Source organism: Sphingomonas sp. CFBP 13603 (assembly GCF_014892665.1).
Classification (GTDB): Bacteria; Pseudomonadota; Alphaproteobacteria; order Sphingomonadales; family Sphingomonadaceae; genus Sphingomonas.
The window spans coordinates 112,952-170,622 of the sequence record NZ_JADBIA010000009.1 but is presented as its reverse complement, the minus strand read 5'-3'; the positions used below and the strand labels follow the sequence as shown (position 1 = coordinate 170,622).

The window sequence follows — 57,671 nt, the reverse complement described above, 5'->3', positions numbered from 1 at the left end:
CAGCTCGACCGCACGACGCAACAACGTCTCGGCGTCCTTGTACCGCCCGATCCGACCCGCCAGTTCGGCCAGCATCCGGATCGCACGTGCATCGAACGGATCGCGCTTGAGATACGCTTTCAGCAGCGGCTCGGCGACGTGAAGCTGGTTGTCGTGGAGTGCGAGCGCGGCCTGCATGAGGTCGCTCGGCCAGCGGGGTTTCGGAGCGGGCACCATCGCGCGACACTCGGGCTGAACCACGGGATCGTCAAGCGGTCGACGACCCGCTCGCCCACGCTCGATCCGCTCCGCTGGATCATCGACGGACCGGACATCGATACGGGATTAGCCGCCGCGTCGCGCGCGCTCGGCCATCTCGTTGAACTGCGCCACGGCTTCCGGAAAGCGGTGATCGGCTTCGGCGTTGCGTAAGGGGCGGACGCGTTCGACGAGGATCTCGCTCGGCGTCGGCTGCTGCGTCCATAGCGCCATGACCTCGTCCGCGAACGCCTCCAGCGGCATGTAGCCAGGTCGCGTCTCCTGCCCGGGCGTCAGCCCGGTCTGGACGCCGGGGGGCACGATCTCGATCACCTCGACCTTGCCGTCCAGAGCGCGACGCAAGGAGACGGTGTAGGAATGGATCGCCGCCTTGGTCGCCGAATAGGTCGGCGCTGCGGTCAACGGGACATACGCCAGTCCCGACGTCAGGTTGACGATCGTGCCGCCGGACTGCGCCGCGAGATGGTCGACCAGTGCATTGGTCAACCGGATCGGGCCCAGCAGATTGGTGACGATCGTCGCCTCCGCATCCACCAGATCGCGTTGCGTCGAGATGTCCTCCAGTTTCATGATGCCGGCATTGTTGACCAGCACGTTGAGTGCGGGATGGTCGACGACGAGGCGCCGCGCGAAGTCCTCGATCGCGGCGGGATCGTCGATGTCGAGCGTCATCGCGCGCATGTTCTCACGTCCCGCGATCGTCTCGTCGAGCGCCTCCTGGCGCCGGCCGGCAACGATCACCGCGTTGCCGGCATCGTGGAGACGCTGCGCCAGCGCGGCGCCGATGCCCGACCCACCGCCGGTGATGAGGATGGTGTTGCCGGTCGGGTTCATGACGCATCTCCTGATGATAGCGGCCGTACAACGCAGGCGATGCGCGTTCGGTCCCCGTCCATCGCGGGTCGGCTTCTACATAGCCTCGACCGTATCCGCCGAAGCCGGATGGCGCTGACTACGCGCGATATTCCTGCGAACGCTGACGATGACCGCGATCAGCCCCAGCGCCGACGCGACCGCCCCTGCCACCGCGACGGCCGGATACCCGAACCCTGCTGCGATCACGCCGCCGCCGACCGCTGCGCCGATCGCGTTGCCGAGATTGAACGCACCGATGTTCATCGCCGAAGCAAGGTTGGGCGCGTCCGCCGCGGCGTGCATCACGCGGATCTGGAGTGGTGGGACGAGCGCAAAGCTGGCGATGCCCCAGAGGAATATCAGGATCGCCGTCGGTACCTTGAACGGCATCAGCACCGCGAACGCGAGGAGGATTGCGGTGAGCGAGGCGAGCGTGACGATCAACGTGCGGTCGACCGAGCGATCGGCGAACCGTCCGCCCAGCCAGTTGCCGAGCGTCAGCCCCAGGCCGTACGTCACCAGCATCGCGGTGACGTAGCCGAGCGAGGCGTGCGTGACCTCGCGCAGGATCGGCGTGATGTAGGTGAAGACGGTGAACATCGCGCTCGCACCGACGACGGTCAGGCCGAGCGCGCCCAGCACCGGTCCGCGAGTCAGCACGCGCAGTTCCGCCATCGCGTCGCTGCCCTCGGGGGCGGGCAAAGCCGGCAACGTCAGCCGCAATGCCGCCATCGTCGCCACGCCGAGGGCCGAAACACCCCAGAATGACGCGCGCCAGCCGAGATGATCGCCCGCCCAGGTCGCGAGCGGCACGCCGACGACGTTGGCGATCGTCAGCCCCATGAACATCGCCGCCACCGCGCCCGCGCGTCGCTCCGCCGGCACGAGGCTGGCCGCGACGACCGAACCGACGCCGAAGAACGCGCCGTGGTTGAACGAGGTCAGGATCCGCGCCGCCATCAACATGCCGTAGCCGGTCGACAACGCCGCGAGCAGGTTGCCGACCGTGAAGACGCCGGCGAGTGCGATCAGCAGCGTCCGCCGGGGCACGCGTCCGGTGGTCAAGGTCATCAGCGGCGCACCGATGACGACGCCGAGCGCATAGGCACTGATCAGCAGCCCGGCGGTCGGGATCGAGACGCCGAGGTCCTGCGCGATGACGGGCAGCAGCCCCATCGGTGCGAATTCGGTCACGCCGATGCCGAACGCACCGACGGACAGGGCCAGCAGGCCGGGATTGAACTTCATGATGTCGCTCCTCAAACCAGCGAAGGGTTCAGGCGGGCGAACCCTTCCTGCTGGCGGTACGGGGTGTGTGGATAAGGCGGCAGAACGTCGCTGGCCGCATCGAGCGCGGCGACCTGTTCCACCGACAATTCCCAGCCGACCGCGCCCAGATTGTCGCGCAACTGCGCTTCGTTGCGCGCGCCGATGATCACCGACGCGACCGTCGGGCGGCGCAGCAGCCAGTTGATCGCGACTTGCGGCACGCTCTTGCCCGTCTCCGCCGCGACAGCCTCCAGCGCGTCGATCACGCGGTACAGATGCTCGGTCTCGACCGGCGGCGCGAACTGTTCGGTGTCGTGCAGGCGGCTGCCCGCCGGGATCGGCCGGTCGCGTCCGATCTTGCCGGTCAGGCGGCCCCAGCCCAGCGGACTCCACACCAGCGCACCGACGCCCTGGTCGATACCCATCGGCATGAGGTCCGCCTCATAGGCGCGGCCGATCAGCGAGTAATAGACCTGGTGCGCGACGAGGCGCGGCCAGCCGTGACGGTCGGCGATGCCCTGCGCCTTCGTCACCTGCCAGCCCGGATAGTTCGACACGCCCGCATACCGCACCTTCCCCGCGCCGATCAGCAGGTCGAGCGTACTCATCACTTCCTCTGCCGGGGTCGAGGCATCGAACGCATGAAGCTGGAGCAGGTCGATGTAATCGGTCCCCAGCCGCCGCAAGGAATCCTCGACCGCGCGGATCAGGCGGGCACGCGACGCACCCCAATCCTGCGGGCCATCGCCCATCGGCAGGCCGGTCTTGGTCGAGATCAGCACCTGATCGCGCCGCCCCTCGATCGCCGCGCCGAGGACGGACTCCGAGGCGCCGTTCGAATAGACGTCGGCGGTATCGAACAGCGTTACGCCCGCCTCAAGGCAGACATCGACCAGCCGCCGTGCCTCGACGTCGTCGCTGCGGCCCCACGCGCCGAACAAGGGGCCGGTGCCGCCGAAGGTCGCGGTGCCGAAGCTCAGCGCCGGTACGCGCAGGCCCGAAGATCCCAATTGCCGATAGTCCATGTGCGTATCCCGATCTATGCGTCGAGGCATAGATGGACCGTCGCGCTCCCGCGGATTAGTCCGCATGACAGCGAAGGATTTTTGACATGGACGCAAAGATGCCCATGGGCGCCGATCGTGCCCGCGCGTTGGAGATCTTCGCGGCAGTCATGCGCGCGGGCAGTTTCTCGGGGGCGGGACGCGCGCTCGGACTGACCCCGTCGGCGGTCGCGCGCTCGATCGACCGGATCGAAGCGCGGCTTGGCGTCCGGCTGTTGCTGCGCTCGACGCGCGCGCTGACACCGACCGCGGAGGGCCAGGTCTATCTTCAGACTGCGCGGCGTATCCTTGCCGACCTCGACGATGCCGAACAGCAGCTCGCCGATCAGGGCTCACCCCGCGGACGGCTGCGGATCAGCGCCGCGCTGTCGCACGGGCGGCTCTGCATCGTCCCGCTGCTCGGCGAATTCGTCCGCCTCCACCCGCATATCGTGCTCGATTTCGCGCTGACCGACGCCATCGTCGATATCGCCGCGGGGCAGGCCGACGTCGCGATCCGCTTCGGTCCGCTCGCCGACAGCCTGCTGACGGCCCGCAAGATCGGCGAGAGCGGCCGCGTGATCGTCGCGTCGCCCGACTATCTGGCACGCTGGGGCACGCCGACGCAGCCCGAAGACCTGCACCGTCACAATTGCCTCAACTTCAACTTCCGCCGGGTCGAGCCGGTCTGGCCGTTCCGCCGCGACGGACAGGCGATCGCGCTGTCGGTGCGGGGCAATATCGAAGCGAACAACGGCGAGACGCTCGGGCAACTCGCCGCCGCCGGCGTCGGCCTGGCGCGCGTCGGCGCCTTCAGCGTGGTCGATGATATCGCCGCGGGCCGATTGGTGGCGGTGCTCGAAGCGTATAATCCGGGCGACGTCGAGCAGATCCACGCGGTCTTCGTCGGCGGCACGAACGTCCCCGCTCGCGTCCGCGCCTTCGTCGATTTCCTCGCCGCGCAGCCAGGCCTGAGCGCGTGAATTTTCGGCGCCTGCCGTCGTCATGACGAACGAGGCGGCAACTGGCTGCGCGGACGCTCCCCGGTTCCGCGTCAGTCCTTGAACGGATCGATCTGCTGGATCGTGCCGTCGGCGTTGAACGACAATTCGGTCATCTTGGCGGAGCGGAGGTGGTTCTTATTCGACAGCTGCGTGTCGTGATAGAACAGCCACCAGCGGTTCTTGAACGCGATGATCGAGTGGTGCGTGGTCCAGCCCTGCACCGGCGTCATGATATGACCGGTATAGCGGAACGGACCGTAGGGATTGTCGCCGACCGCATAGGCGATGAAGTGCGTGTCGCCGGTCGAGTAGGTGAAATAGTATTTGCCGCCGCGCTTGAACATCCACGACGCCTCGAAGAAGCGCCGGTCGTGGTCGCCGCCGAGGATCGGCTTGCCGGCTTCGTCGACGATCCGGACGTCGCGTGGCGCTTCGGCGAACTGCTTCATGTCCGCGGACATCCGTGCGACCTTGGGGGCGAGGGCAGGCTTGTCGTCCTGCTTCAGGTCGGTGTCGCCGCCGTTCGGGTCGAACTTGCCGGTTGCCCAACGCTGGAGCTGGCCGCCCCAGATGCCGCCGAAATACATGTAGCTCTCGCCGGTCGTATCGCTGAACACCGCCGGATCGATCGAGAAGCTGCCGCGGATCGGAAGCGCTTCCGACTTGAACGGGCCGGTCGGCGACTTCGAGGTGGCGACGCCGATCCGGAACACGCCCTGTTTGTCGCGCGCGGGCATGTAGAGATAATAAATGCCGTTCTTGTACGCGGCGTCGGGTGCCCAGGTCTGCTTCGAGGCCCAGGGGATCTGCTTCACGTCGATGCCGACCGGATGGATCGTCACCGGACCGCCGGGGCGATCCATGCTCAGCACGCGGTAATCGTGCATCGCATATTGGTTGCCGAGATCGTCGTCGGGGATCCCCGCATCGACGTCGTGGCTGGGATAGACGTAGATCCTGCCGTTGAAGACATGCGCGGACGGGTCCGCCGCGAAGATCTTGGTGACCAGGGGTTGCGCCAGATAGCGCTTGCCGTCGGGACTGCGCGGTTCGGCCTTGGCGGCACGCGCTGTTGCGGCGGGCGTCTTGGCGGGCGCCTTGGCAGTCTGGGCGATCGCGATGCCGGAGGCGATCATCACGGGCAACGCGACGACGAGGGCGGGGATATGGCCGGGTATACGGAGGCGCATGGCCTTTCGATCCTTCCTGATAAACGATCTTCTATGAGATCTGTGGTCCACGGATGTGGAGAGATAGCGCTATCATATCACGGCCGCGGACACCGGCAAGCGCTGATCGGCGCCGCCGGTCCGGGTGGTCAGAGGCAGAGGTCGGCGGGCGGTCCGGCGAGTGCGGGCGCGGATGGCGGTCCGGCCAGCGAGGGTGTCGGTCCCGGTCGCGACAGGTCGGTTGCGCTGGCGTAATAAAAATCGGCTTCGGCATTCTGCAGCGTCACGAACCGGAAGCCCATGTCTCGGTAGAGCGCGAGCAGGCGCGGCAGCATGCGCGCGTCGAACGCGCCGACATGCATCAGCAGGACATAGGGGATGTCGCGTCCGACCTGCGTCTGCGCTCGCGCGCGTGCGGTCAGCGCGGCGGCGCGGGCGTCGGCGAGGAAGCTGGCCTCAAGCGCCTGGATGGCGGCGGTATCGCGCTTGACCGCGCAGGCGGCATAGACCGGGTTCCATTTGAAATCGTTGAAACTCATCGTCACCGCGGCGGCACGGTAGCCGCGTTCGTGCAACGCTGTCCGTGCGGCGTCGCGTAGTGCCGGCGTGCTGCCCTCCGCGAGGAACGGATACCGGAACCAGTGCCAGTCAATGCCCTTGGCTGCCGTGGCAAGGGTGGCTTCGTTGCGCGTCACCTCGGCGGCGAAGGCGGGGGCACCGACCTGGTCGAGATTGACGTGCGAATAGGTGTGGTTGCCGAGCGGCAGTCCGGCGGCGCGCCACGCGGCGATCACGCGTGCGGCATCGTCGGGCGTGTCGAGCCCGAACCCGGCATTGAGGAAACCGAACGCGGGTGCCTTTGCCTTCGCCAATGCAGCGGTGATGTCGCGGATCACGCCGACGCGCGTCTGGCCGGGCGCGAGCGGTCCGTGCGCCGGGATGTCGTCGAAAGTCAGCGCGATCGCAGGACGCCGATCGCCGGCCGGTGCGACTGCCACGCGACCCGCAGCCCCGATCCCCGCGCGCGAAGTCGACGCGGTACTGTCGAACAACGCCAACGGTACCTCCTCCCCCATGATGCGATATCCGGCCTCGGACGGATGGAGATGATCACCGGAATCATAGGCGGGGGCGAGCCGGTCGGGATGTGCGGGATCGCGCATCAGCCGGTCGAAGTCGATCACCGAGTCGAACACGCCGGACGTGCGGATGAAGCGGTTGACCGCCTGACGGTCCGCCTCGTTCGCGGCGCCCGGATGATAATAGTCGTTGCCGCCGAACGGCATCACCGTGCCGCCGATGACCTTGATCCCGTGAGCGTGCGCGCGCGCGACGAGCTGCGCGTAGCCCGCGGTCATCTGCGCGACGATCGCAGCGTGCTGCGCAGGAGTGGCGGGGGCGTCGCGGGTGAGGACGCCAAGATCGTTGACGCCCTCCAGCACGATCGCCCAGCGCACGCCGCTGCGCGCGATCACGTCGCGGTCGAAGCGGGCGAGCAGATTGGGGCCGAGCCCGTCGAGCAGCATGCGATTGCCCCCGATCCCGGCATTGACGACGCCGATCGCCTGCGTTGCCGGTCGCGCGCGCAGTCTCTGCGCCAACACGTCGGGCCAGCGGCTGTTGCGCTCGGGCTTCACGCCGTAGCCGTCGGTGATCGAATCGCCGATCGCGACGACCGTCCCGGCACTCGCGGCGCCCGAGACCTCGATATCGGCCAGCGCATACCAGTGCGTCGTCGTCGTCGCGCCGGCCAGCGTCGCGGCGTCGACATGATCGCCGGCGAGCGTGAAGCTTGTCGCGCGCGCACCGGGATGGCCGGTCTGCGGGCTGGCGGCGTCCGGCAGGTACAGGCTCACGGCGAGGTCTGCGCCGGGCGCAACGGGGAACGCGATCGGATCCGAATAGACCTCCGCCCCCGCCGGGATCATCGCATCGGCGCGTCCCGAAAAGGTCAGCCGTGCGCCTCCCCCGATCTGCGGCGTGCCGGGCGCGACCGACCGCGCGAGGTGCGCGCCGCCGATCGCGAGCGGGCGCGTGCCGAACGCGTTGGACAGGCGAACGCGGATGCGCGCGCCGCCGGCGGACAGCCGCACCACCTGCCGCAAGGTGATCGCGCCCGCACGGTCGGCGGGGAGCGCATTCTCGCCCTCGGCGATCATCTGGGACGAGCCCCAACTCGCGATCCACGGCGTACCGGGATGCGCGGGAACGACGTCGCGTGCGCCTGCGCCGGTGACGATCAGCGCGCCGAAGATCAGCGCCGCCGGCCATCGCTTCGGCCGTAATGGGCTCGATCCGCCGATCATTGCGGATTGCCCGGTGCGTACGGAAAGCTCTGCGCCTTGTACCAGGCCAGATCGTGTTCGGGTGCGCGCGTACCCACCGGAAGCGGTCGGCGGTTGACCGACATCCAATAGGACAGGCTCGCATCGCGCCACCATCGCGCCTCGCGTTCCTGGATCGCCAGATACGTCGCGGTCTTGTCCCAGCGTCCCGCGTCGATCTGCGTCTTCAGGCCATCCCATTGCTTCCGCATGTCGCCGACATAGCCGACGCCGGCATCATAATCATGGACCATTTCCGCCCATAGGATCCGCCCTGACGCCATCCGCCGATCCCACGGCACATGGTGGAACCACAGCAGTTCACGCTCGGGTGTCGTCGCCGGGTCGGCGAGCCGGCGGGCGAGATCGGGTGCGTATTGCGCGACCGCGTCGCTCCCCGTCTTCGTCCGGTCGAAGCCGATTCCGGCCTTGTCGGCGCGGTGGTAATAGACCGGGTTCCATTCGGGGCGCTTGAGGTCCGCGATCCACGGGCCGGGGCCATAGTGATGCCCCGTCGCCATGACGTGCGCGAGACCGAGCGGGGTCATGTAATCGACCACCGCCTCGCGCGATCCCATCATCATGCGCGTGACGGGATCGACGACGGCGGGCGAAGGGGCGAAGGTCATCGCCGCCCATTCGCGCGCAACGGGGGCGGCGCCGAGCGTCGGATCCCATGCCATCCGTCCGAATGCGTACCAGTTCGCCTGGTTGAAGGTGGAGCCCGCCCAATCACGGTCGCGCCCGATGTTCGCGACGCCCGCCATCCCGGTCAGCGTGTGGCCCTCGACAGACCCGTCGACGACCTTCGCGACGGTCTCGCCGGGCGATCGCATCGTCTCGCTCGCCAGCGTCTCCGCGAACAGCGGCCCGAGATAGGCGAGGTGAGTCGCGAAGCCGAGATACTCCTTGGTGATCTGGAATTCGATCATCAGCGGCGTCTTAGGCATCGCGCCGAACAGCGGATGGAACGGCTCGCGCGGCTGGAAATCGATCGCGCCGTTCTTCACCTGGACGATGACGTTGCTGGCGAACTTGCCGTCGAGCGGCTTGAACTCGGTGTACGCCTGTTTCGCGCGGTCGTCGGGGTCGGTCTCGGCATAGACGAACGCGCGCCACATCACGATCCCGCCATGCGGCGCGACCGCAGCGGCGAGCATGTTGGCACCGTCGGCATGGCTGCGACGATAGTCGCGCGGACCCGGCTGGCCCTCGCTGTTCGCCTTCACCAGGAAGCCGCCGAAATCGGGGATGCTGCGATAGATCTCGTCGGTCTTCGCCTTCCACCATGCCGCGACCTGCGGATCGAGCGGGTCGGCGGTCTTGAGGCCACCGAGTTCGATCGGTGCCGAAAACCGCGCCGACAAGTACACCTTGATCCCGTACGGCCGGAACACGTCCGCCAGCGCCGCCGCCTTGGCGATATAGCGCGGCGTCAGGCTTTCGGCCTTCGCGTTGACGTTGTTGAGGACGGTGCCGTTGATTCCGATCGACGCGTTGGCCCGCGCGTAATCGGTGTAGCGCGCGTCATGGAGATCGGGGAGCGTCCACCAGTCCCACAGCGACACGCCGGCATAGCCGCGCTCGACGACGCCATCCAGATTGTCCCAATGGTTCAGCACGCGCAGTCTGACGCGGGGCGCGGACGTCAGGTCGATGCGGTCGAGACTGCCGCCGGTCTGGACGTACCGCAGCAGCGCGAAGCTGCCGTACAGCACGCCGCGATCGGTGTTCGCCGTCACCAGCGTCGCGCGCTTGCCGCCGATCGTCGTCGTGCGAACGATATAGCCTTCGTCGCCCAGCGTCGTGAGCGGCAGGCGGAGTGCGGCGACGTCGCGGTCCGTCGCGGTCGCCAGCACGATCGGATGCGCGCTCGCGCCGTCGCCGATCGCCCGGCCGGACAGCCCGGCGATCCCGCGGCGGACTTCGTCGGCGGCAACGCGGAGCGTCGGCGTGTCGCCCCTGCGTTCGATCGATTGCACGCTTCGGTTCAGCGCGCCGGCCTGCGTCGCCGCGAGCGGGCGATAGCGCATCCAGAGGTCGTACCCGTCCTCCGCCTGCGCCGCGGTGGTCCCCATGACGATCATCGTGATCGCGACGACGAGCTTGCCGAATAGCGTCATTCTTTCCTCTCCCGCCGACCGACCGCGCATTGACAACGGTTCTGTTTGTCGGACATGTTATCGCTATCACGACGACGGCATCGACAGCAATGCCGCGTTTCAAGACAGGAGAACAGGGTGTCCGGCAACACAATCGCCTCGATCGCGACCAACCGCCGCAGCGTGCTCGGCTGGCTGGGAACCGCCTCGGTCGCAGCCCTGACACCCGGTATCGCCTCTGCCGCGGCAGCGCCCGCGATCTACAAGGACGCGCGTGCGCCGGTCGATCTGCGGGTGCGCGACCTGCTGTCCCGGATGACGCTCGACGAGAAGGTCGCGCAGTTGATCACGCTGTCGACCACCAAGCGGCAGGTGATGGACGCGGCGCTGAAATTCGATCCCGCGCGTGCCGATACCGCGTATCCGAACGGCATCGGCCAGATCGCGCGACCGTCCGATCGCGGGGGTGCCGCGACCGCAGCCAACACCGGCACCGACGTCACCGGTCGCTGGCGCGCGCCCGCCGATACGATCGCCTTCGTCAACGCGGCGCAGCGCTGGGCGACGACTCGCAGCCGGCTCGGTATCCCGATCCTGTTCCACGAGGAGGCGCTGCACGGCTTCATGGCGCCCGAAGCGACGAGCTTTCCGCAGGCGATCGCGTTGGCCGGATCGTTCGACCGCGACCTCGTCCGCCGTGTGAACGCGGTGATCGCGCGCGAGGTTCGCGCACACGGCACCGTGCTGGCGCTGTCGCCGGTCGTCGACATCGCGCGCGATCCGCGCTGGGGCCGGATCGAGGAGACGTTCGGCGAAGACCCGTATCTTTGCGGTGAAATGGGTGTCGCCGCGGTGATCGGCCTGCAGGGTGAGGGCAAGACGCTGGCGCCGGGCAAGGTCTTCGCGACGCTGAAGCATATGACCGGACACGGCCAGCCCGAGAGCGGCGAGAACGTCGCGCCCGCGCCGATCGCCGAACGCGAACTGCGCGAGAATTTCTTCCCGCCGTTCCGGGCTGTCGTCGCGCGCACCGGGATCGGCGCGGTGATGCCGTCGTACAACGAGATTGACGGCGTCCCCAGCCATGCCAATCGCTGGTTGCTGCACGACGTGCTGCGCGGCGAATGGGGCTTCGATGGCGCGATCGTCAGCGATTATGCGGCGATCGGCGAGCTTGCCTCGCTGCACCACATCGCGGTCGATCGCGACGCCGCGGCCCGTCTCGCGTTGGCGGCGGGCGTCGATTCCGACCTGCCCGACGGCGAGGCCTATCGCTCGCTCGCGGACCAGGTGCGCGCCGGCAAAGTGTCGGTCGAGGCGGTCGACGAGGCGTGCCGGCGGATGCTGACGATGAAGGTCCGGTCGGGCATGTTCGAACAGCCGATCGTCGATCCGAAGGAGGCCGCGCGGCTGACCGGCAATGCCGAGGCGCGCGCACTGGCGCTAGAGGCGGCGCGGCGCTCCATCGCGCTACTCGTCAACGACGGCACGCTGCCGCTGACGGCGGGCGCGCACAAGACGGTCGCGGTGATCGGCCCCAATGCGGCGATCGCGCGGCTCGGCGGCTATTCGTCGATCCCCAAGGCGACCGTCTCGCTGCTCGACGGCGTGCGCGCGCGGCTGAAGGGCAAGGCGGAGGTGGTCCATGCGCAGGGCGTGTTCATCACCCAGAACGAGGATCGCTCTGCCAACGAGGTGCTGCTCGCCGACCCTGCGAAGAACCGCCAGCTGATCGCCGAGGCGGTCGAGGTGGCGAAGACCGCCGACGTCATCCTGCTCGCGATCGGCGACACCGAACAGACCAGCCGCGAGGGCTATGCCAAGACGCATCTCGGCGATCGCACCAGCCTGGACCTGCTCGGCGAACAGAATGCGCTGTTCGCGGCGATGAAGGCGACCGGCAAGCCCGTCGTGGTCGTCGCGATCAACGGCCGTCCGCCATCCTGGCCGACCGCGGTCGAGAGCGCGAACGCGTTGCTCGAATGCTGGTATGTCGGACAGGAAGGCGGCACCGCGATCGCCGAGGCGCTGTTCGGCGATATCAATCCGGGCGCCAAGCTGCCCGTGACGGTCGCGCGCTCCACGGGGCAATTGCCGGTGTTCTACGACGCGAAGCCGTCCGCGCGCCGCGGCTATCTGTTCGACACCACCGCGCCGCTGTTCCCGTTCGGGTTCGGGCTCAGCTACACTAGGTTCGAGATCGGCACGCCGCGCCTGTCTGCGGCGAAGATCGGGATCGCCGGGACCGTCACGGTCGCGGTCGACGTGACGAATACCGGGCAGCGCGCCGGCGACGAAGTGGTGCAGCTCTACGTGCGCGACCAGGTCTCGTCGGTCGCGCGGCCGATCATCGAACTGAAGGGGTTCGAGCGCGTCACGCTGGCGCCCGGCGAGCGCAAGACCGTGCAGTTCGCGCTCGGCCCCGACGCATTCCGGTTCTTCGACATAAACATGCGCGAGGTCGTCGAGCCGGGCCTGTTCGATATCTCGGTCGGGCCCGATTCCGCGCATCTCAAGACCGCCATTCTCGAAATCGCCTGAGGGACCGCCCATGCCCAAGATCGTTTCCGCCCGCGTCATCGTCACCTCCCCCGGCCGCAATTTCGTCACGCTGAAGATCGAGTGCGACGACGGTACCACCGGGCTAGGTGACGCGACGCTCAATGGCCGCGAACTGAGCGTCGCCAGCTACCTGACCGATCACGTCGTACCGTGCCTGATCGGCCGCGACGCGCACCGGATCGAGGACGTCTGGCAGTATCTCTACAAGGGCGCGTACTGGCGCCGCGGCCCGGTGACGATGGCGGCGATCGCGGCAGTCGACACGGCATTGTGGGACATCAAGGGCAAGCTCGCGGGGATGCCGGTGTACCAGTTGCTCGGCGGCGCGGCGCGCGACGCGTGCATGGTCTACGCGCACGCCAACGGCACGACGATCGAGGACACGATCGCGGTCGCCAAGGCCGAGCAGGCGAAGGGCTACAAGGCGATCCGGCTGCAGTGCGGCGTACCGGGGCTCGCCTCGACCTACGGCGTTGCCAAGCACGGCGCGCGCTACGAACCCGCCGATGCCGACCTGCCGAGCGAAAGCGTGTGGTCGACCGAGAAATATCTCCGCGTTGTGCCTGAACTGTTCAAGGCCGCGCGCGAGGCGATGGGTTGGGATGTTCATCTGCTCCATGACATCCACCACCGGCTGACGCCGATCGAGGCGGGGCGGCTCGGCAAGGCGCTCGAGCCGTATAATCTGTTCTGGATCGAGGACCCGACGCCGGCCGAGAACCAGGAGGCGTTCAAGCTGATCCGCCAGCACACGACGACGCCGATCGCGGTAGGCGAGGTGTTCAATTCGATCTGGGATGCGAAGGATCTGATCCAGAACCAGCTGATCGACTATATCCGCGCGACCGTCGTCCATGCCGGCGGCATCACGCACCTGCGCCGGATCGCGTCGCTCGCCGATCTGTACCAGGTGCGGACCGGCTGCCACGGCGCGACCGACCTGTCGCCTGTGGCGATGGCGGCGGCGCTGCACTTCGGACTGTCGGTGCCTAATTTCGGCGTGCAGGAGCATATGCCGCACACCGACGAGACCGATGCGGTCTTCCCGCACGCGTACAGCTTCGACGACGGCATGATGCATCCGGGGGAAGCGCCGGGGTTGGGCGTCGACATCGACGAGGATCTCGCGGCGACCTACGATTATAAACGCGCCTATCTTCCGGTCGCGCGACTGGAAGACGGCACGTTGTGCAACTGGTGAGTGGCGACGTGACGGCCGCTCCCGTGATCGACAAGCCGCGCGGTCGGATCCGCTGGATCGTCTGCGCGCTGCTGTTCGCGGCGGTGGTGCTGAGCTATATCGACCGGCTCGTCCTGCCGACGCTCAAGCCCGATCTGCAGGTCCGCTACGGCTGGAGCGAGACGGGTTATGCCGACCTCGCCATCTGGTTCCAGGCCGCCTACGGCCTCAGCTACGTCGTGTTCGGCCGGCTGATCGACCGCGTCGGCGCGCGCGTCGGCTATGCGCTGGCGGTGACGTTGTGGACGCTAGGCCATGTCGCGCACGTGTTCTTCACCTCGACCGGCGGCTTGATCCTGGCGCGGATCCCGCTCGCGCTGGGGGAGGCGGGGACGTTCCCGGCGGCGATCGCGGCGACCAACGAATGGTTTCCCCGGCGCGAGCGCGCGCTGGCGATCGGCATCTTCAACGCAGGCTCGAACGTCGGCGCGATCCTGACGCCGCTGGTGGTGCCGATCATCGCGGTGACGATGGGCTGGCGCTGGGCGTTCATCCTGACCGGGCTGCTGACCGTCGTCTGGCTGGTCGCCTGGCTCGGCTTCTATCGTCGCCCGCGCGAGCATCCCAAGGTCACGCCGGAGGAACTCGCCTATATCGAGAGCGAACCGGTCGAGCCCGGTCGGCCGGTGGCGTGGAAGACGTTGCTGCGCCAGCGCCAGACCTGGGCCTATATGCTCGGCCGGTTCCTGATCGATCCGGTGTGGTGGACCTTCCTGTTCTGGCTGCCCGATTTCTTCAACAAGCAATACGGCATCACGATGCTGGCATTCGGCCCGCCGCTGATCGCGGTGTATTTGCTCGCCGACGTCGGTTCGGTCGCCGGCGGCTGGTTCTCGTCGCGGTTGATCGGGCGTGGGTACAGCGTCAACCGGGCGCGGAAAACCGCGATGTTCGTCTGTGCGCTGTGTGCGGTGCCGATCGCGTTCGCGACTCAGGTGCCGAACATGTGGTGGGCGGTGCTGATGATCGGCCTCGCCTGCGCCGGGCACCAGGGGTTCTCGGCCAATCTCTACGCGTTGCCGGGCGACCTGTTGCCGCGCTGGGCGACGGGCTCCGTCGTCGGTCTCGGCGGGTTGTCGGGCGCGGTCGGCGGGATGCTGATGGCGAAGTTCGCCGGCACCATCCTCGAGACCGTCGGCAGCTACCAGCCGATCTTCATCGTCGCGGCCTGCGCCTATCTCGTCGCGCTCGCCGTCATCCACCTCATCGTGCCGCGCTATGCGCAGGTGCCTCCGGAACGCCTGTTATGACCAAGCCTTTGCGCCTTCATCCCGATCGCCTGTTCCCCGACGAACCGCGCACCCGCGACATCGCGCGCGCGCTCCATGCGGGCGTGAAGGACCTGCCGATCGTCAGCCCGCACGGCCATACCGATCCGGCATGGTTCGCGCGGAACGAGGCGTTCAGCGATCCCGCCTCGCTGCTGATCGTGCCCGATCACTACGTGTTCCGCATGCTCTACAGCCAGGGCGTGCCCCTCGACGCACTCGGCGTCCCGACGGTGGATGGCAGCGCGACGGAAACCGATCCGCGGAAAATCTGGCGCATCTTCGCAGGCCACTACCCCCTGTTCCGCGGCACGCCGTCGCGGATGTGGCTCGACTGGGTGTTCGCCGAGGCGTTCGGCATCGACGTCCGCCTCGAACCCGCGACCGCGGACCTGTATTTCGACACGATCGATGCCGCGCTGAAGACACCCGACTTCCGCCCGCGCGCGCTGTTCGACCGGTTCGGCATCGAACTGATCGCGACCACCGAAAGCCCGCTCGACCCGCTCAATCACCATGCCGCGATCCGCGCGAGCGACTGGAACGGCCGCGTCGTCACCGCCTATCGCCCCGATCCCGTCGTCGATCCCGACACGCCGGGCTTCGCCGCCAACGTCCGCCGCTTCGGCGAAACCGCGGGCGAAGACGTCGGCAGTTACGCCGGCTACCTCGCCGCACATCGTTTCCACCGCGCACGCTTCCGCGCGGCAGGCGCCACCTCGACCGACCACGGCCACCCATCGGCAGCAACCGCAGACCTGACGCCCGCCGAAGCGGAAGCGCTTTACGCCCGGGTCATGGCTCAACCGACGGCCGCCGACGCGGAACTCTTCCGCGCGCAGATGCTGACCGAGATGGCGGCGATGAGCGTCGAGGACGGCATGGTCATGCAGCTTCACCCAGCCGTCTCGCGCAGCCACAACGCCTCGGTGCTGGCACGCTTCGGTCGCGACAAGGGCGGAGACATCCCGCTCCCCGGCGAGTTCGTCCGTGCGCTGAAGCCGCTGCTCGACCGGTTCGGCAACGATCCCCGGCTGACGCTGATCCTGTTCACCCTCAACGAGGATACGTATTCCCGCGAACTCGCACCGCTCGCCGGGCATTATCCGTCGCTGCGGCTCGGCCCGCCCTGGTGGTTCCACGATAGCCCGGAGGGGATGCGCCGCTTTCGCGAACGCGCGACCGAGACCGCCGGCTTCTACAACACGGTCGGCTTCAACGACGACACGCGCGCCTTCCTGTCGATCCCCGCGCGCCACGATGTCGCGCGTCGGATGGACTGCGCGTTCCTCGCCAAACTCGTCGCCGAACACCGGCTCGAAGAGGACGAGGCGCACGAGGTCGCCCGCGCACTTGCCTATGACCTAGTCAAAGATGCCTACAAGCTGTGAGACACATGATGACATTGCGCACTTCGATCCTGGCGCTGACCGCGCTCTCGGTCGCGACGCCCGCGCTCGCCGATGCACCCTCGCTGCGCAAACAGGGTAGCGCGACGCAGTTGATCGTCGGCGGCAAGCCGATGCTGATCATCGGTGGCGAGCTGAGCAATTCGGCGGCGTCCAGCGCGGCGTACATGGCGCCGCACTGGAAGACACTGCGCGCGATGCACCTCAACACCGTGCTCGCGCCGGTCGCGTGGGAACTGATCGAGCCACGCGAAGGCCAGTTCGACTGGACCTCCGTGGATACCATGCTGCGCGATGCGCGCGCCGCCGACCTGAAGCTCGTCATCCTGTGGTTCGGCGCGTGGAAGAATTCGATGTCGACCTATGTGCCGGCCTGGGTGAAGCGCGACCAGACGCGGTTTCCGCGCGCGCACGGACCGAACGGGCAGGGCGTCGACATCCTCTCGGCGTTCGCGCCCGAGACGCTGAAGGCGGACCAGCGCGCCTATGCCGCGCTGATGGCGCATCTGAAGGCGGTCGACGGCACACAGAACACCGTCGTGATGATGCAGGTCGAGAACGAGATCGGGATGCTGCCGGTTGCCCGCGATTACGGTCCGCTCGCCGAAGCCGCGTACCGCCAGCCGGTGCCGACCGAACTCGTCCGGTATCTGACCGCGCACCAGGCGAACCTCGTTCCCGAGATGCACGCGATGTGGGTCGAGCGAGGAGCAAGGACGCAAGGCTCGTGGGAGGAGCTGTTCGGCGCGGGCGATGCGGCCGCCGAAGTGTTCACCGCCTGGCATTATGCGCGCTTCGCCGATCAGCTGACCGCGGCGGGCAAGGCGGCGTATCCGATGCCGATGTACGTCAACGTCGCGCTCAACCGTCCCGGCCGCGCACCCGGCGAATATCCGAGCGGCGGGCCGTTGCCGCATCTGATCGACGTTTGGAAGGCCGGTGCGCCGACGATCGATTTTCTCGCGCCCGACATCTATTTTCCGAACTATGTCGACCTGGTCGGCCGCTACAAACGCCCGGACAACCCGCTGTTCATTCCCGAAGCCAACAACGCGGACAATGCGGCTGTCCCGGCCAACGCATTCTATGCCTATGGCGAGCATGACGCGATCGGCTTCGGCCCGTTCTCGATCGACTCCGCCGACGATGCGCCGGGCGATCTGGCCAAGGCCTATGACGTGATCGCGCAGCTTTCGCCGCAGATCCTCGCCGCGCAGGGCTCGAACCGGATGGCGGGGTTCAAGCCGCGCGTGCTGTATGACGAGACCGTGATCTACGAACCGCAGACGCGCGACATCGGCGGATACCGGTTCACGATCGCCTATGCCGACATCCAGCGGCCGGTCGCGAAACCCGACATGGCGAGCTATGGCGGGATGATCATCCAGACCGGACCGGAAGAGTTTCTGGTCGCGGGGCAGGGCATCACCGTCACCTTCAAGCCGATCGGCGACGGCCCCGGGCTTGCCGGTATCGACAGCGCGTACGAGGGGCGTTTCGACACTACGGGGCGGTGGGTGGCGGGTCGGCTGCTCAACGGCGACCAGACTCATCAGGGCCGTCATATCAGCCTGCCGGCCGGCGCATGGCAGATTCAGCGAGTGAAACTTTACCGCTACCGCTGAAACTATTGACAGCGATCGGTCCGACAATTACTCATAATATGATAGCGCTATCATAAATTGCGCAAGATTTAACGTATCCCGACATCGAAGCGGGGACATCACACGGAGGGGATATCCCATGAACTTCACCGCACGCCGTCACCACGTCCGCGCCACATTGCTGGCCGCTGCTGCCGGTAACATCCTGATCGTCGCGGCGCCTGTCGCCGCGCAGGTTGCGCAGCCCGATGCGGCGACCAGCACGACCGCACCGGCAACGCCCGACCAGCAGGGCATCACCGGCACGACCACGCAGGCGGCGCCGTCGCAGGCCGATGCGACCGGGCAGAGCGCCACCGCTGCCGACAATGGTCTCGGCGCGACCGACGAGATCATCGTCACCGGCATCCGCGGCAGCCTCCAGAGCGCGACCAACGCGAAGCGCAACGCGGTCGCATTCGGCGATTCGATCTTCGCCGAGGACATCGGCAAGCTGCCCGCGACCAACCTCGCCGAGACGCTCAACCGCATTCCCGGCGTGCGCCTGAACCGCGATATCACCGGCGAAGGCGTCCAGGTCGCGATCCGCGGTCTCGGCCCGAGCTTTTCGAAGGTGCTGCTCAACAACACGCAGATCGCGATCGCGTCGGATGGCGGCACCAACGGCACCGGCGGCGGCAACCGCGAGGTCGATCTCGATTTCTTCCCGTCCGAACTGTTCACCCGCCTCGACGTGCTGAAGTCGCCGGTCGCATCGACGCTGGAGGGCGGGATCGCCGGTACGGTCAACCTGCGCAACGCACGCCCGTTCGACAATCCGGGCACGCACCTGACGGTCGTCGGGCAGGGCCAGTATAACGATACCAACAACCGCTTCGGCCCGCGCGGCGCGATCGTCGCGAGCAAGACCTGGGACAAGTTCGGCATCCTGATCGGCTTGCAGGGCGTCGATCAGAAGACCCGCGTCGATGGCTTCGAGACGGTCGGCTACACCGACGGCAACGTCCCGACCGGGCGGCCGGGCGTCGGCGACGTCGGTGGCAACGGCTTCGCCTACGCGCCGGTCGTACCGCGCAACACCGGCTTCGGCCTGACGCCGGGTGCGCCCGTCAATCTCGCGGCGACGTCGGGGCTGACCGATACGCAGATCCGCAGCGCGCTGATCCCCCGTCTCGGCCGCAACAACGTGACGCAGGGGACCCGCTCGCGGTATTCGGCATTGCTCGCGCTCGAGTTCCGCCCGACCGACACGCTCAGTTTCGCGTTCGACGGTATCTACGCCAAGTCGAAGCGCGATTACGTCAAGTCGAACATGAACTGGTACGTCCGCAATTCGGGCCCCGGTACCGATCCTACGTCGACCGGCGGCATGGTGCCGATCGGCCTGACGGTGGACGCGAACAACGTCGTCACCAGCGGTACGTTCGCCAACTCGGTGTTCTTCCTCGAAGAGAGCATCTTCCGCCAGACCACCGAATTCTACAATGTGAACCCGAGCGTCACCTGGGCACCCAGCGACACGTTCAAGGTCGAGGCGCAGGTCAATTACGGCAAGAGCACGTTCTATCGCGAACAGCCGAGCTTCCTGATCCAGACTCCGCGCGAGACCGGGATCAACGCGTTCTACGACAATACCGACAGCAACAATCCGCAGCCGATCATCACCTCGAACGTCGATCTCGGCGATCCGAACCTTGGCTGGAAATGGTACCGCCAGAACGTCCAGAGCGTACGCCGCGAGACCGAGACCAAGGGCGCGCATGTCGATTTCACGCTCGGCGATGCGAACATGAACCTGAAGTTCGGCGGCGCGTACGACAGCGCGCTGCGCAACGTCCGCGCCTATGACAATTCGACCGCGTACCAGACGTCGGTGTGCGGCGCGACGTGCGACGGCACCACCGGCAGCGTCACCAACGCGCAATTGTCGCAGTATCTGCAACGCCTCAACGTCACCGATATCGGCAAGCTGTCGAAGGGCAATGTCGGCTATACGAGCATCATCTCGACCAAGCTGAAAGAGCTGCAGGCGGCGACCAACTACCAGTCGTTCCTCGACAACGCGCCCGAAGCGCGTGGTTCGGTGACCGGCGGCACGACCGGCGACATCCTCGAAAAGACGTTCGGCTTCTACATGGAGGGCAACGGCGTCACCGAGATCTTCGGTCGCGAACTGCGCGCCAATGCCGGCGTCCGCTATGTCCATACCGACCAGCACGTCGCCGGCCCGGTCCAGGTCGCGGCAGGCCTTGTCGACGTGATCCAGGACTCGTCCTACGAGAAGGTCCTGCCGTCGCTCAACCTGACCTACGACGTGGCGACCCGCCTCAAGCTGCGGTTTGCGACCTCGATCAGCATGACGCGCGCCGATGCCGGGTCGCTGCTGCCCGGCCTGACCTTCTCCGATCAAGGTGCTCAGGTCGCGACCGCGGGCAACCCCAACCTGAAGCCCTACACGTCGGAGAATATCGATCTGGGCGGCGAATATTACACCGGCGGGATCGGCTATGTCGGCGTGTCGTACTTCCGCAAGAACATCGACGGATTCACCGCCAACATCCAGTCGACGGTGCCGTTCTCGGCGCTGAACCTCGCGTTCAGCACGCTCACTACGACGCAGCAGCAGGCGATCAATGGTCGCGGTGGTCCCGACGTCGCGCAGATCGTCGTGACGCAGCCGGTCAACCTGAACCAGCTCAAGATCCAGGGCGTCGAGGCGACCTGGGTCCAGCCGCTCGATTTCCTCGTCCGCGGGCTCGGCTTCTCGGCGAACGGCACGCGGATCACGCAGAAGTCGGATACCGGGCTGGTCGCGTCGGGCATCGCGCCGTGGAGCTACAACCTCCAGGGCTTCTACGAAGGCCACGGCGTGTCGCTCAGCCTGAACTATGTCTGGAACGACGAATCGATCGCCGCGAACGGTCCGCAGAACAACATCCCCGTGCCGCTGCGGGCCGATGCGCGTGGCCAGTTCGATATTTCCGCCGGATATCAGCTGCCGTTCTTCGACAACCGCGTGCGCCTGACGCTCGACGTGCTCAACATCACCAACGAGCCGCTGCGGACCACCTTCGGCTACGACAATGCAGCCTACAGCGTCTATTATCCGGGTCGCCAGTTCCTCGCCGGCATCCGCGCCAAGTTCTAAGTCTCCTCTCCCGAGGACCCTGTGGGGCCGGTCCGAAAGGATCGGCCCCTTTTTTTGTATATTCGCCGGCTATTCCTCCAGTCTCGGCACCCTGCGTTGCTTGTCTATCCTGTGATGAGGGCGTGGTGGTGCCAATTTGTCACGGCCACGAGCGATGCTCCCTTAGCTTTCTGCCGACTTATCAACCGATTGCAGATTAAATCCAATTTGGATCAATGTTTATCGCAGTGTGTGTAGCAATAGAGAGATATTCGGTCGCAAAGATGCTTGCCACTGTCTCTGTAAGGTCTATGTTAGCGCTCGCACAGCCGGCGTACGATCGGCGTGGGAGTATCCGCGGTCACAAGGCTGCGACCAAGAGGGGATGATCATGAAGGCTAATAGTCTTTCGTCGGCGCTCGCGCGTTCGGCATCCGTTATAGCGGTGGCGTACTGTCTTACGGTATCAGGCGTTGCTTCTGCACAAGCTCAGACGCAGGCCGGCGCCGACGCCACGAATGCGCAGCCGACGACGGCACCGGGCACGACGGCAGACCCCGCGGCCGCGGCCGGTCAGCTCACGCAACCGCAGACCGCGCCGTCGTCCGAATCTTCTCTTGCTGCCCAGGCGCCTGCGAGCGACGAGATCGTCGTCACCGGCGTTCGTGCCAGCCTCGAACGGTCGATCGCGATCAAGCGCAATTCGACCGGCATCGTCGACGCGATCTCGGCGGAGGATATCGGCAAGTTCCCCGACACCAACCTCGCCGAGTCGCTGCAGCGGATCACGGGCGTCTCGATCAATCGTACCAACGGCGAAGGCGCGCTGGTCACCGTTCGCGGCTTCGGCCCGAGCTACAATCTGGTCACGCTGAACGGCCGCCAGCTTGCGACCGCTAACGTGCAGGTCGTCGGCGGCGATCAGAATTCCGATGGCGCGCAGGGTGCGAGCCGGTCGTTCGACTTCTCGAACCTCGCCTCCGAAGGTGTCCGCACGCTCGAGGTCTACAAGACCGGCCGCGCATCCGTGCCGACCGGCGGCATCGGCGCGACCATCAACGTGGTCACGCGCCGCCCGCTCGACGGCAAGGGCGGCCTGACCGGCAGCATCGGGGCGAAGGGCGTGTACGACACGAGTACCGATGGCTGCCTGGATTGCGGATCGAAGGTCACGCCGGAGCTTTCGGGCGTGCTCAGCTGGGCCGATCCGACCGACCGGTTCGGCGTGTCGCTGTTCGGCAGCTACCAGAAGCGCAACTTCACCTCGATCGCGGCGACGTCCAACGACTGGAATGTCATGCCGTACAGCGAATTTCTGACGGGTGGCTTCACCAAGGGAGACGGCAGCACCAAGATCACGGGCGCGCCGACCAACCCGAACCAGCTCATCGCGTTCCCCAACGACAGTCGTTATCATTACGCCGAGGGTAGCCGCGAGCGCATCAACGGGCAGGCTGTGGTCCAGTTCAAGCCGATCGAGACGCTGACGCTGACCGCCGACGCGCTGTTCGCGCAGAACACGCAGAAGGAAGTTCGCTCGGATCTGTCGAACTGGTTCAGTCGGCCGTTCGACGAAGTGCGGTTCGACGCGAACCCCGTCGTCGCTACCGCTAATTATCTCCACGAGACGATCAATGGCGCCAAGGACGAAGGATTCGAAGCGCAGAATCGCGGCCAGAAGAGCCGGGTTCAGGATTTCGGCTTGAACGGCAAGTGGGAGATCACCGACAACTTCACGTTCAATCTCGACGGCCATTACAGCAAGGCGTCGAGCAGGCCGGACAACCCCAACGGCAATAGCTCGACCTTGGTCGGCATGGCCGCCAACGTCGTAACCTCGCACTCGGTCGACTATACCGGGGCAATTCCGGTCCAGGACGTGACGCTGAACGGCCTGCTGACGGTTGCTCAGGTCGGCTCGCAGGTTGGGCGCACCTTCGCGTCCGCGCAGGATCAGCGCGTCAAGGAACTGCGCGGCGATTTTGGCTGGGATCTCGGCGGGGGCAGCCGTTTCGATTTCGGCGGCAACCTGCGCAACACAAACATGCACCAGACGCGCGTTTCCACTCAGCAGGTTCTCGGCGACTGGGGCATAACCAGCCCTGGCGACGTGGAGCGGCTGGTTCCCGGTGCGCTGCAATCCTTCTGCCTGGTGTGCAAGTTCAAGAGTTACGATCCGGGCAACGATCCTGAGTCGCAGACAGCCTTCCGTGGTGATGCGGCGTCGATCTACTCGGTCCTGTCACCATTCTACAGCAAGGCCGGAAATTTGGTCGGTACCACGGCCAATGAAGACAATCGGGTTCGGGAAAAGATCTGGTCGGTATACGGTCAGGTTACGTGGAAGGGCGAACTGGGCTCATTACCTGCAACGCTCGTGGCCGGCGTGCGCTACGAACAAACGAAGTCGACGTCGAGATCGCTGGTGGCGGTGCCCGCTGCGATCAATTGGGTTTCGGACAACGACTACACCCTCGTTATTTCGAACCAGACCAGCTTCCTGACGGACAGCGGAACCTACAACAACTTCTTGCCGTCGATGGATTTTCAGGTCGAACTTAAGAACAACCTGATCGCTCGCCTTTCGTTCAGCAAGACGATCGCCCGACCGGAATATGGCAACCTGTTTACCTCGACCAGCGTCGGCGGACCCTCCCGGCCGATTGCCAATGGCGGACTAGCCACTGGATCGTCGGGCAACGCTAAATTGATCCCGCTGGAGTCGGACAATCTCGATGCGTCGCTTGAATGGTACTATAAGCCGGACAGCTATCTGTCGTTTGGCGTGTTCGACAAGCGCGTACGTAACTTCATCGGTAACGGCCAAAGCTCTACCACGCTGTTCGGGTTGAGGGATCCAAGCTCGGGCGCGGCGGGCACCCGCTCCGGACAGGCGAAGGCGGCGTTGCAGGCGCTGGGTGCCGACCAGAGCGACGTCAACCTGTTCGCGTTGACGGCGTTGCTCGACCAGACCGGTTCGATCGGCGCGGCGACCACGGTGTTCCAGGCAAACTACAATGCCGCCACGCGCTCGCTGAACGACGATTTTGTCAAGCAGATCAACAACACCCGCGATGTGATCGCCAACGGAACGGACGTGCTCTATCAGTTCCAGTTGACCCAGCCGATCAACAACAAGGACGCCGAAATCTACGGCTTCGAAGCGGCGGGGCAGCATTTCTTCGGATCGACCGGCTTCGGCGTAAGCGCAGCCTACACCCTGGTGCGCGGCGATGTCGGTTTCAACATCGGTGCGCCGACGACGGAGAACCAGTTTGCGCTGCTTGGTCTATCGGATACGTTCAATGCGACCTTGATCTTCGATAAATACGGCCTGTCGGCACGGATCGCCTATAACTGGCGCGACAAGTTCCTGTCGGGAATCAATCGCGGCAATTCGAAAAATCCGGAGTTCACCAAGCCGTTCGGTCAGCTCGATGCGAATATTAGCTATGATATCACGCCGAGCTTCGCGGTATCGATCGAAGGAATCAATCTGACCGAAACGAGGCTTCGCACTTACGGCCGCGACGAGAGCGAACTCTGGTTCGGCCAAGAACTGCGGCGCCGCTTCCTGCTTGGCGGTCGCTTCCGCTTCTGAACGGATGCGGCGTTCGACAGTGACGATGTTCCCCTCGCCTGGCCGGGAGGGGAACATTGGTCATGGATGCCGCAGTGCGACGCCGCCCGATCGATATCGCACCGAACCATGCCAACGATGCGGCGATCTGACTTTCCACCGCACGCAGTGGCGGAACTCGGTACGTCCTGCCCCGTCGTGGCACCGCCAAGCCGCAAATTCTCCAACCCGGCGAAAGCCGAGGCTCAATTGGGGACGGCTCATTACTCTCGCGACCTAACGAACCTGCAAGGCTCATGGACAAGGCCCTGAATGCGCACAGAAACAAACAACCCAAAATGCACCAGGTGCGTAAACGCCCGCGCCGGATTGCGTGCCGCAACCGTGCTCTGCATGATGCCGCGCGTACCCGGCCCGTGGTTTGCGAAAGGCGCATCGTGACGAATATTGTCCTTCTGAATAACGTCGATCACCAGGATCTGACGGTCGCGACCGGCCATGGTCCAGAGTTCGGCGACGCGGTGAACCAGGTGCTGGTCTTCCCGACCGAATGGCAGGATCTGCAACGCGAATACCCGATCCTGTTCCGACGTTCGGAGGAGGGACGGTTCCAGTCGGTCGCACTCGTCGGGCTCGATCGTGACGAAAATCTGTTTCTCGGCGATGGCGTCTGGCACGCGCGCTATGTCCCGGCGCTGCATCAGCGGGGGCCCTTCTCGATCGGCCTGACCCGCGCCGAGGACGGCAGCGAAGCCGAGCCGATGGTCCACGTCGACCTCGATTCACCGCGTATCACCGCACGGGGCGAGGGCGCTCCCGGGCAGGTCGTCTTCCTGCCGCATGGTGGCAACAGTCCGTATCTCGATGCCGTGTCGGACGTGCTCGGGCGCATCCATGACGGGGTGATCGCGAACGACCCGATGTTCGACGCATTCCAGGTCGAAGGCCTGATAGAGCCGGTCGCGCTCGAGATATTCCTCGACGAGACGAACAAATACACACTCGACGACCTCTACACGATCTCGGCCGAACGACTTGCCGCGCTCGATGGCGAAGCGCTGGCGCGCCTCCACGCCCCCGGATTTCTCCAACTCGCCTTCTTCGCGATCGCGTCGCTGGGGACTGTCTCGCGACTGATCGAACTCAAGACCAGCCGGCTCGCAGCGCAGTGACCGACCGCGATACCTTGCCGGCTGTTCGCACGATCGAGGGCGTAAAGCGCGGTGAGATCGACTTCGCCGCGCTGATCGAAGCTGGCGAACCGGTCGTGCTGAAGGCGGTGGCGACCGACCTGCCGCTGGTCGAGGCCGGGCGGGAGGGTGCGGACGCGGCGATGGCGTATCTGTTGCGGTTCGATGCAGGACGTCCGGTGGTCGGCTTCGTCGGCGAACCGAAGATCGGCGGCCGCTTCTTCTACAACGACGACGTCACCGGCATGAACTACGCGGCGAGCCGCGCGCCGCTGGCCGATTATCTCGACCGGATCCGCGCGGGTATCGCCGGAGCCGAGGCGCCATCGGTGTATCTCGGCTCGACCGACGTCGACACGTTCTTCCCCGGTTTGCGCGCCGAGAACCCCGTCGTGGCCGAAGGCGACCTGCCCGGTTCCGGGACGCCGCTCGCCAGCCTCTGGATCGGCAACCGCACGACCGCGGCGGCGCACTGGGACATGTCGAACAACATCGCCTGCCCGCTGGTCGGCCGGCGTCGTTTCACGCTGTTCCCGCCCGATCAGGTCGCGAACCTCTATCCCGGCCCGCTCGAACCGACGCCAGGCGGGCAGGTCGTCAGCATGGTCGATTTCATCGAACCCGATTTCGACCGCCATCCGGGTTTCCGCGACGCTTTGAAGGTGGCGCAGATCGCCGACCTCGATCCGGGCGATATCCTCGTCTACCCGGCCCTGTGGTGGCACCGGGTCGAGGCGCTCGACGACTTCAACGTCATGGTCAATTATTGGTGGAACGACGTGCCGGCGTTCGTCGATACGCCGATGACGACGATGCTGCACGGAATGCTCAGCCTGCGCGATCGTTCCGAGGGCGAGAAGCGGGCGTGGCGCGAACTGTTCGACTATTACGTCTTCGGCGCCGCCGAGCGCGCGGGCGAACACCTGCCGCCGCACGCTCGCGGTCCGCTCGCGACGCTGGACGACACCGCCGCACGGCGATTGCGGGCGCAGGTCCTGCAGCGTCTCAACAGATAGGATGGCCATGACGGACACACAGCGGAGCCGCGTCGTGATCGCGGGCGGTGGCACCACCGGCTGGCTTGCCGCCGCCGCGATCGCGCAACAGCTCGGCGCGCTGGTCGACGTCACGCTCGTCGAATCCGAAGAGATCGGCACGATCGGCGTCGGCGAATCGACCATCCCGACGGCCCGCGCGTTCCACCGGCTGATCGGGATCGACGAGCAGCACTTCATGGCCGAGACCGGCGCCACCTTCAAACTCGGCATATCGTTCGAGAACTGGGCGCGGATCGGCGATCGCTACATTCACGCATTCGGCGAAACCGGCCAATCGACCTGGATGGGTGCGTTCCACCATTTCTGGCTCCAGGCGCGCGAAGACGGTTTCGGCGGCGACCTCGGCGACTATTGCCTCGAACTCCAGGCGGCGCAGGCGGAGCGGTTCGCGATCGGCGGCAACGCACCCGAGCTGAGCTATGCCTATCACCTCGACGCGGGCCGCTATGCGCGACACCTGCGTACGCTCGCCGAAGGGGCAGGCGCTCGCCGCATCGAAGGATTCATCGACCGCGTCGAACAGGATGGCGAGAGCGGTGACATCGCCGCGCTCGTGCTGCGCTCGGGGGAGCGGATCGAGGGCGACCTGTTCATCGACTGCACCGGGTTCCGCGCGATGCTGATCGGCCAGACTTTGGGATCGCCGTTCGAGAATTGGCGGCATTGGTTGCCGACCGACAGCGCGGTCGTCACGCAGACGCGCTCGGTGGGGCCGGCGGTGCCGTACACGCGCGCGATCGCGCACGGTGCGGGGTGGCGCTGGCAGATTCCGCTCCAGCACCGTGTCGGCAACGGGCTCGTCTATGACAGCCGCCACCTCTCCGCGGACGAGGCGCATGCGCAATTGCTCGCCGAAGTCGAAGGCGAAGTCCTGTTCGATCCACGCCTGATCCGCTTCCAGCCCGGCCGTCGCCAGGACGTGTGGCGCGGCAATTGCGTTGCGTTGGGGCTCGCGGGCGGGTTCGTCGAGCCGCTCGAATCCACCGCGATCCACCTCGCGATGATCGGCATCACGCGCTTGCTCCAGGTGTTCCCGTTCGGTGGCCATCATGCGGCGACGGCCAAGCGCTTCAACGAACAGGCCGCCGCCGATATCGAACGGATCCGCGACTTCATCGTGCTCCATTACGTTCTGACCGAGCGCGACGACACGGCGTTCTGGGATGCGTGCCGGACGATGGAAATCCCCGATACGCTGAGCGACCGGATCGCGCTGTTTCGCGAAAGCGGCATGGCGTATCAGGACGGCGAGGAGATTTTCCGCGTCGCCTCCTGGGCGCAGGTCATGACCGGCCAGCGGCTGTCTCCCCGCCAGCATCACCAGATGGGCCGGATCATGGGCGAGCCGCGCCTGCGACAGGTCCTGGGAGACATGAAGACGACTATCGCGAAGCAAGTCGCGGTCCTGCCGACACATCAGCAGTTCCTGCGTACCTATTGCCCCGCCGATGTTTGAGCGGACCGCCAACGATGCGTTCCGGCCGGGACGTCGTGACATCCTGTTCGGTGCGGCGGCTATGGTCGCCGCGCCTGTTTTTGGTGCGGGCCCTGCTGCCGAGCCGCGCATCCAGCGGATGTCGCCGGCGTTCGACCGGATGGTCGCGCCCGGCACGCGGGTCGAGACGATCGCGACCGGCATTCGCTGGGCGGAGGGCCCGGTATGGGTCGAGGCCGGAAAGTATCTGCTGTTCTCCGATCCGCCCGCCAACATCGTTCGTCGCTGGCGCAAGGGTGGCCCCGCCGTGCCGTTCCTCGATCCGTCGGGGGCAGGGGGCACCGACCCCAAGCTCGTCCGCGAGCCGGGGGCGAACGGACTGACGCTCGACCGCGAGGGCCGGCTGTTGATCGCGAACAGCGGCGGTCGGTCGATCGACCGGGTAAACCTGGTCACGCGGCGGCGTGAGACCGTCGTCGATCGCTACCAGGGAAAGCGGTTCAACAGCCCGAACGACATGCATGTCGCACGCGACGGGACGCTCTATTTCACCGATCCGCCGTACGGCCTGACCGAAGGCGATACGTCGCCGCTTAAGGAACTGGCGGTGAACGGCGTCTATCGGCTGCGGCCGGGTGGTACGGTCGAACTGCTGGAGGGCAGCCTGACCCGACCGAACGGCATCGCGCTGTCGCCCGACGAAACGCGACTTTACGTGTCGGTGTCGGACGAAACCGCGCCGCGGATCATGGTCTACGACCTCGATGCGAAAGGCGTGCGCAACGCGCGGGTGCTGCTCGATGCCACGGCGATGAAGGCGCGGGGCGGGGCAGGGTTGCCCGACGGCATGAAGGTCGCGCGCGACGGGACGCTGGTGTGCTCGGTGCCCGGCGGCATGATGGTCATGACGCCCGACGCGGAGCCGCTCGCGCTCGTGACGACCGGCGCACCGATCGCCAACTGCGCGTTCGGTGAGCGGGGGCGGGCGCTGTACATGACCGCCAACGACCGTGTCCTGCGCCTGCCGCTGCGTGGCGGTTGGCAAGGCGAGGGCTGATCGATCTTCGTTCGACACGGACCGTTCAGCCCTTCGCCGTGTGGGGTTTTACGACCGACACGAGTTGAATATTCACGATATTAAATGGTCTTGGAACGGTGCGCTCCCCCGGCAGCGGCCGCTGCCGGGGGAAAGGCCGATCAGAACCGGGCGCGAACGCCTACGCGGTAGATGCGGCCGAGCGTGTCGTACAGCGCAGGGTTCACGTCGAGACCGGTGTTGGTCTGTGGCGCGGGCGCTGGGTCGTGATCGAACAGATTGTCGACCTTGAAGAACATGCTGACCTGCTTGGTGAAGTTCACCGATCCGCCGAGGTCGACGTAGAACGCACCCTTCATCTTGTTATAGTCGATGGTCGGGTGGTTGGCGGTCGAGACTGGGCAGCCGGTGGTGCAGACGACATATTGGTTGCCGAACACGCCGTCCGAGAACCAGCGCTCCTGCAGGTTGATGCTGAAGACGTCGTTGTCGTAGCTCTGCGTCGCCAGCCATTTCCAGTCCGGCGTGTTGCCGTTGTTGGCCCCGGCCTGGTCGACCACGTCGACGCCGGCGATCCCGGCGTCGACGAGGAACTCCTTCACGTGCGTGCCCAGTATGCGGAGCGTGAAGTTGCCGGGAATGCCGAGCGGCTTCTTCCATTGATAGCTCGCCTCGATGTCGAACCCACTGGTCTTCCACGACGCGAGATTGAACGGCTGGACGTTGATGAAATTGCCGCCTTGGGTCGGACTGTTCAGCACGAAGCCGCCGCAGAACGCCTGATTACCCTCGAAGCAGAAGCGGACGATCTGGTCGGGCGACAATGTCGAGACGACGCCGTCGAGCTTGATCTTGTAATAGTCGAACGACAGGCCGAGACCCGGTGCCCATGACGGATGCGACAGGACGATACCGACCTCGGTGTTGCGCGCGATTTCCGGCTTCAGATCGGGGTTGCCGACGGTGTTCTGGAACGCCTGCACGCCGCTGCCGGAAAAGGGATTGGTGAAGTTCGGCAACGTCGTGACGGTCGGTGCAGCGAACAGTTCGGACAGGTTCGGCGCGCGGACGTCGCGCGACGTGACGGCGCGTAGCCGGATGCCGTCGAGCGGCGTATCCCAGGTACCGCCGGCCTTCCAAGCCCACACCGTGCCCGACGTGCTGTAATGCGTCACGCGGCCCGCGCCGTTGAGGTTGGCGCGGCCGATCGCCTCGCTGTTGAACAAAGGCAGGTTGAGCTCGAGAAAGCCCTCGTACACCTCGTACTTGCCGCGACCGTTCTTGTAGTTGCCGGCTGCCCAGTTGCTGCCCAACGCGGAATTCAACAGCGGATCGGCGGGATAGGCTGTGCTGTTCGGGCTGAGTGCGGTGACGCCCGCACCATAGGGGTCGCCGTGGACGCGGTAGAATTCACGACGATACTCGCCACCGAAGGCAACCGACAACGGCCCGGCCCACAGGTTGAGCGGCTCGCCGGAGAAGTTGAGGCTGGCGACGTCCTGCGTCAGCTTGGTGCGCTGGAGCGGCCCGTTGGCAGGCGTGACATAGGCGAGCGCCGCTGCCGACGGCACCGCACCGCCGAAGATGTTGATAGGCTGGCACCCGGCGGCGCGTGCGGCAGGATCGGCGCAGACGATCGCGCCGTTCAGCGTGATCGCATTGGTCGCCGCGACATAGCGGGACTGCAGCACAGTGTTGTCGACGTCGATCGCCGCCTTTGTGATGCCGTGCTCGTAATAGGCATCGTAGGTCCACGGCGTGCCGCCGATGTCGAACTTGCCCTTCAGCCCACCGACGAAGCGGTATTGGCGACGATCCGTCTGGACCAGCGGATCGGGGAAGTTGCCGTTGCTGGTACCGAAATTGAACTGCGTGATGTTGGCGGTCGCGCAGCGATCGCGGACCAGTTGCGGTAGGAAAGGGTTCGCGCACTGCACGGTCAGGTTCGGGCGGCCATACCCTGGGCTCGGCTGGTTGCTGGTCTTCACCTGCGCGATGTTGACGGTGACGTAGGCCTCGTTGTTCTCGGCGAAATCGAAGCCGATCCGCCCAAACCCGTTAAGCCGCTCCAGCGAGGATTTCAGCGATGCGCCCGAACCCGGCGCACCCGATAGGTCGCCGCCGACGCAGAAGCTGTTGGCGGGGAAGCAGTTGGTGACGCCGCCGGTGCCGGTCGGGCGACCGTTCGAGCCATAGTTGAAATTATACGGCGCGCCGTTCTGGTCGAACGCGATGCCCTGCAACGGGCCGTTGTTGATCAGGCCGAAGCGCGCATATTGATAGGGTTGCGCATAGTCGCGGTAGTTGAACTGCGGCAGGCCGTTGTTCGTTTGTCCGGTGTTGACGAGCGTGGTGGCGCGGTACCAGTCGCGACCCTTGGCGAGGTCGGTGCCGAAATCGCCAGGGCCGACGCCGTCTTCGTCGTCATATTCGCCGCTGACGATCAGGTGCAGCTTATCGCCGAACAGCGACGTGCCGAACGCCGCCTGGACCAGGCCCTGCTTGTCGTCGCCGTAATTGGTGATGCCGCCCTGGACGTTCGCCTTGAAGCCCTTGAAGCGCGTGTCGGTGATGAAGTTGACCACGCCGCCGACGGCGTCCGAACCATAGGAAGCGGACGCGCCACCGGTCACGACGTCCACGCGCTTGACCAGCAACTGTGGAAACATGCTGATATCGGGCACGCCGGAGACGTTCGCGCCGACGACGCGCTGCCCGTCGAGCAGGGTCAGCGTACGGATGGGGCCGAGGCCACGCAGCGAGAAGGAACTAAGCCCCTGCGTGCCGCTCGACGTACTGAACGTGCCGGTGGAGGCGCCGGTCGAGCCCTGCAGCGACGGCAGCTGCGCGATCGCATTGAAGATGTTGGGTTGCGCGTTCTTGAGGATCTGGTCCTCGCCGATAACCGTCGTCGGCGTCGGCGCGTTGAAGCCGCTCGACGTGATGCGCGTACCGGTGACGACGATGTCGTTAGAGGTGGTCGCCGCGCGGTCTTCGGCTTCCACGGCCGGTTGCGGCGCGAGAAGCTGGTCGGGCGCGGCCGGGTCTGCGGACTGTGTCGAGGCCGGGAGGCTCGCATCCGGAGACGCGGTCTGGCCAAGGGCGGGCGAGCAGAGCAGCGCGGTCGCGAGCACGGCTAAGCTGGTAGCGGTACCACGAAAATTCCGAACGGAGTACCGATCGCGCATATGCCTGTGCATCATTCCATCCCCATGTTGCACGACGCGCATACCGTGTGTCCGGCTTGGCGACGTGTCGTGTCCCGACGCTCTTTACCGGAAGCCGGTCGCGGTATCATCTACGACCATGGTCGCAGGGGCGGCGGTCGCAGGGGGGGCGGTCGCAGGGGGAGCGCGTGCGGACCGCGCGCCAGTCAGGGCATCAATCGTTTGCGCCCCTGCGACAGATGCCAGCGCATCGCCAGCGCGGCGCCATCCGCATCCTGCGCGCGGATGGCCTCGACGATCGCGTCATGCTCGTCCATCATCGCCTTGATGACCTCGGGCGCCCGCGACCGCGATATGTCGACGCCGGCGCGCAGGATCTGCATCACCTGTTCCTGGAGGTGATCGAAGACCGGCAGAAACGCGGCGTTGGAGGTCGCTTCGGCGATCGCACGGTGCAGCACCCAGTCCTCGTCATGCGCCGGCGCGTTGGACAGTAGCGCGGCGCGCAACGCCTCCAGCGCCTTTTCGATCGCATCGAGCTGATGGTTCGACCGCCGCTGCGCCGCCAGCCTCGCGGCCTCGGCTTCCAGCACGAAGCGGACTTCGTACGTCCCCAGCGTCGTCGCCAGAGCGTCCATCGGCATGTGCGATCCAAGCCGTTCGGAGGGGCGACGCTTGACGAACGATCCAGCGCCGAGCCGCGCCTGCGTGATCCCGTCGGAGGCCAGCCGCGCGAGCGCCTCGCGCACGATCGTCCGCGACATCCCGAACGTTGCAGCCAGCCGCAATTCCGACGGCAGCCGGTCGCCAATCGCGAGCCGTTCGTCGAGGATGATCTGGACGATGCCCGCATAGGCGCGATCGGCCAGCCGACCCTCGTTCGCCGCTGCCTTTTCCGGGGCGTCTCCGATTTGGTCAGATGACATGGCTGAGCGCCATGACCAGCGCGAGGCCGACCACCGAGATCGCCGTTTCGAGCAGCGACCAGGTCCGGAACGTGTCGGCGGTGCTCGTGCCGACATAGCTTTTCACCAGCCAGAAACCGGGATCGTTGACGTGGCTGAAGAATACCGATCCCGCGCCGATCGCCAGCACGACCAGCTCCGGCGACACGCCCGAACTCGCGACCACGCCCGGCATGATCCCAACCGCTGTGATCGTCGCGACCGTGGCGGAGCCCGCGGCGAGGCGGATCGCCACCGCGACCAGCCAGCCGAGCAGCAATGGCGAGATCGCGTACATCAGCACGGTACGCGCGAGCAGGTCGGACAGCCCGGCGGTCACCAGCACCTGCTTCAACGCGCCGCCAGCGCCGATCGCGAGCAGGATCGCGCCCGCCGCCCCCATCGTCTCGTGCCACACCGCATCCTGGATCGCCGCCTCGCGCAGCCGTCGCCCGAACAGCAACGGCAATGCGAGGAGGTTGGTGATCAGCAACGCGATCACCGGATTGCTCGCCGCGACCAGCCACGCGGTGCCCTTCATCCCCGGCACGATCTGGCCGAGTTCGCCGGTCGCGATCATCAGCACGGGGAGCAGCACGATCAGCAGCGACAGCATCCGCCGCGGCGGCGCGATCGAGAGTCCCTTGTCGGTCACGATCGGCGATGCGAGCCGCACGCCGCGCGTCGTCACCATTGCCAGCAACGGCCCGGCGATGATCGCGGTCGGGATCGCGATCAGGATGCCGTAGAACATCGTCAGCCCGAGGTTCGCGCCAAGCGCCTCGACCGCGAGCAGCGGCCCCGGATGCGGCGGGACGAGCGCGTGCACCACGCCGAGCCCGGCGAGCGCGGGCATGATGAGCCGCAACTTGGCCGCATCGCGATCGGCGCCGTCCTTGCCCGTCATCTCCTCCGCCGCCGCGACGACGATCGGCAGCAGCAGGACGAGCCCGGTTTCGAAGAACAGCGGCAGTCCGACGACGATGGCGATTCCCAATGTCGCCCAGGGCGCGGCGCGCACGCCGGTAAGCTGCAACGCGCCCTTCGCCAGCGACGCGGCGGCACCCGACAGATGCAGCATCGCGCCCAGCGACAGGCCGAGCGCGACGACGAGGCCGGTGCCGCCGATGATATCGCCGACGCCCTTCTGCACCGCCTTGGCGACGTCGGGCAGCGGTAGCCCGGCGAGCAGCCCGACGGTGAACGCGCCGCACAACAGGCCTATAAAGGGGTGAAGCCGCCCGCGGACGATCATCAGCACGGCAAGGAGGATCCCGGCCAGCGCGGCGATCACCAGCCGCATGTCGCTGCCGATCATCGGCGTGCGGCTCGCGGTCGTCCGGAACGATCCAGTGCTCGTGGCATAAACGCCCCTCCTATCGGTCCCGCGGCGCCTTCGCCTGCTGGTACAATCGCATATCTGTACGACAGGTCTTTTCGAACTGCCAACAGAAAAGGCTTGATTGCGCCCAAAGCTGCGGCCCATACATCGGACCTGTCCAACCGAATCCGCACAACCGGATCAGTGGACCAACAGCTCGAACCATGCCGTCGCGGTCCCGATCCGCTGCACACATGGCCGAAGCAGAGGAGGATGACCATGGAAGGGCCTGGACACGAAACGCGCCAACCCACGGCCGCCGCAACGGTGACCGAGACCCGTGCCGCGCTGACGCCGACCCAGTTGAGGGTGCTTCGCGGCGTCCATTCGGGGTTGCTCAACAAGCAGATCGCCTTCGACCTCGGCATCGCCGAAGCCACGGTGAAGGTCCACATGACCGCCCTGATGCGCAAGCTGAACGTCCGCAACCGCACCCAGGCGGCGATCCTCGCGCAATCCCTGGCGATCTGATGCCCCTTTTATCCTCCCCTTGCAGGGGGAGGGTTCGACAGCGCCCCAGCTACGACCATCGTCGCAGGTGAAGCGTCCGCTCCCGAACGGTAGGACTGCTGTCCTGATAATTGGAGACGGATGATGGTTGCGCACTGGCTGCTCTGCGGAACGGCGCTGCTCGTCGCCGCGCCTGCGATCGCGAAGACCGTACCGCCTGCGAAGTCCGTCTCGGTCTATCTCACCCAGCCCGACGATCCGCGTGCGATCACCGTCAAGGGCATCGGCGACGGTCGCGCGGACGACAGCGCCGCGCTCCAGCAGGCGATCGACGCGGCGGCAGCCGGCGGTCATGGCGGCGTCGTGTTCCTGCCCTCGGGGCGCTACCGGATCAGCCGGACGATCTTCGTCCGCTCCGCCGTCCGCATCTTCGGCATCGGCCCGACCCGCCCTGAGATCGTGCTCGGCGACAACAGCGCGGGCTACGCCTCGGGCGTCGCGGCGATGGTCAGCTTCACCGGCGAGGACCAGTACCGCGTCGGCAAGGCGCCGGTCCCGCCGCGCACCAGCGTACCGTTCGACCCCGCGATCTTCGACGCGACCTCGAGCACCTTCTATTCGGCGCTGTCCAACGTCGATTTCCGGATCGGCGAGGGCAATGCCGGCGCGGTCGCGGTGCGCTTCCGCGTCGCGCAGCACGGCTATCTGCGGCACGTCGACTTCCACATCGGCTCGGGGCTCGCCGGCGTCTATCAGGCGGGCAACGAGTTCGAAAACCTGCGCTTCTTCGGCGGCCGCTACGGCATCATGTCCGAAAAAACTTCGCCCGCATGGCAGTTCACGCTGATCGATTCCGAGTTCCAGGGGCAGCGCGACGCGGCGATCCGCGAACACGAGGTCGACCTGACTCTCGTCAACGTCGCGATCCGCGATACGCCGGTCGGGATCGAGATCGACCGCGGCTATTCCGACTCGCTCTGGGGCAAGGACGTCCGGTTCGAAAACGTGTCGCAGGCAGGCGTGATCGTCTCCGCCGAGAACAGTGTCTTCACGCAGATCGGCTTCGACAATGCGGTCGCGTCGAACACGCCGACCTTCGTCCGCTTCCGGGACAGCGGCAAGACCGTGGCAGGGGCGGGGCCACGCTACCGCGTCAGCGATTTCTCCTACGGGCTGAAGCTCGCCGGGTTGGGCGCGATCGGCGAGTATGCGACCGACCTCCAGATGGCGCCGCTCGCGCGCCTGCCAGCACGCCGTGCGCCGGCGATCCGCGCGATGCCGCCGGTCCGCGAATGGGCGAACGTCCACGACCTCGGCGTGAAGGGCGACGACACGACCGACGACACCGCGGCATTGCAACGCGCGATCGACACGCACCGCGTGCTGTACCTCCCGGTCGGTCGCTACCGCGTCACCGACACGATCAAGCTACGCCCCGACAGTGTCCTGATCTCGCTGCACCCCAGCCTCACGCATCTCTACCTCCCCGACGAGACACCAGCGTACATGGGTGTCGGCGGACCAAAGGCGCTGTTGCAGAGTGCGAAGGGCGGCAACGCGGTCGTCTCGGGCCTCGGCCTGTGGACTGGCGGCGTGAACCCGCGCGCGACCGCGCTGCTGTGGAAGGCGGGCGAAGCGTCGATGGTCAACGACGTCAAGATCCAAGGCGGCGGCGGCACCGTCCTCACCAAGGGCAGTCCGATCGGCTTCGGCGATCCGCGCGCGCGCTTCGACGGCCAATACCCCAGCATCTGGGTCACCGACGGCGGCGGCGGCACGTTCGCGGCGATCTGGTCGCCGAACACGCTGGCGTCGGCCGGTTTCCACGTCTCGAACACCAAGACCCCCGGTCACGTCTACGAACTGTCGGCCGAGCACCATTATCGCGCCGAGATCGTCCTCGATACCGCCGAGAACTGGGAATTCCTGGCGCCGCAGACCGAGCAGGAGGTGCGCGACGGCGTCGACGCGATCTCCACCGAGATCCGCAATTCGCGCAACATCCTGTTCGCCAACTACCACGGCTACCGCGTGACGCGCTCGATCAAGCCGATGGACGCCGCGGTGAAGCTCTACAACTCGGGCGACATCCGTTTTCGCAACGTCCACGTGAACGCCGAAAGCGGGTTTGCGAGCTGCGATACCAAGGGCTGCGGCACGTATCTGCGCGCGAGCAAATTCCCGTTCGAAAACGCCATCAAGGATATGACGGGAGGCCAGGAGGTCCGCGAGCTCGAGTTCGCAAGGCTCGACGTGCCGCCCGCACCCGCGACGGCAGTCCGAACCCCGATACCGGTATCGCCCGGTGTTGAGAAACTGGCCGACGGCTTCTACTCGATCGCCGGCGGCGCGGTCGATGCGCAGGGCAAGCTGTACTTCATCGATCGCCGTTTTCAGCGGATCCACGGCTGGTCGAAGACCGAGGGTCTGTCGATCGTCTCTGAGGCACCGCTCGATGCGTTCAACCTCGCCGTCGACCGGTCGGGCGACCTGCTCGTGCTGTCGTCGGCGGGACGTGACGGCACCGTCTACAGCATCGATCCGGCCAGGCCGACCGACGTCAAGGTGATCGCGCCGACCCCCGCCAAGCCGCGGCCCGGATCGGCAACCGTGCTCCCGGTCAACGTCTGGGCGAACGGCGAGTTCGCCGACCGGATCGATCCCGCGACGTACCAATATCCCCCGCTCGCGGATTTCTTCACGAGCAAGATGGGCGAGGCCAAGCCGCAGGAATACGTCTCGCCCGACGGGTCGCTGGTGCTCCCGGCGTTTCGCGTCTGGAACCAGGGTTCGGACGATCATCAGGGCTGGCGCTGGTCCGATACGCTCGATGCCAACGGCTTCGTTTCCGCCGCACCGGGCGAACGCATCGTCCTGACCAACGGATCGGAGAACCGCACGTATAGCGGGCTGGTCGGTGACAACGGCAAGGTGACCGACCTCAAGATCGTCGCCGATCGCGGCGGCGAGAGCGTCGCGCGCGATGCCGCGGGCAACCTCTACGTCGCGAACGGCCAGGTGTTCGTCTACGCGGCCGACGGCACGCTCGCCCGCCGCATCGACGTACCCGAGCGCCCGCTGCAACTCGTGATCGGCGGCGCCGACCACCGAACGCTCTACATCCTCACACACCACGCCCTGTACGCGACGGGGATCTGAAGCGCAGCGGAATCAGACGTTGCCGTCGCCGTGTTCGAGCACCTCGACGCTGTCGCCCACGGCGATCGTGCCGAGGCGTTCGGGCACCGCGTTCTGCCCGAACATGATGCCGCTCGCATTGGCGTGACCCATCGCGCGCAGCGTCCCGAGCGGTTCGTTGCCGTCGAGCCGCTCGCCGGTCAGCGGTTGCTGCGTGACGATGATGCACCGCGAACAAGGCCGCGCGATCCGCAACACGGTCGTCCCGATGCGTATCCGCCGCCAGCGATCCTCCGCCCAGGCCTCCGCCCCCGCGATGACGATATTGGGGCGAAACCGCGCCATCGTCACGCCGTTCGCGAGCCGATCGTTCAGCGCGACGAGCGACGCTTCGGTGGTGACGAGCAACGGAAAGCCATCCGCGAGGCTCACCTGTTCGCCCGGCAAGGACCAGTCCGGATGGATCGCCCGAACGCTCTCGTCATAGTGATACGCCAGCCGCACCGGACGGCCGAGCGCCTTGCTCAGGAACGCATCCGCCTCGGGGTTGCCGAAGCGGACCATGACGGTATCGCGCCACACCGTCGCAGCGACGCCTGCCACGCTGTCGTCGGGGACGGCGGCTTCGCACGTTCCCAGTTCGGCATGGTGGAACAGGATATGGCTGCCCTCGGCCGTCACGCCGATGCGCGCCATATCCGGGACCTGGCGGCGCGTGATGAACCGGTCGGCGTCGTCGACCAGCATCCATCGCCGGTCGCCCGCAATACCGCGGGCTTCGAGGTCGGCATGCTCCAGCGCATGCCCACCCAGGCTCTTCACGGGATAGCGGAACAGGCTCGACACGATCATCATCGGGCGTGTCTAGCAAGGTTTCCGGCTCAGGATAGCGCAGGCTCGTGCAACATGCCGTGTCGACCGACGTCGACAAATGCAGCCGAGCATGGTCGCGACATCAATGCGTTGCTCGATCCCGGATCGATAGGCTCACGGCGATCGACATCGTCGAGTGGCCGCCTGTTCGTTAGTCCAGCGAGGCGCGGATCGCTGCTGCCGCCAGGAACGGCGCGCCCGCGACCAGCACGAGGCTGACCGCGGCGAGCAGCTTGATCGCACCCGCGCCGCCGGCCGGATCGAGCGATCCCGCGCCGAAGATCAGCAACGGCACCGCGAGCGGCAGCATCACGAGGCCCGTCACCGCCCCGCCGCCGCGAACGCCTGCGACCAGCGCGCTCGTCGCGACCGCGAGCGCGGCGAGGCCTGGCGTGCCGATCAGCAGGCCGATCTCGACGCGCAGCAGCGTGTCGGCCGACAGGTTGAGCAGGCCGGCGGCGATCACCGCGGCGAGCATCAGCGGGGGGCCGAAGCTCAGCCAGTGCGCGATCGTCTTCGCCAACGCGACCAGTGCGAGCGACATCCCGCGTACGACGAACTGGTCGAACACGCCCGCCTCCAGATCCGGACCGACGAGGCGCTCGACCGGCAACAGGGCTGCGAGCAGGGCCGCGGTCCAGATCACCCCGCCGCCGATCCGCGCGAGCAGCGCCGCGTCGGGGCCGATCGCGAACGGGAACAGCGTCGCCACCAGCAGGAAGAACGCGACCACCAATGTCGCGCCGCCGCTCGACACGCTGCGCCGCAGATCGCGGCGAATGAGCGCGATCACAACGCGATCTCCTGCGCGTGGGGAATCGCCAGCGCCAGATGCGTTGCGACCAGCGCGATCCCGCTGTTGGCGCGGTGCTCGGCGATCAGCGTTTCCAGTCGGGCGATCGACACCGTGTCGAGCCCGTTGGCGGGTTCGTCGAGCAGCCAGATCGGTGCTCCGCTGGCGGCAACGCGCGCGATCGACGCGCGACGGCGTTGCCCGGTCGACAGCAGGCGGATCGGAATGTCCGCGAGCGCATCCAGATCGAGGGCGGACAGCGCGTGCGCGATCTGGGTATCGGGGGCGGGCGCATTGTCCAACGCGGCCCAGAAACGGAGCGCGGCGATCAGCGTGCGGTCTGAGTCGAGCGCACTCGCCTCGGTCAGCAACGCCTTCGCCGCATCGCACGCCACATTGCCCTCGAACGGCGCGAGCAGGCCGGCGGCGATGCGGATCAGGCTCGATTTGCCGATGCCATTGGGGCCGGTGACGATCGCCGCATCGCCCGGCCCGAGGTCGAACGACACGCCCGAGAACAGCAATCTTCCGCCCCGCACGCACGCCACGTCGCGAAACGCGAGGCTCACGTGGTCCGATCTTCGGCGGAGTCTTCCAGCGCGTGCATGTCGTCGTCGCTCAGGCCGAAATGATGGCCGATCTCGTGGATCGTCACGTGCGCGATGAGATCGTCGAGGCGTACCCCGGTCTCGATCCATTCCTCCAGGATCGCGCGGCGGTACAGGACGATGCGGTCGGGCATCGGCGCGACGTCCATCGACGATTTCTCGCCGAGCGGACGGCCGTGATACAGTCCCGACAGGTCGAGCGGGTGTTCGAGGCCCAGCGCCGCCAGCGTCTCGTCGTCGGCAAACTCTTCGACCGCGAAGACGATGTCGCCGAGATGCTCGGCGAACTGCGCGGGCAGCCTGGCGATCGTCGCGCGGCAGATAGCCTCGATCGCATCGGCGTCGGGGGCCTCCCCGGATATTGTCGCTTGCCCGCTCATGCCGCCAGCCATACGCGTCGGCGAACTGTTGCGGCAAGGGAGAGCCCGATGATCGAAGCGCTGAACGATACCGAGCGGGCCGAGGCGCTCGATGGGCTCGACGAGTGGGATTACGACGATGCGCGCGACGCGATCACGCGGACGATCGTGTTCGCCGATTTCGTCGAGGCGTTCGGCTTCATGACGCAGGTCGCGCTGATCGCCGAGCGCGCGAACCACCATCCGGAGTGGAAGAACGTCTGGAACCGCGTGGAAATCCTGCTGACGACGCATGACGCAGGCGGGCTGTCACCGCGCGATATCGAGATGGCCGAAGCGATCGACGCGATCGTCGGCGACGCCTGAGCTGAAGGCATTTTGAGCACCACCCCGGCCTTCGCCGGGGTGGTGCTCAAATAAATTCCGCAACTTCTACTTGCGCATATCCCGCCGCATCCGCTTGCGCAGCGCACCCGGCATCCACCGCGCGGCGAACGCCATGCGGTGCGCGGTCTTCCCCACGAAAGTGTGGACCTTGTCGCCGTGCACCGCCGCCCAGGCTGCCTCCGCGACCTTGTCCACTCCGGTCAGCTCCAGCCCCGCGCCCGTCACCGTCTCGCGGATCGAGTGGTTCGTGTTCCCCGCCGCGGAATCGAGCAGCGGCGTGTCGATGAAGCTCGGTATGATCGAGCGCACCTTGATCCCGTCCGCCGCCCATTCGCCGTCGAGCGCCTCGGTGATCGCGCGCACCCCGAACTTGGTCGCGGAATAGGGCGCGAGCCCCGCCGAGCCATAGATCGCCGACGCCGACGCCGTGTTGAGCAGGCACGATCCCGGCGTCCGCTTCAGATACGCATGGCCGATCCGCGCGCCGTTCAGCGCACCGACCAGGTTGATCGCGATCACCCGGTCGATCTCGGCGAAGTCGGTCTCCGCGAGCGGTCCGCCCGATCCGATCCCGGCATTGTTGAACAGCACGTCGAGCCGTCCGCCGGTGGTCGCGACGAACGTATCGAGCGACGCCACCCACGCATCGCGGTCGCGCACGTCCATCTGATAGGTGCTGGCCATCCCCGCGGGCAGTAGCGCGGCGGTCTCGGCAAGCCCTGCGACGTTGACGTCGGCGAGCCCGACCCGCCAGCCTTTCCGCGCGAACAGTATCGCGGTGGCGCGGCCGATCCCCGATCCGCCGCCGGTGATGAAAATGCCCTGCTGGCTCATACCCTCTCCATTTGATTTTCCGGTATGTTTCCCGCATCCTGCGCGCAGATGCCAGACAATTCCCCAGCGCTCGCTTTCGAACGCGTCACCAAACGATACGGTTCGACGATCGCCGTCGACGGCGTTTCGCTGGAGATCGCACGCGGCAGTTTCGTCGCGCTCGTCGGCACGTCCGGTTCGGGCAAGTCGACGCTGCTGAAGACGCTCAACCGCCTGGTCGAGCCGAGCGAAGGCCGGGTGACGATCGACGGTGACGACGTTGCCGACGAGCCCGCGCCCGAACTGCGCCGCCGGATCGGATACGTGTTCCAGAATATCGGCCTGTTCCCGCACATGACGATCGCCGAGAACATCGCGATCGGCCTGCGCATCGCCGGCCGCACGGATGACGCGAAGGTCGGCGAACTGCTCGACCTCGTCGACCTGCCCCGCGACATCGCGAGCCGCATGCCCGACGCGCTCTCGGGTGGTCAGCGCCAGCGTGTCGGCATCGCCCGCGCGCTCGCACCCGGCGCGAAACTGCTGTTGCTCGACGAGGCGTTCGGCGCGCTCGACCCGGTCACGCGCGATGCGCTCGGCACGCGAATCCGCGAACTCCACGACCGGCTCGGGTTGACCACGATCCTCGTCACGCACGACATGGCCGAGGCGCTGCTGCTCGCCGACCGCGTGCTGGTGATGAAGGCCGGGCGGATCGTCGCCGACGCCACGCCCGCCGACCTCGTCGCCGGCAAGGGTGGCGACGACGCGCAGGCGCTGGTGCAGGTGCCGCGCGCGCAGGCCGAACGCTTGCAGGCACTGGTCGCATGAGCGCGTTCCTCGACGCGCTCGGCCGCGTGCCGCCGCTGCTCGCCAACCACGTCCTGCTGTCCGCGGCGGCGCTGCTGCTCGGCATCGCGATCAGCCTGCCGCTCGGCATCTGGTCCGCGCGCAACGCGACCGTGGCGCGCGTGTCACTCGGCTTTGCAAGCCTCGTCCAGACGATCCCGAGCCTCGCGCTGCTCGCCTTGTTTTATCCGCTGCTGCTCAGCCTCTCCGCACTGGTCGGCGGCGGCATCCCCGCGCTCGGCTTCCTCCCGTCGCTGATCGCGCTGACGTTGTACGCGCTGCTCCCGATCCTGCGGAATGCGGTGGCGGGGCTGCACGGCATCGATCCCGCGGTAATCCAGGCGGCGGATGCGGTCGGCATGACCCCCGCGCAAAAACTGCGGTTGGTCGAGGCACCTTTGGTCGCGCCCGTGCTGATCGCCGGCATCCGCACCGCCGCGGTCTGGACGATCGGTGCCGCGACGCTGTCGACGACGGTCGGCCAGCCGAGCCTCGGCGACATGATCTTCGCGGGATTGCAGACGCAGAACTGGGCGCTGGTGCTCGCCGGTTGCGTGTCGGCGGCCGCGCTCGCACTGGCGGTGGACGCGCTGATCGGGGCGATCGAATACGGCATCCGCTCGCGCCGCCGCTGGCTGTGGATCGCGAGCGCGGTGGTGCTGGTGTTGGGAACCGCGGCTGCGACTGCCCCGCTCTGGCCCAAGGGTGGCGCAAATCGCACCGTGGTCGTCGGCGCGAAGAACTTCGCCGAGCAATATATCCTCGCGCGGCTGATCGGCGACCGGCTCGAACATGCCGGCTACACCGTGGAATATCGCGACGGCCTCGGATCGGCGGTCGTCTTCGGGGCGCTCTCCGGAGGCGATATCGACGTCTATGTCGATTATGCCGGGACGATCTGGGCGAACGAGATGAAGCGCAACGACGTCCCCGAACGCCCGGCGATGGTCGCCGCGATCGCCGACTGGGCGAGGCGCGAGCATCATGTCGGCCTGGTCGGGTCGCTCGGGTTCGAGAACGCCTATGCCTTCGCGATGAAGGGCGACGCGGCGAAGGCCAAGCGCATCGCCAGCCTCGACGATCTGGTGAAGGCCGCGCCCGGCATGACGCTCGGCAGCGATCTCGAGTTCCTCGAACGTCCCGAATGGGCCGCGGTGAAGCGCGCCTATCCGCTCCGCTTCGCCAAGACGACGCCGTACAGCCCGACCTTCATGTACCGCGCGCTGGAGAGCGGCAACGTCGACGTCATCTCCGCCTTCTCGTCGGATGGCCGGATCGCGGCGGACGGTCTCACCGTGCTGACCGACCCGCGGCGTGCGATCCCCGGCTACGACGCGATCCTGATGGTCGCGCCGAAGCGGGCAGGGGACGCCAAGTTCCTCGCCGCGCTGAAGCCGATGGTCGGCCGCATCCCGGTCGAGGCGATGCGCGCCGCGAACTACCGGGTCGACCGCGATACCGACAAGGCAACGCCCGAGGCTGCGGCGAAATGGCTCGCCGCGAAGACCGGGCTTCAGGAATAGGCGCGGTAGAAGAACACGATCGTCGTCGTCGCGGTCACGAACAGCGTCCAGGCGCGGATCACGCCGTCGGGCAGCTTCCGTCCGAATCGCGCGCCGAAATACCCGCCGACCACGCCGCCCGCCATCATCGGCAGGCACAGCGCCCACGCGACCATGCCGGTCGCCGCGAACACGATCGTCGCGGCGGCGTTTGCGGTCGCCAGCATCAGCGTGCGCGGCGCGGCGAGCTTGGCGGGCGAGGCGCCGGCCAACAATCCCCATGCGGCGGTCAGCATCATCCCGACGCCGCCACCGAAATAGCCGCCATAGATCCCCAGCAACGTCTGCGCGGCGATCAGCGAGCGCGACCCGATCGCAACGCGTGCGTGCAGCCAGGTCGATGCGGGCTTGCCGAACGCGATCGCGAGCGTCGCCATCAGCAGCAGCCACGGCACGATCACGTCGAATGCGGTCGCCGGGGTGAAGAACAACAGCAGGCTGCCGACGAGACCACCGACGAACGTGATCCCCGCCAGCGTGCGGATACCGACGCCGCCGACCGGCCCCAGATCGCTGCGATACGCCCATGCGCTCGCCATTGCCGCCGGCTGTACCGCGACGTTGCTGGTCGCATTGGCGATCGGCGAGGGCAGGCCGAGCGCGATCAGCGACGGCATCGTCGCGAAGCTGCCGCCGCCCGCCAGCGCGTTCATCGCGCCGCCCAGCATTCCCGCCCCCGCCGCCAATCCCAGCGAACCCAGATCAGACAAGAGCATCCGCTTCGGCTGCAGCTTCGCGATCTACCTGCGCGCGGCTCTTCTTCTCCGACGCGGTCTTCAACTGCCCGCACGCCGCATCGATATCGCGCCCGCGCGGCGTCCGCACCGGCGCCGAAATCCCCGCGCCGAATACGATGCTGGAGAACGACTTGATCCGCTCGGGCGTCGAACACTCGTACTGCGCCCCCGGCCACGGGTTGAACGGAATGAGGTTCACCTTCGCCGGCAGCTCGTACTTCCGCAGCAACCGCACGAGCTCGCGCGCATCGTCGTCGGAGTCGTTCTTGTCCTTCAGCATCACATATTCGAACGTGATACGCCGCGCGTTGTTGGTGCCCGGATAGTCCGCGCACGCCTGCAACAGCTCCTCGATGCCGTATTTCCGGTTGAGCGGCACGATCTCGTCGCGCACTTCCTTGGTCACCGCGTGCAGCGATACGGCGAGGTTCACGCCGATCTCGGCCCCCGCCCGCGCCATCATCGGCACCACGCCCGACGTCGACAACGTGATCCGCCGGCGGCTGAGCGCGAGGCCCGCGCCGTCCATCACCAGCTTCAACGCATCGCGGACATTCTCGAAATTATAGAGCGGCTCGCCCATCCCCATCATCACGATGTTGGTGAGCATGCGGCCCTCCGGCTGGCTCGGCCATTCGCCCAGCGAATCGCGTGCGAGCATCACCTGACCGACGATCTCGGCGGGCGTCAGATTGCGCACCAGCCGCATCGTGCCGGTGTGGCAAAACGTGCAGTTCAGCGTGCAGCCGACCTGGCTCGACACGCACAACGTGCCGCGATCCGCGTCGGGGATGAACACCATCTCGTAATCCTGCGCGTCATCGGACCGCAGCAGCCACTTCCGCGTGCCGTCGGTCGACACCTGCGCCTCGACCACGTTCGGCCGGCTGATCACGAAGCGCTGCTCCAGCCACGGGTGCATCGTCTTCGAGATATCGGTCATCGCCGAGAATTCGGTCGCGCCACGATTATAGATCCAGTGCCACAGCTGTTTCGCGCGCAGTTTGGCCTGCTTCTCCTCGAGCTGCGACGTCTCCAGCGCCATCCGCAGATCGGCGAGCGACAGCCCGAGCAGGTCGATCCGCCCATCGCTGCGCGGCACGAAGCTGCGGGGAACGGGCACGGGATCGATGTGCCCAGGGATGGGCATGAGGTTCGCGGCGGTCTGCATGCGCGAGCCCGTAGCGGAATTTTCGTGATTTTTCTACTGGCTGCGGGAAGGGGGTGGAGTCAGCGCAGTCCGGCGGGAGATAACTCAAAACAACCACCACCCCGGCGAAGGCCGGGGCCCAATTGGAAAGGTCGTTGTAACGGAGAACTGAGTGTCGTCACACCCGTCCCCCAATTGGGCCCCGGCCTTCGCCGGGGTGGTACCGGTGGGCGGGGCTCGCCCGAAATTTCACCCCCCGCTGCACGCCAACACGGCCGCATCGATCGCAGTCGCCGCCCCCGACAGCGCATACACATCGACGAACGGCCGCCCCCCGACGCCGACCGCCTCGACACTCATGCTCCGCCCCGACCGCATCGCCGCCACGATCGCGCGATCGCTAGGCGCATCACCAGCCCACGCATCCAGCCCGTTCGCCACCAGCGCGAATCGCCGCTCGCCGACCGTCAGCGTCACCCCCGCCGACCGATCCCGCTCGCGACTGAGCCGCACATACAAGGATGCACGCAGACCCCGCTTCGGCCACGTCGCAACGCTGGCAAACCCCGAAGCACGCCCCCCTGCCATCACCGGCCGCGCGATCGCGTAACACCGCGCCGGGCTGGCATCGCGAAACGCACCCCAACCCTTGTAGATGCCGATCGTGTCACGCGCCGCCGCCGGAGCAGCGATCGCCAGTGCCAGCACGATTGCGAATTTCACGCCGGAGCGAACCCCGTACCCAGATGCGGGACCGTCGCGCGTCCGTTCTCCACCAGCGTGACCGACCCCTGCGGCAACCCCTTCGCAACCGGCGCGCCGAGCACAGGATCGATCGCCGCACCGGTCATCGCGCCGAGCATCACCCGACTCGAGATCCCGTGCATGATTACCAGCCGGTCGCCTGGATCCTCCGCCGTATCCGCCAGCCACCCGCCGACTCGTGCTGCGATCTCCGCATAGGTCTCGCCGTCCGGCGCAGGCTTCAGCGTGCCTCCGGGCAGCATTACGGGTCCGACCTCGTCGACGACGTCCGCATAATAGCGCCCGCCCCACGACCCCATGTCGATCTCGACCAACCGCGGATCGGTCCGGGCATCATGCCAATCGAGTTCCAGATGCTCACAGATCACCGCGAGCGTCTGCAACGCCCGCCCGGTCGGCGATGCCCACAAGGTCAGCGCCGGCTTCACCCCCAGCTCCTCGCGCAACGCCCGCCCAAGCTCGTCCGCCTGCGCAAACCCAGCCCGCGTCAACGGCGTGTGCGCCGCATCCCCCTGCAACCGATGCGCCGCATTGAACACGGTTTCGCCGTGCCGCGCGACGAAATCTCGACCCTGGCGCAGGGGCGGCGTATCGATTGATCGGGCGTCTGCTTCACCCTGCCGTCGGCTTGGAATCATGGCCCGCGTTTCAACCCCCTGTGGCGCAAAAGCAACGGATTTCCCTGTTTATCTGGGGTTCATGCAACGCCCGCCCGACTGGTCCATTGGAGCCATCCATCCCGCGTTTGCCCGTCGCGGCAGGGGTGTGACGAAGACATTATGGAGTATCCCAATGCGTAAGCTTATCGCCGTCTCGCTGCTCGCCACCACCGCGTTTGCAGCACCCGCCTTCGCGCAGACCGATCCGACCTTCACCGGCCCCCGCATCGAGGGCACGCTCGGCTACGACCACACCGGCGCCGGCAGCAGCGTGTCCAACAACAATGGACGCGACGACCAGAAGATCGACGGCCTGCTGTTCGGTGGCGGCATCGGCTATGACATCGCGACCGGTGGCGGCCTGGTGCTCGGCGCCGAAGCCGAACTGACCGGCTCGACCGCGAAGAGCGATCGCTACGACTACACCAGCGATTTCGGCTTCGGTCGCGTCAAGCAGGGCCGTGACATCTATGTCGGCGGTCGCGTCGGTTACGTCGTCGCGCCGACGACGATGCTGTACGTCAAGGGCGGCTACACCAATTCGAAGCTGAAGGTGCTCGCCGGCGACACCAACCAGACGACCGACAACAAGTTCAACCTCGACGGCTGGCGCATCGGTGCGGGTGCAGAGCACGCGATGGGTCCGAACACCTATGCCAAGCTCGAATATCGCTATTCGAACTACGAGCGCAGCAACATCGACTATGCGACCGGCGGCACCAGCGGCCGATTCGACGTCGACACGGATCGCCACCAGGTGGTCGCCAGCTACGGCTTCCGCTTCTGATCGAAACGGCCCGCGCGTTTTAACGCGACGTTTACCGTGATCAAAGAAGGGTCGGGGCGCTTGCTCCGACCCTTTGTTGTTGGGTAAGCCATCTGCGGATTGCCCCCAGCCCCGATTCTGGCTGTGGTGGCGGGGGGAATTACGATGAAGGCGACGATCGAACGCGCAACGCTCCTCAAGGGGCTGAGCCATGTCCAGTCCGTGGTGGAGCGGCGCAACACCATCCCCATCCTGTCGAACGTGCTGATCGAGGCGACTGCCGAGGGCACGCTCAAGCTGATGGCGACCGACCTTGATCTCCAGATCAACGAATCGATTGCAGCCGCAGTCGACCAGCCCGGCGCGACCACCGTCTCCGCGCACACGCTGTTCGACATCGCGCGCAAGCTGCCGGAAGGCTCGCAGGTCCAGCTCGCCGCGTCGGAAGGCCGGATGAGCATCGTCGCAGGCCGCGCGCGCTTCTCGCTCGGAACGCTGCCGCGCGACGATTTCCCGGTGATCGCCGAGGGCGAACTGCCGACCCAGTTCGAGCTGCCCGCCGAGACGCTCAAGCAGATCATCGACAAGACGCGCTTCGCGATCTCGACCGAAGAGACGCGTTATTATCTCAACGGCATCTTCCTGCACGTGGCGGACGGCGACAGCTCGAACCCGGTGCTGAAGGCCGCCGCGACCGACGGCCACCGCCTCGCGCGCGTCACGCTGCCGCGTCCCGAGGGTGCCGAATCGATGCCCGACGTGATCGTGCCGCGCAAATGCATCGGTGAGCTCCGGAAACTGCTCGACGAGGTCGACGGTTCGGTCGGTGTGTCGCTGTCGCCGACCAAAATCCGCTTCGACCTCGGCCAGGCGATCCTGACCTCGAAGCTGATCGACGGCACCTTCCCGGATTACAGCCGCGTGATCCCGACCGGCAACGACAAGATCCTCAAGATCGACCCGAAGAGCTTCATGGAAGGCGTCGACCGTGTCTCCACGATCGCGACGGAGAAAACGCGTGCCGTGAAGATGGCGTTGGACCGCGACAAGATCACGCTGTCGGTGACCTCGCCCGAAAACGGCACCGCCGCGGAGGAAGTCCCCGGCGATTACGTCGCGCTCCCGTTCGAGATCGGCTTCAACAGCCGCTATCTGATGGACATCCTAGCGCAGATCGACGGCGACATGGTCGAGGTCCACCTCGCCGATGCCGCGGCCCCGACGCTGATCCGCGAGAACGACAAGTCGCCCGCGCTGTACGTGCTGATGCCAATGCGCGTGTGATTCGGTCTGCCTGTCGCGCCATGGTATAGCGGCGCGACAGGCAGGAGCCGGACCATGGACTCGATAAATATCGCCGACCTCAAGGACGAACTGGGCACGCTGATCGACCGGCTTGAAGCGGGCGAGGCCGTGCAGATCACGCGCAACGGCCAACCCTTTGCCCGCGTCACTCCCGAGGCACCGCCGCTCCCGCGCCGCAAGCCCATCGACGTCAGCGCGCTAGAAGCACTCGCGAAGTCGCTGCCTTTCCAGGAACAAGGCGCAGGCGAATTCGTGCGGATGATGCGAGACGGCGATCGGTATTGACCGTCTATTGCGACACGTCGCTGATCATCGCCTCGCTGACGTACGAGGCGCATAGTCCGGCGGTGTGGCGATGGCTTCGGACGCAATCTGACCGACGTTTGTATGTCAGCGACTGGACCGATACCGAAGTTTCCAGCGCGCTCTCACTGAAAGTTCGTACTGGGCAGATTTCTGCCGTGGACCGAATCGATCTGCTGGAAACATGGCGCGCATCGATCGGCACGAACTATGAGCGCGTCGGCGTATCGGCAGAGAATTTCGCGACGGCCGCAGGCTTCGTCGAGCGCTATGAACTCGGATTACGCGCTGCCGATTCGCTTCATCTTGCGATCGCGCAAGCGTACGGATTGGCGATGGCGATGCTCGATACGCGCCTCCGACATGCAGCAATCGAATACGGAATCGTCGTAGAGGGCGTTTGATTATCCGCACTTGAACGCCTCGTCGAACCTGATACTAACAGCAATGTCAGTAAGGAGTCGACTCGATGGCGAAGCTTCCTCCGTTTCCCGGTACGACCGGCCGTCGCGATTGGCGTACGGCGTTCGATGCGATCAAGAAATTGCTCGCGAACGGCGACGACACGACGCAGGTGTTCCGAATCATGCGCGCGCTCAACGTCGGCAATGCGCCGATGAATTACGCACGGTTGATCGCCACCGAGCAGGGCGGGCGGATCGCCTATGACCGCGTCGAACTGGCGCAGCGTTTTTCCGACCCTGCGTTCGTCGCGAGCTTTGCGCCCGACACGGTCGGGGCGGCGTATCGCACTTTCCTCGAGACGACGGGCTATTCCGCCGACGGGCTGGTCGAGGTCTCGCGGCTCGTGCCATCCGAGGACGACCTGGCGCACCCTTACGCGTGGTTCGGCCGGCGGGTACGCGACACGCACGACATCTGGCACGTGCTGACCGGCTACAAGGCGGACGAAAGCATGGGCGAAGCGGCACTCGTCGCGTTCAGCTACGCGCAGGTCGGCGGGCTCGGCTGGGCGCTGATCGGCTCGGCCGCGGCGCTGAAGAGCATGCGCGTCACCGGCAGTAAGCTGTTCGCGAAGGCGGTCTGGGAAGGCTATCGCAACGGGCGGAAAGCGAAGTGGGTGTCGGGTGAAGATTATCTCGAACTGCTCCATGAACCGCTGGAAGCCGCGCGCGAGCGGCTTGGGATCGTCACGCCCGTCGCGTATTTGCGGGCGCAGCGCGAGCTCGGGCCGGCGCTCGCATCGTATCTCAGCACGCAGAAGGCCGCGACCGCAGCAGCCGCGCCCGCGATCGCGCCGGACCGGATCGCCGCCTGACGCGATGCTCGATAGCGTATTGGGCTCGATAGCGGACTGCGCGTGTCGCTGGCGCAGATTGGTCAGATCGGTGCCTTACCCCGTTCGTGCTGAGCGAAGTCGAAGCACCGGCCTTTGAACCGCGCCTTCGACTTCGCCCGCGGCGAACGGAAAAGGGCGATGCAATCGGTTTCGAAACTGCTCTAAGGCCGAGGCAATGCTTTCTCGCCTCGTCCTCACCGATTTCCGCAACCACGCCGACCTGACGCTGATGCCGGGACCAGGGTTCGTCGTGCTGACCGGCGAGAATGGCGCGGGCAAGACGAATATCCTGGAGGCGGTGTCGCTGCTAGCGCCCGGCCGCGGGTTGCGACGCGCGGCGCTGGGCGAGATGGCGCGGCAAGGCGGGGCAGGCAGCTTCGGCGTAGCAGCCACATTGTTTCCCGAGCGCTCGCAGAAGAACGCAGCAGAATTCCCCTCCCGCTTGCGGGAGGGGTTAGGGGAGGGCGCGACGTACGTACTGGCGTCCGCCTTCGAGGAAAGCGCGCCCCTCCCCCGACCCCTCCCGCAAGCGGAAGGGGAGTTAGAAGAGGGCGAGATGCAGCCGAGCGACGCGCCCGCAGTCGGCGAAGTAGACGTCGCCACCGGTACACTCGCTTCCGCCCCGGAACGCCGCATCGTCCGCATCCAAGGCGCCACCACCACCGCCAACGCACTCGCCGAATGGCTCACGATCCTGTGGCTCACCCCCGCGATGGACCGCCTCTTCGTCGCCCCCGCGGGCGAACGCCGAGGCTTCCTCGACCGCCTCACGCTCGCGCTCGCCCAGAGCCACGCCCACCATGCCGCCCGCTACGACGCCGCGATGCGCGCGCGAAATCGCCTGCTCGCCGACGAAGGCCGCCCCGACGGCGACTGGCTCTCCGCACTCGAAGCGCAGATGGCCGAGCACGGCGCCGCGGTCGACGCGGCCCGACGCGAGACCGTTACCCTGCTCGGGACGAGGCTTGCGCATCAGGACGACAGCCCATTCCCCCGCGCCGGCCTCACGCTCGAAGGCTGGGCTGGCGACACCACGCGCCTACAAGCCGACCTCGCCCAAGGCCGCGCGCGCGACGCCGCTGCCGGGCGCACGCTCAGCGGACCCCACCGCGTCGACCTGATCGTCACCCATCTCGACAAGGAACGCGCGGCCTCGCTCGCCTCGACCGGCGAGCAGAAGGCGCTCCTGCTCGGCATTGTCCTTGCGCATGCCGATCTCGTCGCCGAGCGAACCGGCCAGCCCCCCGTCCTTCTCCTCGACGAAGTCGCCGCGCACCTCGATCCCGCTCGCCGCGCGGCGCTGTTCGCCCGGCTCGCAGGCCGCGGCCAGGTGTGGATGACCGGTACCGAAGACGCGCTGTTCGACGCGATCGGCCCCCAGGCAACGCGCATCGCGGTCGGGCGTTAGGCTGAACGCGCGCTGTCGAGCAGGCTCACCGCGCGTTCAAGCGGGCGCGGGCAAAGCTCCGTCCATCGAAGACACGGAGAGATCATGATGACCCGGAATTTCACGCGCGCAGCCCTCGGCGTCCTGATGGTCGCAGCGACCACCGCCCCCGTTTTCGCGCAGGCCCGTGACGGCGGACGGCCCGAGGGGCGTTACGACATGAGCCGCGCCCCCTGGTCGCGTCCCGGCTATCGTCTGGAAGGCGCAGGCGTGCCGGTGCTCTTCCCCGAACTGCGCAATACGCGGCGCGGCATCGCGTTCGTGATGCCGAACTTCGACGCGAACGGCGATGGTCGGATCAGCCCGCGGGAGGCCGACGACGCCAACCGCGAATTCGCGCGCATCGCCGGCCCCCGCCGCGACCGGTTCGACTGGGATGCGTATGGCCGTGACCCGCGCGGCTATCGCGGTGACCGCGGCGGCACGACGATCGTCGAGACCACCACGACGTGGGACCGAGGCGCGATGCGCAACTATGGCTTCCGCCAGACCCCGCGCGGCGCGACGCTGACGCTGCAGGAGGACGTGCTGTTCCGCACCGACAGCGACGTGCTGCGTCCCGGCGCGATCGAGAAGCTGCGTCCGCTCGCCCGCTATTTGCGCGGCAACCCCGGCGTCCGCGTGGCCATCGACGGCTTCACGGACTCGCGCGGGACGGACGCGCACAACCAGGACCTGTCCGAACGTCGCGCGGCGAGCGTCCGCCAGGCGTTCTACGACATGGACGTCGTCCGCGCGCGCTTCAGCGTCGTCGGCCACGGCGAGAACCAGCCCGTCGCAACCAACGCGACTCCGGCCGGCATGCGCCTGAACCGCCGCGTCGAAGTTACCCTGCTAGGCCAACGCGCCGACCGCTTCTGAAGACCGTCTCCCTCGCCCCTCCGGGGAGAGGGAAGGGGCCCGCCGCGCTTGCGGTGGGAAGGGTGAGGGGGAGTGAGGCTCGGGCGCGCACCCCAACTCCCCCTCACCCTTCCGTCGCTTCCTGCTCCTCCCTCCCTCTCCCCAAGGGGAGAGGGACACGCCTGCACCACCCCGGCGAAGGCCGGGGTCTAATTGGGGGACATTGCTGACCGGGCGCAGTTCGTCGTTACTACGACCTTGCCAATTGGACCCCGGCCTTCGCCGGGGCGGTGCTAGGGCAAGCCGCTGTCCTACACAGCCAGACCCTGTCACCATCCCCGCATGGCGCTCCGAACCTCCTCGAAACCAACCCGCCCGGCACCCGAAGTGCACACTCGCCGCAAAACGCTCCCAGCGTCTGCACTTCCTATACTTCACTCGCCGGCGCCCCAGCCCCTACAGGCCATTTCGCTTCCGTTTCGGCCCCCGAATGCCTATATACTCGGCATGGCATCCAACCCCGAAACCAACAATCCCAACCTCCCGAACATGGGCGACTATGGCGCGGACTCGATCAAGGTCCTGAAGGGCCTCGACGCGGTCCGCAAACGCCCCGGCATGTACATCGGCGACACCGACGACGGGTCCGGCCTCCACCACATGGTGTTCGAGGTCAGCGACAACGCGATCGACGAGGCGCTGGCGGGGCATTGCGACCGGATCGACATAGTCCTCAACGCCGACGGATCGGTCTCCGTCACCGACAACGGCCGTGGCATCCCGACCGGCATCCACACCGAGGAAGGCGTGTCCGCAGCCGAGGTCATCATGACCCAGCTCCACGCCGGCGGTAAGTTCGAGAACACCTCGGACGAGAACGCCTACAAGGTCTCGGGTGGCCTCCACGGCGTCGGCGTCTCGGTCGTCAACGCGCTCAGCGAATGGCTCGACCTGACGATCTGGCGCAACGGCGAGGAGCATTACATGCGCTTCGCGTTCGGTGACGCGGTCGCGCCGTTGAAGGTCGTCGGCCCCGCCACCGAAGGCCAGAAGGGAACGCGCGTCACCTTCTTCCCGTCGCCCGCCACCTTCAAGATCACCGATTTCGACTTCGACAAGCTCGAGCATCGCTATCGCGAGCTCGCCTTCCTCAACTCGGGCGTCCGCCTGTTCCTGAGCGACGCGCGCAGCGAAGAGCGCAAGACCGTCGAGCTCTATTACGAGGGCGGGATCGCCGCGTTCGTGAAGTATCTCGACCGCGCCAAGCTCCCGCTGATGCCCGAGCCCGTCGCGATCAGCGGCACGCGCGACGACGTCACGATGGACGTCGCGCTCCAGTGGAACGACTCGTATTACGAGAACGTCCTCGCCTTCACGAACAACATTCCGCAGCGAGACGGCGGTACGCACATGGCCGCGTTCCGCGCCGCGCTGACCCGCACGCTCAACAACTATGCTGAGAAATCGGGCATGTTGAAGAAGGAAAAGGTCCAGCTCACCGGCGAGGACATGCGCGAAGGCCTGACCGCGATCGTCTCGGTCAAGCTGCCCGATCCGAAGTTCAGCAGCCAGACCAAGGACAAGCTCGTCTCGTCCGAAGTCCGCCAGCCTCTGGAAAGCCTGATGGCCGACAAGATGGCCGAGTGGCTCGAGGAAAACCCCGCACACGGCAAGGCGATCGTCGCCAAGATCATCGACGCCGCCGCCGCCCGCGAAGCCGCCAAGCGCGCGCGCGAACTGACGCGCCGCAAGGGCGTGATGGACATCGCCTCGCTGCCCGGCAAGCTCGCCGACTGCCAGGAGCGCGATCCCGCCAAGTCCGAACTGTTCCTGGTCGAGGGTGACTCGGCAGGCGGCTCGGCAAAGCAGGGCCGTGATCGCCATTTCCAGGCGATCCTTCCGTTGCGCGGCAAAATCCTCAACACCGAGCGCGCGCGCGAGGACCGGATGCTGTCGAGCCGCGAGATCGGCACGCTCATCACCGCGATGGGCACCGGCATCCGCGACGACTTCAACGCAGACAAGCTGCGTTACCACAAGATCGTCATTATGACCGACGCAGACGTCGACGGCGCGCACATCCGGACGTTGTTGCTGACGCTGTTCTACCGTCACATGCCCAAGATCATCGAGGGCGGGTACCTCTACATCGCCCAGCCGCCGCTGTATAAAGCGACCAAGGGCCGGTCCGAGGTGTACCTGAAGGACGACGCGGCGCTCGACGAATATCTGGTCGATGCTGGCGTCAATACGATGGTACTCGACGGCCCCGGCGGCGGTCGTTCGGGGCGCGACCTGAAGGATCTGGTCGATCACGCGCGCCGGATGCGGACGCTGATGCGCTACGTTCCCAAGCGCTATGATGCCGGGATGATCGAGGCACTCGCGCTCGGCGGCGTGTTCGATCCGGAAGCGTCGGTCGAGGACCGCACCTCGCGTCTGGAGATCGTCACGCGTCGTCTCGAACTCGACGACGGCGATGCCCGCTGGACCGCGGTGCTGACCGAAGACGGTGGCATCCATTTTCAGCGTGCATGGCGTGGCGTCACCGATCACCACATCATCGAGGCCAGCTTCCTGGTCTCGGCCGAGGCGCGCAAGCTTCACGCGCTGTCGGGCGAGCACGCCGAGAGCTACGCCCACACCTCGAACCTCGTCCCCGCGAGCAAGGCCTCGCAGGCCGAAGAGCCTGAGGCCGAGGAGGGCGCGGAAACCGGTGCCGGCGTGATCGGCTCCGCCACCGTCGTCGCGACACGCGGCTCGACGCAGGTCTCGCGTCCGAGCCACCTGCTCGACGCGATCCTGACCGCGGGGCGCAAGGGTCTCGCGATCCAGCGCTACAAGGGCTTGGGCGAGATGAACGCGGAACAGCTCTGGGAAACCACGCTCGACCCGTCGGTCCGCTCGATGCTCCGCGTCACCGCGGTCAACGCCGAGAGCGCGAACGAGATCTTCACCCAGCTGATGGGCGAAGTCGTCGAACCCCGCCGCGAGTTCATCCAGGACAACGCGCTCAACGTCGCCAACCTAGACGTCTGAGACGATACAGCGCGGACCGTCGCAAGGCGGTCCGCGCGCAGGGTGGGACTTGCGTTGGTTGTGGATCGTTCCAACCCCGTCATCCTGACGAAAGCCAGGATCCAGGGCCAGGAACGTAGCCGCCCGCTACTCGAAATTCCGACTTTCGTCAGAATGACGGGGTTGGATGGAAGATCTATTCCACGACAAGCAACCGCCGAACGCTAACGGCGGTGCCCGGCGAAACGCTCTTAGTTGAGCGTCGTCATTTCCACGGGCTTGCCCTTGGTGGTCGGGTTCGACGCATTCGCCTTGGGGGCTTTTTCGGCCTTGGGTTTGCGAACTTCCTTGCTCGATTTCTTCTGGCTCTTGGCCATGACCACACCTCATGGGGCGGAAGGCCCCACGGCGATGCTACACCTTTCGCCGGCGATACACCCGTCTTATCGCGGGCCCGACGCAAGCAGGTCGAGCGTCGCCCGGTCGTCTTCGCCCCCGAAGAACCGGTCGAGCGCAGCGCGAAA

46 protein-coding genes (2 of these 46 running past the window's edge) are annotated in these 57,671 nt (G+C 66.5%); 25 read left to right on the top strand and 21 right to left on the bottom strand.

Going from position 1 to position 57,671, the window contains the following annotated elements; genetic code table 11:
• From IFR23_RS14585 to IFR23_RS14570, 4 genes are all read right to left on the bottom strand, one after another.
• A protein-coding gene (locus IFR23_RS14585; protein WP_244655700.1) for a tetratricopeptide repeat-containing sulfotransferase family protein crosses the window boundary here: on the bottom strand, window positions 1–216 show its start. Its footprint begins 1,350 nt before the window's first position; the window shows 216 of its 1,566 coding nt (coding positions 1–216); the start codon lies at window positions 214–216; its stop codon lies off the left edge, out of view.
• A 108-nt stretch (window positions 217–324) separates the two neighbouring features.
• A complete protein-coding gene (locus tag IFR23_RS14580; RefSeq protein WP_192976529.1) occupies window positions 325–1,092 on the bottom strand; it encodes an SDR family oxidoreductase in 768 nt (255 codons plus the stop codon).
• A gap of 75 nt (window positions 1,093–1,167) precedes the next feature.
• A complete protein-coding gene (locus IFR23_RS14575; protein WP_192976528.1) occupies window positions 1,168–2,361 on the bottom strand; it encodes an MFS transporter in 1,194 nt (397 codons plus the stop codon).
• 11 nt (window positions 2,362–2,372) lie between these two features.
• The gene (locus IFR23_RS14570) at window positions 2,373–3,407 is read right to left on the bottom strand and encodes an aldo/keto reductase (RefSeq protein WP_192976527.1); all 1,035 of its coding nucleotides are present in this window, start codon (window positions 3,405–3,407) and stop codon (window positions 2,373–2,375) included.
• An 86-nt stretch (window positions 3,408–3,493) separates the two neighbouring features.
• Between IFR23_RS14570 and IFR23_RS14565 the strand changes: the two genes are divergently transcribed.
• Window positions 3,494–4,408, top strand: a complete 915-nt coding sequence (locus IFR23_RS14565; RefSeq protein WP_107963037.1) for a LysR family transcriptional regulator — start codon at window positions 3,494–3,496, stop codon at window positions 4,406–4,408.
• Window positions 4,409–4,479: 71 nt separating this feature from the next.
• On the opposite strand, the gene IFR23_RS14560 is transcribed toward IFR23_RS14565, so the two are convergent.
• The 3 genes from IFR23_RS14560 to IFR23_RS14550 form a co-directional block, all read right to left on the bottom strand.
• The gene (locus IFR23_RS14560) at window positions 4,480–5,565 is read right to left on the bottom strand and encodes a glycoside hydrolase family 43 protein (RefSeq protein ID WP_192976550.1); all 1,086 of its coding nucleotides are present in this window, start codon (window positions 5,563–5,565) and stop codon (window positions 4,480–4,482) included.
• Window positions 5,566–5,747: 182 nt separating this feature from the next.
• Window positions 5,748–7,904 carry a GDSL-type esterase/lipase family protein gene (locus tag IFR23_RS20315; protein WP_192976526.1) on the bottom strand — a complete coding sequence of 719 codons (2,157 nt, stop codon included), beginning with the start codon at window positions 7,902–7,904 and terminating at the stop codon, window positions 5,748–5,750.
• Entirely contained in the window at window positions 7,901–10,045 is a 2,145-nt protein-coding gene (locus IFR23_RS14550) for an alpha-glucuronidase family glycosyl hydrolase (RefSeq protein ID WP_192976525.1), read from the bottom strand. The genes IFR23_RS20315 and IFR23_RS14550 overlap by 4 nt, the downstream gene beginning before the upstream one ends.
• Before the next feature lie 117 nt (window positions 10,046–10,162).
• Here IFR23_RS14550 and IFR23_RS14545 point away from each other — a divergent pair, with 117 nt between their 5' ends.
• The 11 genes from IFR23_RS14545 (at window position 10,163) to IFR23_RS14495 (ending at window position 29,554) form a co-directional block, all read left to right on the top strand.
• Window positions 10,163–12,565: a glycoside hydrolase family 3 N-terminal domain-containing protein gene (locus tag IFR23_RS14545; RefSeq protein WP_446740913.1), complete on the top strand. Its 2,403-nt coding sequence runs from the start codon at window positions 10,163–10,165 to the stop codon at window positions 12,563–12,565.
• 10 nt (window positions 12,566–12,575) lie between these two features.
• On the top strand, window positions 12,576–13,787 hold the full coding sequence (gene manD, locus IFR23_RS14540; protein ID WP_192976523.1) for a D-mannonate dehydratase ManD: 1,212 nt from the start codon (window positions 12,576–12,578) through the stop codon (window positions 13,785–13,787).
• Window positions 13,788–13,795: 8 nt separating this feature from the next.
• The gene (locus IFR23_RS14535; RefSeq protein ID WP_192976522.1) at window positions 13,796–15,076 is read left to right on the top strand and encodes an MFS transporter; all 1,281 of its coding nucleotides are present in this window, start codon (window positions 13,796–13,798) and stop codon (window positions 15,074–15,076) included.
• A complete protein-coding gene (gene uxaC, locus IFR23_RS14530; RefSeq protein WP_192976521.1) occupies window positions 15,073–16,485 on the top strand; it encodes a glucuronate isomerase in 1,413 nt (470 codons plus the stop codon). The genes IFR23_RS14535 and uxaC overlap by 4 nt, the downstream gene beginning before the upstream one ends.
• 8 nt (window positions 16,486–16,493) lie before the next feature.
• Entirely contained in the window at window positions 16,494–18,128 is a 1,635-nt protein-coding gene (locus IFR23_RS14525) for a GH35 family beta-galactosidase (RefSeq protein ID WP_192976520.1), read from the top strand.
• 118 nt (window positions 18,129–18,246) lie between these two features.
• Window positions 18,247–21,255, top strand: a complete 3,009-nt coding sequence (locus tag IFR23_RS14520; RefSeq protein ID WP_107963044.1) for a TonB-dependent receptor — start codon at window positions 18,247–18,249, stop codon at window positions 21,253–21,255.
• Between the two features lie 370 nt (window positions 21,256–21,625).
• Window positions 21,626–24,835 (top strand): TonB-dependent receptor, encoded by a 3,210-nt coding sequence (locus IFR23_RS14515; RefSeq protein ID WP_192976519.1) that lies wholly within the window; start codon window positions 21,626–21,628, stop codon window positions 24,833–24,835.
• A 416-nt stretch (window positions 24,836–25,251) separates the two neighbouring features.
• Window positions 25,252–25,986 (top strand): SapC family protein, encoded by a 735-nt coding sequence (locus IFR23_RS14510; RefSeq protein WP_342344967.1) that lies wholly within the window; start codon window positions 25,252–25,254, stop codon window positions 25,984–25,986.
• On the top strand, window positions 25,983–27,020 hold the full coding sequence (locus IFR23_RS14505) for a cupin-like domain-containing protein (RefSeq protein WP_446740912.1): 1,038 nt from the start codon (window positions 25,983–25,985) through the stop codon (window positions 27,018–27,020). Before IFR23_RS14510 ends, IFR23_RS14505 begins: the two co-directional genes overlap by 4 nt.
• A gap of 7 nt (window positions 27,021–27,027) precedes the next feature.
• Window positions 27,028–28,518: a tryptophan halogenase family protein gene (locus IFR23_RS14500; protein ID WP_192976517.1), complete on the top strand. Its 1,491-nt coding sequence runs from the start codon at window positions 27,028–27,030 to the stop codon at window positions 28,516–28,518.
• On the top strand, window positions 28,511–29,554 hold the full coding sequence (locus IFR23_RS14495; protein WP_192976516.1) for an SMP-30/gluconolactonase/LRE family protein: 1,044 nt from the start codon (window positions 28,511–28,513) through the stop codon (window positions 29,552–29,554). The genes IFR23_RS14500 and IFR23_RS14495 overlap by 8 nt, the downstream gene beginning before the upstream one ends.
• A 140-nt stretch (window positions 29,555–29,694) precedes the next feature.
• Here IFR23_RS14495 and IFR23_RS14490 read toward each other — a convergent pair whose 3' ends face one another.
• The 3 genes from IFR23_RS14490 to IFR23_RS14480 form a co-directional block, all read right to left on the bottom strand.
• Window positions 29,695–32,733, bottom strand: coding sequence for a TonB-dependent receptor plug domain-containing protein (locus tag IFR23_RS14490; RefSeq protein ID WP_446740911.1), 3,039 nt, complete (start codon window positions 32,731–32,733; stop codon window positions 29,695–29,697).
• 173 nt (window positions 32,734–32,906) lie between these two features.
• A complete protein-coding gene (locus IFR23_RS14485) occupies window positions 32,907–33,626 on the bottom strand; it encodes a FadR/GntR family transcriptional regulator (RefSeq protein ID WP_192976515.1) in 720 nt (239 codons plus the stop codon).
• Window positions 33,616–34,962 (bottom strand): GntP family permease, encoded by a 1,347-nt coding sequence (locus IFR23_RS14480; RefSeq protein WP_192976514.1) that lies wholly within the window; start codon window positions 34,960–34,962, stop codon window positions 33,616–33,618. Before IFR23_RS14480 ends, IFR23_RS14485 begins: the two co-directional genes overlap by 11 nt.
• Window positions 34,963–35,244: 282 nt before the next feature.
• Between IFR23_RS14480 and IFR23_RS14475 the strand changes: the two genes are divergently transcribed.
• Together IFR23_RS14475 and IFR23_RS14470 are read left to right on the top strand one after the other, a co-directional pair.
• Window positions 35,245–35,496 (top strand): helix-turn-helix domain-containing protein, encoded by a 252-nt coding sequence (locus IFR23_RS14475; RefSeq protein ID WP_244647207.1) that lies wholly within the window; start codon window positions 35,245–35,247, stop codon window positions 35,494–35,496.
• A 120-nt stretch (window positions 35,497–35,616) separates the two neighbouring features.
• Window positions 35,617–38,634 carry a glycosyl hydrolase family 28-related protein gene (locus IFR23_RS14470; RefSeq protein WP_192976513.1) on the top strand — a complete coding sequence of 1,006 codons (3,018 nt, stop codon included), beginning with the start codon at window positions 35,617–35,619 and terminating at the stop codon, window positions 38,632–38,634.
• A 12-nt stretch (window positions 38,635–38,646) separates the two neighbouring features.
• On the opposite strand, the gene IFR23_RS14465 is transcribed toward IFR23_RS14470, so the two are convergent.
• The 4 genes from IFR23_RS14465 to IFR23_RS14450 form a co-directional block, all read right to left on the bottom strand.
• Window positions 38,647–39,468: an MOSC domain-containing protein gene (locus tag IFR23_RS14465; protein ID WP_192976512.1), complete on the bottom strand. Its 822-nt coding sequence runs from the start codon at window positions 39,466–39,468 to the stop codon at window positions 38,647–38,649.
• A 169-nt stretch (window positions 39,469–39,637) separates the two neighbouring features.
• Window positions 39,638–40,279, bottom strand: coding sequence for a heme exporter protein CcmB (locus IFR23_RS14460; protein WP_192976511.1), 642 nt, complete (start codon window positions 40,277–40,279; stop codon window positions 39,638–39,640).
• Window positions 40,276–40,848 carry a heme ABC exporter ATP-binding protein CcmA gene (ccmA, locus tag IFR23_RS14455; RefSeq protein WP_342344966.1) on the bottom strand — a complete coding sequence of 191 codons (573 nt, stop codon included), beginning with the start codon at window positions 40,846–40,848 and terminating at the stop codon, window positions 40,276–40,278. The genes IFR23_RS14460 and ccmA overlap by 4 nt, the downstream gene beginning before the upstream one ends.
• Window positions 40,845–41,267, bottom strand: coding sequence for a metallopeptidase family protein (locus tag IFR23_RS14450; RefSeq protein WP_244655697.1), 423 nt, complete (start codon window positions 41,265–41,267; stop codon window positions 40,845–40,847). Before IFR23_RS14450 ends, ccmA begins: the two co-directional genes overlap by 4 nt.
• Window positions 41,268–41,315: 48 nt before the next feature.
• Between IFR23_RS14450 and IFR23_RS14445 the strand changes: the two genes are divergently transcribed.
• A complete protein-coding gene (locus IFR23_RS14445; RefSeq protein WP_055881974.1) occupies window positions 41,316–41,612 on the top strand; it encodes a 4a-hydroxytetrahydrobiopterin dehydratase in 297 nt (98 codons plus the stop codon).
• A gap of 66 nt (window positions 41,613–41,678) precedes the next feature.
• Here the strand turns inward: IFR23_RS14445 and IFR23_RS14440 are convergent, their stop codons facing one another.
• Entirely contained in the window at window positions 41,679–42,467 is a 789-nt protein-coding gene (locus tag IFR23_RS14440) for an SDR family oxidoreductase (RefSeq protein ID WP_192976509.1), read from the bottom strand.
• 48 nt (window positions 42,468–42,515) lie between these two features.
• Between IFR23_RS14440 and IFR23_RS14435 the strand changes: the two genes are divergently transcribed.
• Together IFR23_RS14435 and IFR23_RS14430 are read left to right on the top strand one after the other, a co-directional pair.
• Window positions 42,516–43,277: an ATP-binding cassette domain-containing protein gene (locus tag IFR23_RS14435; protein ID WP_192976508.1), complete on the top strand. Its 762-nt coding sequence runs from the start codon at window positions 42,516–42,518 to the stop codon at window positions 43,275–43,277.
• Complete coding sequence (locus IFR23_RS14430; protein WP_192976507.1) at window positions 43,274–44,818, top strand: ABC transporter permease/substrate-binding protein; 1,545 nt, start codon at window positions 43,274–43,276, stop codon at window positions 44,816–44,818. Before IFR23_RS14435 ends, IFR23_RS14430 begins: the two co-directional genes overlap by 4 nt.
• Here the strand turns inward: IFR23_RS14430 and IFR23_RS14425 are convergent.
• The 4 genes from IFR23_RS14425 to IFR23_RS14410 all read right to left on the bottom strand — a co-directional run bounded on the left by IFR23_RS14425 (window position 44,809) and on the right by IFR23_RS14410 (window position 48,147).
• Window positions 44,809–45,567 (bottom strand): sulfite exporter TauE/SafE family protein, encoded by a 759-nt coding sequence (locus tag IFR23_RS14425; protein WP_342344965.1) that lies wholly within the window; start codon window positions 45,565–45,567, stop codon window positions 44,809–44,811. The two genes, IFR23_RS14430 and IFR23_RS14425, sit on opposite strands and share 10 nt — an antisense overlap.
• Window positions 45,560–46,765, bottom strand: coding sequence for a 23S rRNA (adenine(2503)-C(2))-methyltransferase RlmN (rlmN, locus tag IFR23_RS14420; RefSeq protein WP_192146209.1), 1,206 nt, complete (start codon window positions 46,763–46,765; stop codon window positions 45,560–45,562). Before rlmN ends, IFR23_RS14425 begins: the two co-directional genes overlap by 8 nt.
• 228 nt (window positions 46,766–46,993) lie before the next feature.
• A complete protein-coding gene (locus IFR23_RS14415; RefSeq protein WP_192976506.1) occupies window positions 46,994–47,467 on the bottom strand; it encodes an invasion associated locus B family protein in 474 nt (157 codons plus the stop codon).
• Window positions 47,464–48,147, bottom strand: coding sequence for a histidine phosphatase family protein (locus IFR23_RS14410; RefSeq protein WP_192976505.1), 684 nt, complete (start codon window positions 48,145–48,147; stop codon window positions 47,464–47,466). Before IFR23_RS14410 ends, IFR23_RS14415 begins: the two co-directional genes overlap by 4 nt.
• A 154-nt stretch (window positions 48,148–48,301) precedes the next feature.
• Between IFR23_RS14410 and IFR23_RS14405 the strand changes: the two genes are divergently transcribed.
• From IFR23_RS14405 to gyrB, 8 genes are all read left to right on the top strand, one after another.
• Entirely contained in the window at window positions 48,302–48,955 is a 654-nt protein-coding gene (locus IFR23_RS14405) for an outer membrane protein (protein WP_192976504.1), read from the top strand.
• A gap of 144 nt (window positions 48,956–49,099) precedes the next feature.
• On the top strand, window positions 49,100–50,218 hold the full coding sequence (gene dnaN / locus IFR23_RS14400; RefSeq protein WP_056017955.1) for a DNA polymerase III subunit beta: 1,119 nt from the start codon (window positions 49,100–49,102) through the stop codon (window positions 50,216–50,218).
• Between the two features lie 54 nt (window positions 50,219–50,272).
• Complete coding sequence (locus IFR23_RS14395; RefSeq protein ID WP_192976503.1) at window positions 50,273–50,524, top strand: type II toxin-antitoxin system Phd/YefM family antitoxin; 252 nt, start codon at window positions 50,273–50,275, stop codon at window positions 50,522–50,524.
• On the top strand, window positions 50,521–50,946 hold the full coding sequence (locus IFR23_RS14390; protein WP_192976502.1) for a type II toxin-antitoxin system VapC family toxin: 426 nt from the start codon (window positions 50,521–50,523) through the stop codon (window positions 50,944–50,946). Before IFR23_RS14395 ends, IFR23_RS14390 begins: the two co-directional genes overlap by 4 nt.
• A gap of 65 nt (window positions 50,947–51,011) precedes the next feature.
• Window positions 51,012–51,821, top strand: coding sequence for a Coq4 family protein (locus IFR23_RS14385; RefSeq protein WP_192976501.1), 810 nt, complete (start codon window positions 51,012–51,014; stop codon window positions 51,819–51,821).
• A 196-nt stretch (window positions 51,822–52,017) separates the two neighbouring features.
• On the top strand, window positions 52,018–53,250 hold the full coding sequence (locus IFR23_RS14380; protein WP_192976500.1) for a DNA replication/repair protein RecF: 1,233 nt from the start codon (window positions 52,018–52,020) through the stop codon (window positions 53,248–53,250).
• 84 nt (window positions 53,251–53,334) lie between these two features.
• Window positions 53,335–54,150 carry an OmpA family protein gene (locus IFR23_RS14375; RefSeq protein WP_244655696.1) on the top strand — a complete coding sequence of 272 codons (816 nt, stop codon included), beginning with the start codon at window positions 53,335–53,337 and terminating at the stop codon, window positions 54,148–54,150.
• A gap of 486 nt (window positions 54,151–54,636) precedes the next feature.
• Window positions 54,637–57,168 carry a DNA topoisomerase (ATP-hydrolyzing) subunit B gene (gene gyrB / locus IFR23_RS14370; protein ID WP_192976499.1) on the top strand — a complete coding sequence of 844 codons (2,532 nt, stop codon included), beginning with the start codon at window positions 54,637–54,639 and terminating at the stop codon, window positions 57,166–57,168.
• Between the two features lie 230 nt (window positions 57,169–57,398).
• Here the strand turns inward: gyrB and IFR23_RS20460 are convergent, their stop codons facing one another.
• Both IFR23_RS20460 and IFR23_RS14365 read right to left on the bottom strand, forming a co-directional pair.
• Window positions 57,399–57,524, bottom strand: coding sequence for a hypothetical protein (locus tag IFR23_RS20460; protein ID WP_259457500.1), 126 nt, complete (start codon window positions 57,522–57,524; stop codon window positions 57,399–57,401).
• Between the two features lie 66 nt (window positions 57,525–57,590).
• Window positions 57,591–57,671, bottom strand: partial view of a DUF1810 domain-containing protein gene (locus IFR23_RS14365; RefSeq protein WP_197978456.1) — the 3' portion only. The gene runs 345 nt beyond the window's last position; 81 of the gene's 426 nt are visible here — the last part of the coding sequence; its start codon lies off the right edge, out of view — the gene reads right to left on this strand; its stop codon occupies window positions 57,591–57,593.

Coding starts and splice junctions, on each gene's coding strand:
- IFR23_RS14580 (WP_192976529.1), bottom strand. CDS start 1,092: ATGAACCCGACCGGCAACACCATCCTCATCACCGGCGGTGGGTCGGGC.
- IFR23_RS14575 (WP_192976528.1), bottom strand. CDS start 2,361: ATGAAGTTCAATCCCGGCCTGCTGGCCCTGTCCGTCGGTGCGTTCGGC.
- IFR23_RS14570 (WP_192976527.1), bottom strand. CDS start 3,407: ATGGACTATCGGCAATTGGGATCTTCGGGCCTGCGCGTACCGGCGCTG.
- IFR23_RS14565 (WP_107963037.1), top strand. CDS start 3,494: ATGGACGCAAAGATGCCCATGGGCGCCGATCGTGCCCGCGCGTTGGAG.
- IFR23_RS14560 (WP_192976550.1), bottom strand. CDS start 5,565: ATGATCGCCTCCGGCATCGCGATCGCCCAGACTGCCAAGGCGCCCGCC.
- IFR23_RS20315 (WP_192976526.1), bottom strand. CDS start 7,904: ATGATCGGCGGATCGAGCCCATTACGGCCGAAGCGATGGCCGGCGGCG.
- IFR23_RS14550 (WP_192976525.1), bottom strand. CDS start 10,045: ATGACGCTATTCGGCAAGCTCGTCGTCGCGATCACGATGATCGTCATG.
- manD (WP_192976523.1), top strand. CDS start 12,576: ATGCCCAAGATCGTTTCCGCCCGCGTCATCGTCACCTCCCCCGGCCGC.
- uxaC (WP_192976521.1), top strand. CDS start 15,073: ATGACCAAGCCTTTGCGCCTTCATCCCGATCGCCTGTTCCCCGACGAA.
- IFR23_RS14525 (WP_192976520.1), top strand. CDS start 16,494: ATGACATTGCGCACTTCGATCCTGGCGCTGACCGCGCTCTCGGTCGCG.
- IFR23_RS14520 (WP_107963044.1), top strand. CDS start 18,247: ATGAACTTCACCGCACGCCGTCACCACGTCCGCGCCACATTGCTGGCC.
- IFR23_RS14515 (WP_192976519.1), top strand. CDS start 21,626: ATGAAGGCTAATAGTCTTTCGTCGGCGCTCGCGCGTTCGGCATCCGTT.
- IFR23_RS14500 (WP_192976517.1), top strand. CDS start 27,028: ATGACGGACACACAGCGGAGCCGCGTCGTGATCGCGGGCGGTGGCACC.
- IFR23_RS14495 (WP_192976516.1), top strand. CDS start 28,511: ATGTTTGAGCGGACCGCCAACGATGCGTTCCGGCCGGGACGTCGTGAC.
- IFR23_RS14490 (WP_446740911.1), bottom strand. CDS start 32,733: ATGCACAGGCATATGCGCGATCGGTACTCCGTTCGGAATTTTCGTGGT.
- IFR23_RS14485 (WP_192976515.1), bottom strand. CDS start 33,626: ATGTCATCTGACCAAATCGGAGACGCCCCGGAAAAGGCAGCGGCGAAC.
- IFR23_RS14480 (WP_192976514.1), bottom strand. CDS start 34,962: ATGATCGGCAGCGACATGCGGCTGGTGATCGCCGCGCTGGCCGGGATC.
- IFR23_RS14475 (WP_244647207.1), top strand. CDS start 35,245: ATGGAAGGGCCTGGACACGAAACGCGCCAACCCACGGCCGCCGCAACG.
- IFR23_RS14470 (WP_192976513.1), top strand. CDS start 35,617: ATGATGGTTGCGCACTGGCTGCTCTGCGGAACGGCGCTGCTCGTCGCC.
- IFR23_RS14465 (WP_192976512.1), bottom strand. CDS start 39,468: ATGATGATCGTGTCGAGCCTGTTCCGCTATCCCGTGAAGAGCCTGGGT.
- IFR23_RS14450 (WP_244655697.1), bottom strand. CDS start 41,267: ATGAGCGGGCAAGCGACAATATCCGGGGAGGCCCCCGACGCCGATGCG.
- IFR23_RS14445 (WP_055881974.1), top strand. CDS start 41,316: ATGATCGAAGCGCTGAACGATACCGAGCGGGCCGAGGCGCTCGATGGG.
- IFR23_RS14440 (WP_192976509.1), bottom strand. CDS start 42,467: ATGAGCCAGCAGGGCATTTTCATCACCGGCGGCGGATCGGGGATCGGC.
- IFR23_RS14435 (WP_192976508.1), top strand. CDS start 42,516: ATGCCAGACAATTCCCCAGCGCTCGCTTTCGAACGCGTCACCAAACGA.
- IFR23_RS14430 (WP_192976507.1), top strand. CDS start 43,274: ATGAGCGCGTTCCTCGACGCGCTCGGCCGCGTGCCGCCGCTGCTCGCC.
- rlmN (WP_192146209.1), bottom strand. CDS start 46,765: ATGCAGACCGCCGCGAACCTCATGCCCATCCCTGGGCACATCGATCCC.
- IFR23_RS14410 (WP_192976505.1), bottom strand. CDS start 48,147: ATGATTCCAAGCCGACGGCAGGGTGAAGCAGACGCCCGATCAATCGAT.
- IFR23_RS14405 (WP_192976504.1), top strand. CDS start 48,302: ATGCGTAAGCTTATCGCCGTCTCGCTGCTCGCCACCACCGCGTTTGCA.
- dnaN (WP_056017955.1), top strand. CDS start 49,100: ATGAAGGCGACGATCGAACGCGCAACGCTCCTCAAGGGGCTGAGCCAT.
- IFR23_RS14395 (WP_192976503.1), top strand. CDS start 50,273: ATGGACTCGATAAATATCGCCGACCTCAAGGACGAACTGGGCACGCTG.
- IFR23_RS14385 (WP_192976501.1), top strand. CDS start 51,012: ATGGCGAAGCTTCCTCCGTTTCCCGGTACGACCGGCCGTCGCGATTGG.
- IFR23_RS14380 (WP_192976500.1), top strand. CDS start 52,018: ATGCTTTCTCGCCTCGTCCTCACCGATTTCCGCAACCACGCCGACCTG.
- IFR23_RS14375 (WP_244655696.1), top strand. CDS start 53,335: ATGATGACCCGGAATTTCACGCGCGCAGCCCTCGGCGTCCTGATGGTC.
- gyrB (WP_192976499.1), top strand. CDS start 54,637: ATGGCATCCAACCCCGAAACCAACAATCCCAACCTCCCGAACATGGGC.
- IFR23_RS20460 (WP_259457500.1), bottom strand. CDS start 57,524: ATGGCCAAGAGCCAGAAGAAATCGAGCAAGGAAGTTCGCAAACCCAAG.